The 44,984-nt window shown below is 64.7% G+C and carries 42 protein-coding genes and 1 tRNA gene; 29 read left to right on the top strand and 14 right to left on the bottom strand.

What is annotated here, in order from left to right; translation table 11 throughout:
- Window positions 1–363 precede the first annotated feature (363 nt).
- Genes B0G38_RS21570 through B0G38_RS21555 form a run of 4 tightly spaced genes read left to right on the top strand, consistent with a single transcriptional unit; the run spans window position 364 to window position 2,853 of the window.
- Window positions 364–1,056, top strand: coding sequence for a helix-turn-helix domain-containing protein (locus B0G38_RS21570; RefSeq protein WP_264671359.1), 693 nt, complete (start codon window positions 364–366; stop codon window positions 1,054–1,056).
- Window positions 1,043–1,414 (top strand): hypothetical protein, encoded by a 372-nt coding sequence (locus B0G38_RS21565; protein WP_264671358.1) that lies wholly within the window; start codon window positions 1,043–1,045, stop codon window positions 1,412–1,414. The genes B0G38_RS21570 and B0G38_RS21565 overlap by 14 nt, the downstream gene beginning before the upstream one ends.
- Window positions 1,415–1,465: 51 nt before the next feature.
- The gene (locus B0G38_RS21560; RefSeq protein WP_264671357.1) at window positions 1,466–1,663 is read left to right on the top strand and encodes a helix-turn-helix transcriptional regulator; all 198 of its coding nucleotides are present in this window, start codon (window positions 1,466–1,468) and stop codon (window positions 1,661–1,663) included.
- Window positions 1,660–2,853, top strand: a complete 1,194-nt coding sequence (locus B0G38_RS21555) for a type II toxin-antitoxin system HipA family toxin (protein ID WP_264671363.1) — start codon at window positions 1,660–1,662, stop codon at window positions 2,851–2,853. The genes B0G38_RS21560 and B0G38_RS21555 overlap by 4 nt, the downstream gene beginning before the upstream one ends.
- 384 nt (window positions 2,854–3,237) lie before the next feature.
- Here B0G38_RS21555 and B0G38_RS21550 read toward each other — a convergent pair whose 3' ends face one another.
- Together B0G38_RS21550 and B0G38_RS21545 are read right to left on the bottom strand one after the other, a co-directional pair.
- Window positions 3,238–3,567, bottom strand: a complete 330-nt coding sequence (locus tag B0G38_RS21550) for a hypothetical protein (RefSeq protein ID WP_264671356.1) — start codon at window positions 3,565–3,567, stop codon at window positions 3,238–3,240.
- A 144-nt stretch (window positions 3,568–3,711) separates the two neighbouring features.
- A complete protein-coding gene (locus B0G38_RS21545; RefSeq protein WP_264671355.1) occupies window positions 3,712–4,053 on the bottom strand; it encodes a hypothetical protein in 342 nt (113 codons plus the stop codon).
- 384 nt (window positions 4,054–4,437) lie between these two features.
- Here B0G38_RS21545 and B0G38_RS21540 point away from each other — a divergent pair, with 384 nt between their 5' ends.
- Window positions 4,438–4,845, top strand: a complete 408-nt coding sequence (locus tag B0G38_RS21540; RefSeq protein WP_264671354.1) for a hypothetical protein — start codon at window positions 4,438–4,440, stop codon at window positions 4,843–4,845.
- A 527-nt stretch (window positions 4,846–5,372) separates the two neighbouring features.
- Here the strand turns inward: B0G38_RS21540 and B0G38_RS21535 are convergent.
- Window positions 5,373–5,588 (bottom strand): helix-turn-helix transcriptional regulator, encoded by a 216-nt coding sequence (locus B0G38_RS21535; RefSeq protein ID WP_074703344.1) that lies wholly within the window; start codon window positions 5,586–5,588, stop codon window positions 5,373–5,375.
- A gap of 102 nt (window positions 5,589–5,690) precedes the next feature.
- On the opposite strand from B0G38_RS21535, the gene B0G38_RS21530 reads away from it, so the two are divergent.
- The 4 genes from B0G38_RS21530 (at window position 5,691) to B0G38_RS21515 (ending at window position 9,674) form a co-directional block, all read left to right on the top strand.
- Window positions 5,691–6,977 (top strand): tyrosine-type recombinase/integrase, encoded by a 1,287-nt coding sequence (locus B0G38_RS21530; RefSeq protein ID WP_264671353.1) that lies wholly within the window; start codon window positions 5,691–5,693, stop codon window positions 6,975–6,977.
- 470 nt (window positions 6,978–7,447) lie between these two features.
- Entirely contained in the window at window positions 7,448–8,002 is a 555-nt protein-coding gene (locus B0G38_RS21525; RefSeq protein WP_264671352.1) for a hypothetical protein, read from the top strand.
- Window positions 7,999–8,709 (top strand): RES family NAD+ phosphorylase, encoded by a 711-nt coding sequence (locus B0G38_RS21520; RefSeq protein WP_264671351.1) that lies wholly within the window; start codon window positions 7,999–8,001, stop codon window positions 8,707–8,709. Before B0G38_RS21525 ends, B0G38_RS21520 begins: the two co-directional genes overlap by 4 nt.
- 233 nt (window positions 8,710–8,942) lie before the next feature.
- Window positions 8,943–9,674 (top strand): DUF72 domain-containing protein, encoded by a 732-nt coding sequence (locus B0G38_RS21515; protein ID WP_264671350.1) that lies wholly within the window; start codon window positions 8,943–8,945, stop codon window positions 9,672–9,674.
- A 150-nt stretch (window positions 9,675–9,824) separates the two neighbouring features.
- On the opposite strand, the gene B0G38_RS21510 is transcribed toward B0G38_RS21515, so the two are convergent.
- Window positions 9,825–10,307: a MarR family winged helix-turn-helix transcriptional regulator gene (locus tag B0G38_RS21510; RefSeq protein WP_264671349.1), complete on the bottom strand. Its 483-nt coding sequence runs from the start codon at window positions 10,305–10,307 to the stop codon at window positions 9,825–9,827.
- A 96-nt stretch (window positions 10,308–10,403) separates the two neighbouring features.
- On the opposite strand from B0G38_RS21510, the gene bcp reads away from it, so the two are divergent.
- From bcp to B0G38_RS21485, 5 genes are all read left to right on the top strand, one after another.
- A complete protein-coding gene (bcp, locus tag B0G38_RS21505) occupies window positions 10,404–10,874 on the top strand; it encodes a thioredoxin-dependent thiol peroxidase (RefSeq protein WP_264671348.1) in 471 nt (156 codons plus the stop codon).
- Between the two features lie 114 nt (window positions 10,875–10,988).
- Window positions 10,989–11,073, top strand: a tRNA-Leu gene (locus tag B0G38_RS21500).
- A gap of 282 nt (window positions 11,074–11,355) precedes the next feature.
- On the top strand, window positions 11,356–13,053 hold the full coding sequence (locus B0G38_RS21495) for an ABC transporter substrate-binding protein (RefSeq protein ID WP_264671347.1): 1,698 nt from the start codon (window positions 11,356–11,358) through the stop codon (window positions 13,051–13,053).
- Between the two features lie 124 nt (window positions 13,054–13,177).
- Window positions 13,178–14,182 (top strand): ABC transporter permease, encoded by a 1,005-nt coding sequence (locus B0G38_RS21490; RefSeq protein ID WP_169998039.1) that lies wholly within the window; start codon window positions 13,178–13,180, stop codon window positions 14,180–14,182.
- Complete coding sequence (locus tag B0G38_RS21485; protein ID WP_264671346.1) at window positions 14,179–15,123, top strand: ABC transporter permease; 945 nt, start codon at window positions 14,179–14,181, stop codon at window positions 15,121–15,123. Before B0G38_RS21490 ends, B0G38_RS21485 begins: the two co-directional genes overlap by 4 nt.
- Window positions 15,124–15,131: 8 nt before the next feature.
- Here the strand turns inward: B0G38_RS21485 and B0G38_RS21480 are convergent, their stop codons facing one another.
- Together B0G38_RS21480 and B0G38_RS21475 are read right to left on the bottom strand one after the other, a co-directional pair.
- Complete coding sequence (locus B0G38_RS21480) at window positions 15,132–15,404, bottom strand: hypothetical protein (protein WP_169998043.1); 273 nt, start codon at window positions 15,402–15,404, stop codon at window positions 15,132–15,134.
- Window positions 15,379–17,100 carry an ABC transporter ATP-binding protein gene (locus B0G38_RS21475; protein ID WP_264671345.1) on the bottom strand — a complete coding sequence of 574 codons (1,722 nt, stop codon included), beginning with the start codon at window positions 17,098–17,100 and terminating at the stop codon, window positions 15,379–15,381. The genes B0G38_RS21480 and B0G38_RS21475 overlap by 26 nt, the downstream gene beginning before the upstream one ends.
- Window positions 17,101–17,225: 125 nt before the next feature.
- Between B0G38_RS21475 and B0G38_RS21470 the strand changes: the two genes are divergently transcribed.
- The 5 genes from B0G38_RS21470 to B0G38_RS21450 all read left to right on the top strand — a co-directional run bounded on the left by B0G38_RS21470 (window position 17,226) and on the right by B0G38_RS21450 (window position 25,550).
- Window positions 17,226–18,905 carry an ABC transporter substrate-binding protein gene (locus B0G38_RS21470; RefSeq protein WP_264671344.1) on the top strand — a complete coding sequence of 560 codons (1,680 nt, stop codon included), beginning with the start codon at window positions 17,226–17,228 and terminating at the stop codon, window positions 18,903–18,905.
- A gap of 149 nt (window positions 18,906–19,054) precedes the next feature.
- On the top strand, window positions 19,055–20,548 hold the full coding sequence (locus B0G38_RS21465; protein ID WP_264671343.1) for a malate:quinone oxidoreductase: 1,494 nt from the start codon (window positions 19,055–19,057) through the stop codon (window positions 20,546–20,548).
- A 9-nt stretch (window positions 20,549–20,557) separates the two neighbouring features.
- Entirely contained in the window at window positions 20,558–23,854 is a 3,297-nt protein-coding gene (locus B0G38_RS21460) for an efflux RND transporter permease subunit (RefSeq protein WP_264671342.1), read from the top strand.
- Between the two features lie 135 nt (window positions 23,855–23,989).
- Window positions 23,990–25,096 carry an LLM class flavin-dependent oxidoreductase gene (locus B0G38_RS21455; RefSeq protein ID WP_264671341.1) on the top strand — a complete coding sequence of 369 codons (1,107 nt, stop codon included), beginning with the start codon at window positions 23,990–23,992 and terminating at the stop codon, window positions 25,094–25,096.
- Window positions 25,089–25,550, top strand: coding sequence for a MarR family winged helix-turn-helix transcriptional regulator (locus B0G38_RS21450; protein WP_264671340.1), 462 nt, complete (start codon window positions 25,089–25,091; stop codon window positions 25,548–25,550). Before B0G38_RS21455 ends, B0G38_RS21450 begins: the two co-directional genes overlap by 8 nt.
- Window positions 25,551–25,573: 23 nt before the next feature.
- Here B0G38_RS21450 and B0G38_RS21445 read toward each other — a convergent pair whose 3' ends face one another.
- From B0G38_RS21445 to B0G38_RS21410, 8 genes are all read right to left on the bottom strand, one after another.
- Complete coding sequence (locus B0G38_RS21445) at window positions 25,574–26,380, bottom strand: transglutaminase-like domain-containing protein (protein ID WP_264671339.1); 807 nt, start codon at window positions 26,378–26,380, stop codon at window positions 25,574–25,576.
- On the bottom strand, window positions 26,377–27,186 hold the full coding sequence (locus tag B0G38_RS21440) for a hypothetical protein (RefSeq protein WP_264671338.1): 810 nt from the start codon (window positions 27,184–27,186) through the stop codon (window positions 26,377–26,379). Before B0G38_RS21440 ends, B0G38_RS21445 begins: the two co-directional genes overlap by 4 nt.
- Window positions 27,187–27,293: 107 nt before the next feature.
- Window positions 27,294–28,436 carry a cysteine desulfurase family protein gene (locus B0G38_RS21435; protein WP_264671337.1) on the bottom strand — a complete coding sequence of 381 codons (1,143 nt, stop codon included), beginning with the start codon at window positions 28,434–28,436 and terminating at the stop codon, window positions 27,294–27,296.
- Between the two features lie 20 nt (window positions 28,437–28,456).
- Complete coding sequence (gene nadC, locus B0G38_RS21430; protein WP_264671336.1) at window positions 28,457–29,341, bottom strand: carboxylating nicotinate-nucleotide diphosphorylase; 885 nt, start codon at window positions 29,339–29,341, stop codon at window positions 28,457–28,459.
- Window positions 29,338–30,963: an L-aspartate oxidase gene (gene nadB, locus B0G38_RS21425; RefSeq protein ID WP_264671335.1), complete on the bottom strand. Its 1,626-nt coding sequence runs from the start codon at window positions 30,961–30,963 to the stop codon at window positions 29,338–29,340. The genes nadC and nadB overlap by 4 nt, the downstream gene beginning before the upstream one ends.
- The gene (gene nadA / locus B0G38_RS21420; protein WP_264671334.1) at window positions 30,960–32,252 is read right to left on the bottom strand and encodes a quinolinate synthase NadA; all 1,293 of its coding nucleotides are present in this window, start codon (window positions 32,250–32,252) and stop codon (window positions 30,960–30,962) included. The genes nadB and nadA overlap by 4 nt, the downstream gene beginning before the upstream one ends.
- A gap of 42 nt (window positions 32,253–32,294) precedes the next feature.
- Entirely contained in the window at window positions 32,295–32,996 is a 702-nt protein-coding gene (locus B0G38_RS21415; RefSeq protein WP_264671333.1) for an NUDIX hydrolase, read from the bottom strand.
- A gap of 141 nt (window positions 32,997–33,137) precedes the next feature.
- Window positions 33,138–33,629: an Lrp/AsnC family transcriptional regulator gene (locus B0G38_RS21410; RefSeq protein ID WP_264671332.1), complete on the bottom strand. Its 492-nt coding sequence runs from the start codon at window positions 33,627–33,629 to the stop codon at window positions 33,138–33,140.
- A gap of 244 nt (window positions 33,630–33,873) precedes the next feature.
- Between B0G38_RS21410 and B0G38_RS21405 the strand changes: the two genes are divergently transcribed.
- From B0G38_RS21405 to hpaE, 10 genes are all read left to right on the top strand, one after another.
- Window positions 33,874–35,199, top strand: a complete 1,326-nt coding sequence (locus B0G38_RS21405; protein ID WP_264671362.1) for an amino acid permease — start codon at window positions 33,874–33,876, stop codon at window positions 35,197–35,199.
- A 206-nt stretch (window positions 35,200–35,405) separates the two neighbouring features.
- The gene (locus B0G38_RS21400) at window positions 35,406–36,452 is read left to right on the top strand and encodes a thiamine pyrophosphate-dependent enzyme (RefSeq protein ID WP_264671331.1); all 1,047 of its coding nucleotides are present in this window, start codon (window positions 35,406–35,408) and stop codon (window positions 36,450–36,452) included.
- Window positions 36,453–36,567: 115 nt separating this feature from the next.
- Complete coding sequence (locus B0G38_RS21395; protein ID WP_264671361.1) at window positions 36,568–37,548, top strand: alpha-ketoacid dehydrogenase subunit beta; 981 nt, start codon at window positions 36,568–36,570, stop codon at window positions 37,546–37,548.
- Window positions 37,541–37,870 (top strand): biotin/lipoyl-containing protein, encoded by a 330-nt coding sequence (locus tag B0G38_RS21390; RefSeq protein ID WP_264671330.1) that lies wholly within the window; start codon window positions 37,541–37,543, stop codon window positions 37,868–37,870. Before B0G38_RS21395 ends, B0G38_RS21390 begins: the two co-directional genes overlap by 8 nt.
- Before the next feature lie 4 nt (window positions 37,871–37,874).
- On the top strand, window positions 37,875–38,681 hold the full coding sequence (locus tag B0G38_RS21385; RefSeq protein ID WP_264671329.1) for an alpha/beta fold hydrolase: 807 nt from the start codon (window positions 37,875–37,877) through the stop codon (window positions 38,679–38,681).
- Window positions 38,682–38,825: 144 nt separating this feature from the next.
- On the top strand, window positions 38,826–39,782 hold the full coding sequence (locus B0G38_RS21380) for a serine/threonine-protein kinase (protein WP_264671328.1): 957 nt from the start codon (window positions 38,826–38,828) through the stop codon (window positions 39,780–39,782).
- 163 nt (window positions 39,783–39,945) lie between these two features.
- A complete protein-coding gene (locus tag B0G38_RS21375) occupies window positions 39,946–40,974 on the top strand; it encodes a carboxypeptidase regulatory-like domain-containing protein (protein ID WP_264671327.1) in 1,029 nt (342 codons plus the stop codon).
- A gap of 163 nt (window positions 40,975–41,137) precedes the next feature.
- Window positions 41,138–42,604 (top strand): fumarylacetoacetate hydrolase family protein, encoded by a 1,467-nt coding sequence (locus B0G38_RS21370; protein ID WP_264671360.1) that lies wholly within the window; start codon window positions 41,138–41,140, stop codon window positions 42,602–42,604.
- A gap of 10 nt (window positions 42,605–42,614) precedes the next feature.
- Window positions 42,615–43,304: a GntR family transcriptional regulator gene (locus B0G38_RS21365; RefSeq protein WP_264671326.1), complete on the top strand. Its 690-nt coding sequence runs from the start codon at window positions 42,615–42,617 to the stop codon at window positions 43,302–43,304.
- A gap of 41 nt (window positions 43,305–43,345) precedes the next feature.
- The gene (hpaE, locus tag B0G38_RS21360) at window positions 43,346–44,863 is read left to right on the top strand and encodes a 5-carboxymethyl-2-hydroxymuconate semialdehyde dehydrogenase (RefSeq protein WP_264671325.1); all 1,518 of its coding nucleotides are present in this window, start codon (window positions 43,346–43,348) and stop codon (window positions 44,861–44,863) included.
- Window positions 44,864–44,984: the final 121 nt, after the last annotated feature.

The raw sequence follows: 44,984 nt of genomic DNA, 5'->3' as shown, positions 1-44,984 counted from the left end.
AATGGAGACCCCCCAGCGCGCCGCCCAAGGCCCCGGAAAGGGCACGAAAGCGAACCCCACGGCCCAAAATTGCCCCTTGTTCAGCGCCCTCCTAGAGGGTCGTGCCGAAGCCGTTAGCTTCCTGGAACGTTGTCAGGTGTCTGATTCGGCGGCAACGGCTTTTGGACGATTCCTCCGCCCTACCGCACCGTGTCTACGCCCGCCTTCGGAAACACCAGCTGTTCGGCGGAAACCTCGATGTTCGCACACCGACGCCGAAACGGCACGACCGGATAGCGGAGTCTCTTGTCCTGTCAGTGAAGAGACAGCGCTCCCGCCGGTCAACCAGATTGACACTAAAGTTGCGAGTGACAACATTAGTGCATGACTTCTGATGGTTTGACGGCCAGCGAGACGGCCGAAAAGCTTGGCGTCTCACGGCAGGCCGTGCTCAGGCTCGCCGGCTCGGGACGCCTGACGGTAAGCGGCCGCGCCGGCCGGGCCGTCATCATTGACCCGGCGTCCGTCGAGCGGCTCGCCCAGGCCGGCACCCGCCGCGGCCGGCCGTGGACACCTCGGATGGCATGGGCGGCCCTTGCACTTCTTTCCGACGGGAAGCCTGACTGGGTCAGCTCCTCGGAGCGGTCCCGGCTCAAGGCCCGCCTTCGCCGGATCGATCCCGTTGAGCTGAACCTGCTCGCACGCGGCAAAGACTTCGTGACCGTTCACCGGGCGACGCCGGCCGTCATCCCCGAGATCGCCGACACGCTGCTGCCGACCGGCGGCAGCGCCATGGCCGACCCGGAGCTGGCCGACCGCTTCGGACTCACGGCCGGCGGCGGCACAGCCGAGGGCTACCTCATGGCCGACGACGCGGCGGACCTCACCGACGCCTTCGGACTGGTCCCGGATCCGGGCGGCAACGTCATCCTGCACGAGCTCGCCATCGATGAACCCTTCGCTGCCGGAGAAGTCCCACTGGCCGCCGTTGCCGTTGACCTGATGAACTCCCTGGGCACCCGCGAACGATCAGCCGGTGCACGGCTGCTGCAGGAGCTGCTCGATGGCCGCCGCTGAGCGGCCGCTCTGGGACGTGCCCGCCCCGCCCGGCGGCTGGGGGCCGCCCTGGCCGCAGTGCGTTGAGCTGGCACACGCCCTGCCTCACAAACAGTGGACATTCGTCGGCGGCCTCATGGTGCAGCTTCATGCGGTCGCTGCCGTCCGGGCGGTGACCCGGCCGACGGCCGACGTCGACATGGTCCTGCACGTGGAAACCGGGGCCGCAACCATTCCCGGCCTCGTCGGGGGCCAAACGTACTGCGGTTCAAACAAGACCGGCAGAATAATGCCGATCCCGTCGATAACCAACCGCACCGCGAGCGTGGGGACGCTGTTTCGGCAAGATATTACCGATTCCGCATCGCGGGCGGCATAATGGGATCTGGATCAGGCTGACCGGCAACATCCTGCCGAAGTAAGGGGAACCGTGAGCGACGTCAAAGATGTGGGCAAGCGCATCCGTGCTGCCCGCAAGGAGGCTGGGCTGACGCAGAAAGACCTCGCCGATCTGGCCGGCACCTCCGAACGCACCGTCCGGGCCATCGAAACCGGGACCGGCAATCCGACGCTGGCCGCCGTGGCGGCCACCGCGAACGTCCTCGGCCTCCGGCTGGCGGCCGAATAGTGGCCGACCTGCAGCAGCTGCGGTTTGTCGCTGCAGCCGACGTCTACAAGACCGGCCGCCTCGCCGGCCGGCTGGAACGCAAACCGGACGGGGCCACGGCCTTCACCTACGACAGCCGGTATATGGCTGACGGCGGCCCGGCCGTGGCGGTAACACTGCCGGTGGCAGAAGAACCGGTCGTCACAGCAAGCGGAGGCTTGCCGCCGTTTTTCGCCGGCCTGCTGCCTGAAGGGCACCGGCTTACGGTACTGAAGGACGCGGTCAAGACCAGCCTGGATGACGAGCTCTCGCTGCTGCTTGCCGTCGGCGCCGATGTGCCCGGCGACGTCCAGGTCGTTCCGGCGGGGGAAGATCCGGTCGAGCCGGAACCGTTGGCCGACGCGACGCGCCCCGGAGACCTGGACTTCACCGAACTGGCCGCGGCCGTGGACCTGCATGCCCTGCCCGGGGTGCAGAACAAGGCCAGCGCCTCCATGCTCACCGCTCCCCTGGCCACCCGGGCCGCCCGCTACATCCTGAAGCTGGATCCGCCCAGGCAGCCGCATCTGGTGGAGAACGAGGCCGCTCATCTGGCGGCGGCCCGGCAACTGAAACTTCCGGTCGCCAAAGCCAGCGTGGTCACCGACCGCCACGGCCTGCCCGGCCTCCTCGTGGAACGCTTCGACCGGGTCGCCGACGGTGACGGCTGGGTCCGCCTGGCGATGGAGGATGCCGCGCAGGTGATGGGGTTACCGCCGGCCTCCAAGTACAACGTCGACTCCGAGGCGGTGGTGAAAGCCCTGGCCGGGGCCTGCAAGGCGCCCGCGGTCGCCGTCCGGAACCTGTACCTGCAGTTCGTGTACGCCTGGCTGACCGGCAACGGGGACCTGCATGCCAAGAACGCCTCCATCCTCGCCGGCCGGCACGGCGGCTTCAATATCGCTCCGGTCTACGATGTGCCCTGCACCCTGCTCTACGACGACGACACGCTGGCCCTGCCCGTGGCCGGCAAGCTGAAGAAACTCCGGGCCCGGCACTGGGCCGAATTCGCCGAAACCATCGGGCTTCCCGCCCGCGCAGCGCAGACGGCCAATGCCCTGGCGCTGAAAGCCTCAGCCTCGGTCGACCTTCGCGCCCTGCCGTTTGTGGGTTCGCCGCTGAACCATGCCGAACGCGAGCTGCGACACCGGCGCGGTGAACTGGAGGGCTGAGGCCCGGGCGTGGCCGGCGCCGCACACTTAAGTGACGTACCAGCACCGCCTATGAGAGGACACCGGTCCGCACGCCGACTAGGGCGCAGAGTCGCACAGTCCGTCCAAGCTGAAATTAGCCTGACAGCAGCGGCCTGTCTGGCCACGCTAGCCTTGGGCCTGCTCGGACTCTCCCCATGGTCCTGACTGTGACTTTAACCCGATTGATCTCGCAACTCTCCCAAGGGCATCATTGTGGGCATGAATTCGAAACAAGGACAAATAACGATCGCTGGGAAGCAAATATATGCCTAGGGAGCACACAATCCGGTCTAGCAGACGGCGGCCCGCTGAACTCCGCTCCGCCGGTGACCGACACATCGCTAAGGTTCGATTCGAATAAATTCAACGGGCAGAGCGATCCTCGGCCAGGCGCTCAAAGGCCCCCGGGGCCGGTGGGCGAATAGCCGCACACCGACGGCGGCAGCGAACCATAGCCGTGCGGGAGGCCTGAGCCCCGGCACTGCCGCGTTTGTACCCACAGGCTTCATCGATGTCGGCCCATATCACGTTGCGCCGCTTGGCGCCGATGATCAGCGCGCTCAGCTCCTCGGACGCCTTGCGCACGGCCAGGTTCTCTTCCACCGCGGCCAGGTCATCCGGAGCCGGGTTCTCACCCAGCGCGCTGCCGTCGGCACGGGTGGTCTTCGCGGCTATGGCGGCCAACTCGCGCATCCGCTTTTTCTCTTCATCGGTCAGGATTCCGCGGCGGGCCTTTTGGCCGACGCTTGACCGGGCGGATGAACGTCCCGAAATCCACCGGCACCACGTTGGAGGTGTCCAGCTCGGATTCAGCCAGCTGCCGCAGCCGCTCTCCCGTTACGTCCCCGATAATGAAGGCCAGCTGCTGGTACGGCGCCACCCGGCGCCGTGGGCGAAGCGCAGCAGTGCAGTCAGCTCGCGTTGGGCGACGATGATCCGGGCGGTGATCTGGTCTTCCCTGCTGAGGAAGGCTCGCGCCGCGTCGGCCGGGAAGCTGGCGCCGGTCTGGTAGCCGGGCACTTCGATCGGCGGTGCATCGATTTCGGCGAACCGGCGGATCCGCTCGGTGGTGATGTTCAGTGCTGCGGCGATGCTGCGCCGGGACCAGCCGGAGGCATGAGCTGAGTTGGTGACGGAGGCGAGCTTAAGGGCGGACCACCTATTGCCGGAGTCTTTCACGGACCGGGTTCAGCGAAGGCCCATCTCAGCATGGCCTTCTGGTTGTCTGGCATGGACGCCCAGTTCCTTAGTCACTGACACAGTGGAACTCAGTCCTCCTGACGACCAGTCGAGTCCGTGGTGAGATGATTCTAAACTGGCAGCTGTGCCGGGGGCTGCACCGCAAGGGGGCAAGCTACGCGTATGGAAACTCTGCGGCTACGGCCCGGCTCAGGGAAACGGTGGTTGCGCGAAGGCTGTTCAGACGGGAAAGGTGCGGAAATTTAGCACCAGACCAGATTGCCGTGGATGTCACACGCTACCGGCGGTTTCTCCATGAACGCATCATATGGTTGCAGCGTCGCCGAGGTTGCTCCCCGGGAGACGGGTGCGTTAGATGAAGATATGGATCTTGAAGAGTGGGCAGAGGAACTGGCCTATTCACTGGGAAATGGAAGTGGCTCCCCCGGTCTGCTCACCCTTGCATCTTGCGTGCATGCCCCGGGTCAGGCCAGTGTGATCGCCACGGCCCGCGCAACAGTCACTGCCGCTGGCTGGCCGCTGTACGAATGCACCGCCGCCGAGTTGAGTGGTCGGAGCTTCCGGCTGCAGGAATCCGGGTACCTGATCCTGCACGGCGTCGACAACCCAACGCCCGTCGAAGTGCCGGTCCTGATCGGGGCCTTTCAGCATCTAGTGTCTCGTGGCCTGCCTGTCGGGTTGCTCGTGGCCGGCACGCCGGCAGGGATCCGCGGGCTACGCGCCCATCCCGCGATGGGGTTCCTCTCGCGTGCCGAGGCCGTCGAAGCATAGCCGTGGCGCTACGGTCCGCGGTTCATTCCCCCCCTGCTCATTTCGTGAACTTTCGATTGGGGACGTTGGCAGAGGCCTCCTTTTCCAGGGCGGCTGCCCTTGTCGATGAACACCCCGATCAGGGGTGCCCTCGCCAAACGGCGCGGATGAATTTGTCAGCCTGTTCGGAACCGACTGGGACGGCTCGTTTTGGCGGTCACCACCTGATGGCTGATCGGCTTGTTCGATTGCTGGTTGGATATGCCGCGTTCACGCACACCCGGAGGCATCGTTGTAGACGCTGCGGATCAAGCGCTCGAATCGCGTTTTCCGCCTCGGACCCCATGTAGATACTTGAGGCGCATATGGTTGGAAGGAGACAACGCTGCGGACTCACCCATCCGCGCAAAAGCAGCGGATGGGTTGCAACGATAAAAAACGACAGAAGCGCGCATGAAGACAATATCCGCGCCAACAGTGGAGCTTGGGGATCGAACGTCTGACCTTGTCGTAGGGACCGCCCAAAGGATCTCGGCTCGGCTGGCCAATCAGGCTACGCGGCGGCGCTCCTTACGGCTGTTGCGCTCGATCCAAGCGTCAACTTCATCCAGGCTGTAGCGAATGCCTCGGCCAACATAGATAGGTCTGGGCCCTTCGTTGGAACCTCGCCATGCCCGGAGCGTGGATTCCGACACCTTCAGGTAGGCTGCAAGGTCTGCCGTGGTCAGTTTGCCGTCGATGACGGTGATCTGTGTATGTTTCACGCCCGTCTGTATGCTGACAGGCTCGTGCACGGCGGTCGCTGCGCTGTCCAACGATGTCGATCCGATAGAGTACTGACGACATCAACACCAATTGCATCGAACTTGTTCAGCAAAGAGGACCCCGATATGGCGCGCCCTGAGATGCGTCCGAATACGCACGGTAAGATGAGCTTCTCTCCGAGGGAAAGCGGAGGCTTCGAAGCTTCCTGGTACTACAGAGACGCCCATGGCAATCGCAAAAGGATGAAGGCCTCCGGTCGAACCAAAAGTCGGGCCCGCGAGGAACTCGAGTTCAAGTGGGAAACCCGCGATCTTTCCGATGCGGATTCGGAAGTCACCGGATCGACGACCATAGAGGAGTTGGGGCAGCTCTGGCTGAAATCGCTGCGGGGAAGAGCACCGGGGACAATGGCGGCGTACCGGAACCGAATCCGGATCTCGATTTCGCCCTTCATCGGCGACAAGAAGATTCGAGACGTGACTCCGGGTTACATTGAGGCCCACCTCCGAAGAATTGCCGACGGCAACGACACCAGGACAATCACATACAAGAAGTCAGCTGCCCGCACGATCCCCACCGGCGGATTATCGGCCGAGAGGACGGCGCGCATTGTGCTGCACGGTATGTTCGATCACGCAGTGTCGTTCAATGCCCTTCCCTCCGGGATCAATCCCGTCGGAAAAGACAAGCGGCAGGCGGAGCGGAAGGCCAAGCGCTCCAAGGTCCGCGCCATGACGCGAGCTGAATACTTCGAACTGGTCCGACGTATCGAGGCATGGCAGGCGGCCCAGCCGTCGGGTCCGCCCCGTGGTGTACATCTGCGGCCGGCCATCGATGTGATGCTCGGCACAGGCGTGCGCAGCGGGGAACTGCTGGCCATCCGCTGGGAGGACGTGAGATTGGAAGAGGACATTCCTTTCATCCTGGTCTCCGGGACCATCGCCCAGAACGAGGAAGGCAAATGGCACCGCCAGGACTGGACCAAGGGCGATCGTTTCCAAGTGGCGAAAATCCAGCCCATTGCGCTGCCGCCCCACGTCGTTGATTTGCTCGAGAAGCGCCGGGCAAACCTGGACGGGCACGCCGAAGGATTAATCTTCAAGAGCCAGGTCGGCGGGCTGGTACTCACATCAAATTTCCGAAGATCCTGGCGGCAAGCACGGCAGTATGACAACCGCACCGGCGATGATTTCGCGTGGGTGAAGCCGAAGTCGCTCCGGAAGTCCACGGCCACAATGATCAAACGCTCATCGGGACTGGAAGCCGCGGCCGAACAGCTAAGGCATTCAAGTAGTGCCGTGACACGCGAATACTACGTCGAAGAGGAGCTGGTGATGGTGGACAACCGCGCTGTCTTCGATGACATCTTTGCGCAAGGGGGTAAGTAGCCCCACAAGAGTCCGCCGGGCTACTTACGGGCTATTTATTCTGTATCTCACTGGCGCTCACTAGCGCTCGGACGACCCATGAAAGGGTCCTGAAAGGCCATCTATCCCAGTAAAGGCACGGAAATTCCCGAAAACACGCGGAAGGCCCTGAGAGCCGACTCCAGAACAATGGGTTCCGGGTTCGAGTCCCGGGGGGTGCACAGGATAAGAAACCCCGCCTGACCAAGCAAACTACTTGGACAGGCGGGGTTTCTTTTTGCCCAAAATCGGCTCAAGGGCTATGTACGGGATATTTGTTTTCCGCGGGCGTTCACGACGGTATGCCCGGGCGCAGCTGGCAGCAGTCACTCCGCCCGGGCATTTTCATGCCTGGGCATAGGTGCGGACAGCCCTATTGGAGCAGGTGCCGGCTACTTTCCTGCCGTTTCCTGAACTAGACTGAGATGCAGGAAGCACAGGAAGGAGCGGCTGTGAACACGGAAATCCACCACCGGGAAGACCAGCTGCGAGCCGACTCAGCCGCGCTGCAGGATGTACTGGACGGCGCGCTCGTGAACCTGCACCGCAGCATGGAAGCGATCCGCCCGGCCCTCGCCTCACTCCCACTGCCGGTCAGCCCCGAAGTTGTCGCCGGCATGCAGTCGACGGAAAACGCGTGGCGGGCTATTGAGTCCGAGTTCGGCATGCTCACCGGAAGCCAGGTCGGCGAACTGCTCGGTTCCAGGGCATCCGGCCGCAGCTCCTACGCATCAGACAAGCGGAAGGCGGGCCAGCTCATCGGCGTCCGGCGCCGCAATGCCCTGGTCTACCCGGGCTTCCAGTTCGACCAGGAGGCTGGCCGGATCCGGGAAGTCGTCCCCGGGCTGATCGCGGTCATCCGGGAACACGGGCGCACCGACGAAGACCTCGCCCAGTGGCTGTGCGACCCCAGCGGCTATCTGGACGGTGACCGCCCCGTCGACTATCTGGACGAACCCGAGCGGATGCTGGCCGCAGCCGAAGGCCACTACGGGGTTGAGTGGTGACCTCTGAGGATGCATGGAGCCGGCTCGAGGAGCAGGCAGATACGTCCTATGACCAGCTCTTGGATCAGCAGCGTGGGGAGCGGCTTGAGAAGTTTCGGCGAGGGGAAGTAGAAGCCGAGCAGTGGATCCTGCCATCTGGATCGCACTTGTACCGGCTGTTCGCCAACCGGCCCAAGCGTCACGCCAACACTTTCAACCCGGGAAGGGGCAAGCCCACCCGTTTCGCCTTCTTCGGCGATCTGCCCGTGTCAACGCTCTATGCCGCCCAGACAGACGAGGCAGCGGTGTGCGAAACGCTGCTGCACGACGTTCCGATTTCCGGCGGCGCGCTGCGGCCCGGCGACTACGAGGACAAAGTGATGGGCCGCCTGCTGCCGCGCCGGGAGTTACGGCTGGCTTCCTTCATGGGAACCGGGCTGCGCACCCTGGGCGTCGAGGCCAGAGACCTCACCGGGACCGAGGCCGACCGCTACCTGGAAACCGCGCTGTGGGCCGCAGCCGCCCATGCCCACCCGGAAGGATTCGACGGCTTGGTCTGGATGAGCCGGCAATGCAACACAGACAGGGCGTACATGTTCTTCGGGGACCGGGTGAGCGAAGACGATCTGGCCGTCGACACCGGGTTCGCCAGAGTGTTCGCCCTGCCGGCCGACTATGGGTGGCTGCACCGGTGCTGCGCTCCCCTGAACGTGGACGTGCGACGCTAGCCGGCCGCCACTTCCGTGGCGCCGGGCCGCGCCGGCGCGCCCCATATCTGGAGCCGTTCTTACCGGCCCGGATCGAGCAGCAGGGGCCTTCACCTCAATCCAGCCCGTCATCAGGACCTCAGGCCCGCAGAGAGACGAAGGGGGCACAAGGTAGAACGGGTGGCACAGTATGCTCGCCATGTGAAGTGCATGAAGACTCTGAAGAACGTGACGCGCGGCGGAGGTGAGTACTGTTGAGCATCCGGATCGGCACCTCTGGTTGGAGCTATGCCCACTGGGACCATGTCCTCTATCCCGGCGGTACACCCTCCCGGGACCGTCTGGGCCATTACGTGCGCCGGTTCGACACCGTTGAGCTGAACGCCAGCTTCTACCGTTGGCCGCGCGATGGTACGTTCGCCGGTTGGCGCCGGCGGCTGCCCGACGGCTTCGCCCTCTCGGTCAAGGCACCCCGTGGACTCACCCACGCCAGGAAGCTATACGCACCGGACCTTTGGATTGAGCGAATCACGTCTTCCTGGCACGAGCTGGCCGGCAAGCGCGCGGTCCTGCTGGTGCAGCTTCCGCCGGGCATGGAACGCGACGATGCCCGGCTCGGTTACTTTCTGGACCTGCTACCGGAATGGATCCGGGTCACCCTTGAATTCCGGCACTCCAGCTGGCACCACCCGGACGTATATGCGCTCTTGGCACACCACGGCGCCGCGTACTGCATCATGAGCGGTGCCAACCTGCCGTGCGTCCTGGAAGCCACTGCACCTTTCGTCTACCTGCGATTGCACGGCCCCGACCACAAGCACCTCTATTCCGGGTCCTACTCCGACCAGGACCTTGGCTGGTGGGCAGACAGGATCCACGAATGGGAGACCGAGGGGAAAGACGTCTTCGTGTACTTCAACAACGACGGCCACGGCCACGCCGTACGCAACGCAGGCACGCTGCGACACTTCCTCGGTCAAGGGTAAGACATCGCGGGCAATTTCAGCGAAGCCCTCATGGAGCGAAGCCCCTCGTCGGGTCCTTATGTCGAAGAAAACGGGAACGCCCCGCGGCCGGTGGTCCGGCTCGGTGCGTTCCCGCCTCGAAAATCCTGCAGCTATAACTAGCCTGCCGCTTTAGCTCTTGTCGGGCAGACGCTCTTCAGCCGCCATCGGCATGCTCTCCGGCATATCAACGCCCCAACGGGTGGAACCAAGCCGTCGGATCACGGCCGCCAGCCGGTCGCGCAGTTCCTCCACTCCGACTTCCCCGCCGGGAGTCAGGTTCCGTTCAAGCTCACGAGCCTGTTCAAGCGCCGTCTGGCCCAGTTCGGAAACAGCTACCTGCTGCGACCGCCTGTCAGCCTGGTTGCGGACGCGGGTAATGTGCCCGTGCGCCTCCAGCCTGGATAGAGTCTTCCCCATTGTTTGCGCCTGCACCCGGACTTTGGCGGCCAGTTGGGCCTGCGCCAAGGGCCCTTCACCGTCCAGGACTTCCAGCGCAATGACCCCCGCGTGGGTCAGGCCCAGGGAGGCGAGCTTTTCATTCCAAGCATGCTCGACCAATCGCGCGGCAGTTGACAGCAACCGTGGCGTCGGCCAGTTGTTTAAATCCGGCATTATCCGATTATAGCCAGCCTGCTTCTCTCTTGAGGGCCCATGTGCACAATTGGCTAAGCTGGGTGCGACGCACCAACCTACAAAGGAGCTGCCGGAATGGCCGAACGATTGACCTCAGGCGACGACGCCCCCGCTTTTACGCTGCAGGATTCCACCGGGAGCAATGTCTCGCTGGCTGATTTCCGCGGCCGCAACGTCGTCGTCTATTTTTACCCTGCGGCGTCCACGCCGGGCTGCACCAAGGAAGCCTGCGATTTCCGCGACAACATCGCGTCTCTGCAGGGAGCCGGTTACGACGTGGTCGGCATCTCGCCCGATCCGCTTCCGAAACTCGTGAAGTTCGCAGAAAAGGAAGAACTGAACTTCCCGCTGCTCTCCGACGAAGACCATTCCGTTGCCGAATCCTACGGCGCCTGGGGTGAAAAGAAGAACTACGGGAAAACATATGAGGGCCTGATCCGCTCCACTATTGTGGTGGACCCCGAGGGCAAGGTCTCGTTGGCGCAGTACAACGTTCGGGCTACCGGACACGTAGCCAAACTGCGCAGGGACCTTGGGCTCGACTAACCCGGTTCGCATTACCCCGGCGTCCGGCTTCAGTGGTCCGGGACGAGCCTGCGCAAGCCGGACGCCGGGAGCAGGTACAATTGATGCTGGCTTGCGGCTAGGCCGTACAGCACTGCGCGAGTGGCGAAATTGGCAGACGCGCTGGATTTAGGTTCCAGTGTCTTCGGACGTGCGGGTTCAAGTCCCGCCTTGCGCACCAGGTGAAGAAACGGTTCCCGTCCTGACGGGAACCGTTTCGTGGTTAAGCCGCCACCCGGCGTCGTCGTTTCGCCTTACCTGCACCGCGGCTTGTGGTCGGCGGTCAACCCGAGCCGCGTGACCAAATTGTGATGGTATTTGGGCTACACCAAAGTGTGAAAGCGATGCTTTCCTTTGAACTTGTGACTAGGCTCTCAACAAGCAGACCCGCGTACAACACGGGAGGCCCGGGCGCGCAGACATCCGCGCTGTCCAGACACCACTCGTTGACGAGGAGAAATTCATGTCGTTCAGGGGCACAACACCGGGCAGATGGCGACGCGCACGCAGGCGTACGGCCGCGATCACAGCAGGGCTTGCAGCCAGCGCCCTCATACTGACCGGCTGCGCCGAAAGCGAGCGCGGCGCTACGGGAGGAACCGGAGAGGACACGGGCGTCAATTCCACCTTCATCTTTGCTGCCTCATCCGACCCGAAGTCCCTCGACCCGGCCTTCGCCAGTGACGGCGAGTCCTTCCGCGTCAGCCGCCAAATCTTTGAAGGCCTCGTGGGAGTGGAACCAGGCACGGCGGATCCGGCTCCCTTGCTGGCCGAATCTTGGGACAGTTCCGAAGACGGCTTGTCCTACACCTTCCAACTCAAGGAAGGCGTAAAGTTCCACGACGACACCGCATTCAATGCCGAAGCTGTCTGCTTCAACTTTGACCGTTGGTACAACTTCGAGGGGCTGCAGCAGTCCGAATCGGTCAGCTACTACTACAACTCGCTGTTCCGGGGCTTTTCGGACAGCCCGGACACCGCAGTTTATGGTTCCTGTGAAGCGGTGAGCGAAACGGAAGCGACCGTCAATCTGGCACAGCCATTCGCCGGCTTCATCGCAGCCCTGTCCCTCCCGGCCTTCGCGATGCAGAGTCCGACGGCCCTCGAGGAATTCAACGCCGATGACATCGGCGGGTCAGCCGAAGCCCCGGTCCTCAGCGAGTATGCAAAGTCCCACCCCGTGGGCACAGGGCCGTTCAAGTTCGACAGCTGGGACGTCGGCCAGCAGGTCGAGGTCTCCGCGTTCGACGGCTACTGGGGAGAACAGGGCCAGGTCCAGAAGGTCATCTTCCGAGTCCTCGACGATCCGCAGGCCCGCCGCCAGTCCCTCGAAGCCGGGACCATTGACGGCTATGACCTCGTGGCTCCTGCCGACACGAAGGCGCTGGCAGATGCCGGTTTCAAGATCATCAACCGCGACCCCTTCACCATCCTCTACCTTGGCATCAACCAGGAAGTAGAGGCGCTGGCGGATCCTCTGGTCCGCCAGGCACTGTCACACGCGATCGACAAGGAAGCCCTGGTGCGGCAGACTCTGCCCGAAGGGACCCAGGTTGCCAGCCAGTTCATCCCCCCGATCGTCAACGGTTACAACGAAGACGTGCCGACTTACGAATACGACCCGGAACGGGCCAAGGAGCTGTTGGCAGAAGCAGGTTATGCAGACGGCTTGACCTTGGAATTCAACTACCCCACGGGTGTCTCCCGGCCGTACATGCCTACTCCGGAACAGGTCTTCACCAACCTCAGTGCCCAGCTTGAAGAAGTGGGAATCACCATCGAGGCGGCTCCGGACAAGTGGTCTCCTGATTATCTCGATCGGGTCCAGGGCAGTTCCGACCATGGCATCCATCTGCTGGGCTGGACCGGGGACTACAACGACACGGACAACTTTGTGGGTGTGTTCTTCGGCCGGGAGAAGCCGGAGTTCGGTTTCAACAACCCGGACCTCTTCAATGCCTTGGACGAAGCGCGTCAGGTCAGCAAGCTGGAAGCGCAGACTCCGCTGTACGAAGAAATCAATGCGGACATCGCGGAGTACGTCCCGGCGATCCCGCTGGCACACCCTGCCCCGTCCCTGGGTTTCGCTCCGCGGGTGGAGTCCTACCCGGCCAGCCCCGTCAACGACGAGGTCTTCAACATGATCACGCTCAGCGAATAGCGCCGGCGCTGCCAGCCGGAGTCGTGCTGCTCCGCATCCGTCCGGCCCGGGCCTGAATGTGCCCGGGCCGGACGAGCGGGTCTGTTCAAAGTCCACACCGTAAACAGCCGGGCGAAAGGACACAGTGTTAAGAGTCATCGGCAAACGCTTGGCGTTGCTCGTACCGACCCTGCTGGGGTTATCGATCCTGTTGTTCCTCTGGGTGCGGAGCCTCCCCGGCGGACCCGCCACTGCCCTGCTCGGTGACCGGGCAACACCGGAAGCCGTCGAAAGAATCAATGAACTGTACGGCTTCAACCGCCCGCTCATCGAGCAGTACTTCATCTACATGGGTAAGCTCCTCCAGGGAGACTTCGGCACGTCGCTGCTGACCGGCCGTCCGGTGCTGGAAGAATTCGCCACGCGTTTTCCCGCGACTTTGGAACTGACGATCGTGGCGCTCATCTTCGCTATTGGAATCGGCATTCCGCTCGGCTACCTTGCCGCGAAGCATTACGGCCGCTGGCCGGACCACGGCTCCGTTGTCCTGAGCCTGATCGGCATCACGATTCCGGTGTTCTTTCTGGCCTTCATCCTGAAATGGCTCTTCGCCATCAAGATCCCCATCTTCCCCACAGATGGCCGGCAGAACGCCCGGATTAACGCCACCCATGTGACGGACTTCTATGTACTCGACGGCCTCCTGACCCGGGAATGGGATGCCTCCTGGGACGCCTTCATGCACCTGATCCTGCCCGGCATTGCCTTGGGAACCATCCCGCTGGCTATCATCGTCCGCATTACCCGCGCCTCGGTTCTGGAGGTCCAGAACGCCGACTACGTGAGGACCGCAAAGGCCAAAGGATTGCTCGAAAGAACCATCCGCAACCGATTCATCCTGCGCAACGCGATGCTGCCGGTGACCACCACCATCGGCCTGCAGTTGGGTCTGCTGATATCCGGTGCCGTCCTGACCGAAACAGTCTTTGCTTTCAGCGGCATCGGCCGTTTCCTACGAGATGCCATCTTCAACCTCGATTACCCAGTTCTCCAGGGGTTCATCATCTTTATCGCCATCCTCTATTCACTCATCAACCTCATTGTCGATATTTCCTACAGCATCATTGACCCGAGGGTGCGTGTCCAGTGAGCACAACTCTTCCCCCCGCTTCAGGCGGGAACGACTCCGCCAGCAAAGATCCGGCGTTACCTGACTCCGGCGGGACCAGCCTCTGGAAAGACGCGTTCTACCGGCTGCGCCGCAATCCGCAAGCCATTGCCGGAGCCATCATCGTCGTGGCGTTCCTGCTCGTTGCTGCGCTGGCACCGGTGCTGGCTCCCTACGGCGGTGAGGACTTACCGGGACGTACCCACATCACACCGACCCATATCCCGGGACCGGGGGAAGTTCCCGGCTTTGTGCTCGGGTTGGACCGCTTCGGCGGAGATCTGCTCAGCAAGCTCATCTGGGGTGCGCAGTCGTCGCTGCTGATCGGTGTCGTTTCCACGGCCCTGGGCCTAGCCGGGGGCATGCTGCTGGGAGTGCTCGCGGGCGGCTTCGGCGGCTGGGTAGACAACGTGATCATGCGGCTGGTGGATATCCTTCTTTCGGTCCCGAACCTGCTGCTGGCCGTGTCCATTGCCGCTGCCCTCGGACAGGGAGCCTATGCGATTATGATCGCCATCGGCGTATCCCAGGTTCCGATTTTCGCCAGACTGCTGCGATCTTCCATGATTTCCCAGCGCGGCGCGGACTACATCCTGGCCGCACAGACGCTTGGCTTGAGCCGCGGCACCATCACCATGAGCCATCTGCTGCCCAACAGCGTGGGCCCTGTCATTGTCCAGGCCACCCTGACCTTGGCCACCGCTGTCATTGACGCAGCTGCGCTGTCCTTTCTCGGGTTGGGCGGCGGGCGGCCACAGACAGCCGAGTGGGGACGCATGCTGACCTATGCCCAGGACGAGCTCGGCATTGCGCCTCAGCTGGCCTTCCTGCCGGGTCTCTGCATAGCCATCACGGCCTTGGGCTTCACTCTCCTGGGCGAGTCTTTGCGGGAAGCACTGGACCCCAAGTCACGCCAGAAATAGGCGATCGGTCAGTCCGGGCGCGGTCGGTGCCGTTGCCTGGCCATGTGCAGCATCGCAACGAATCCGGCAATGAACAACAGTTCCAGGATCGCTAGTCCGAGCACAAAGCCCCACTGCCCCTCCCCGGCGAAAATCACGGCGCCGATGATCAGCAGGATCGTGCCGAGGACGAGGACAAACACGGCACACCCGACAGCAACGGCCTCGCTGCGGACTCCGGTCCTGAAACCAAAACCCTCCGGACGGTGTTCGTCGTCAGGAGGCGATGCCGGCGTCGTCACCGTAGATCTCCAACTCATTGCCCGGGATGGAGGCAAGCAGCTGCCGGGTGTAAGGGTGGCGGGGATTCGTAAAGACCTCCTCCGAGGTGTCGGACTCGACGATTTCGCCGTCCTTCATCACGCAGACGTAGTCCGAAATCAGCCGGACCACGGCCAGATCGTGTGAAATGAAAAGGTAGCTCAGACCCATTTCGGCTTGCAGGTCGCCCAGCAGCTTCAGGATCTGGGCCTGGACCAAGACGTCCAGGGCCGAGACGGGTTCATCGCAAATCAACAGTTCCGGCTTCAACGCCAAGGCACGTGCGATGGCCACGCGCTGGCGTTGGCCGCCGGAGAGTTCGGAAGGGTAGCGGCGAAGCATGCTGTGCGGCAGGGCCACCTGGTCCATCAGCTCACGCACACGCGCCGCACGCTGTTGGGCGTTGCCTCTTTTATAGGTACTCAAGGGTTCCTCGACGATGCGCCCGACGGTGAACATCGGATTCAGCGAAGAATACGGATCCTGGAACACCGGTTGGACGCGCTGCCGGAAATCACGCAGCTGAACCTTGGTCAGCCTGGCCACGTCCATCCCGTCAAATGTCATGGTCCCGCTGGAGGGCTCGATCAGCTTCAGCAGCATCCGAGCCGTGGTCGTCTTCCCGGACCCCGACTCCCCCACGATCGCCACAGTCCGTCCCCGCGGCACATCCAGCGTGACGTTTCTGGCCGCGTAGAAGTCCTCCGACTTGCCGCGGATCTTGTAGATCTTGGTCAAGTCGCGCAGCTGCACGATGTTGTCAGTCCGCTGCGGCTCGGCGGCGGTTGCCGCGTGCTCGGAGAACGTTTCTGCCGCGTGCCGGATCCGTTGGTCGGCACTTGCCGTGTAGGCGCCGGGCTGCAGCCGCACGGCGGCCACACTCGGTGCGGCCTTCACCAGGGACTGGGTGTACGGGTGCTGCGGGTCGTTGAGCAGTTGTTCGGCCGGCCCGGTCTCCACAACCTTGCCGCGGTGCATCACCACCAGATCCGAGGCTCGTTCCGCAGCTAGGCCCAAGTCATGGGTGATCAGCAGGACGGAGGTACCTAGTTCCTCAGTCATCCGGTCGATCTGGTCCAGGATGGTCCGCTGCACGGTCACGTCCAGTGCCGACGTCGGCTCGTCGGCAATCAGCAGCCGGGGCCGGCAGGCCATGCCGATGGCGATCAAGGCCCGCTGCCGCATTCCGCCGGAGAATTCGTGCGGGTACTGTTTGGCCCGTTCGGCCGCGTCCGGCAATCCGGCGGCCTGCAGTACTTCCACCACCCGCGCGTTGATGTTTCTGCCCGTTGCCATTCCGTGAACCAGCAGCGTTTCGGCCACCTGGGTTCCGATTTTCGTGACCGGGTTAAGGTTGGACATCGGATCCTGCGGCACCAATCCGATCTGGCGGCCCCGGATGCTGCGCAATTTATTCTCGGGCAGGCCCACAAGTTCCCGGCCGTCGAAGACGATGCTGCCCGCCGTGATGCGTCCGTTTTTCGGCAACAGCCCGATGACCGCCATGGCCGTGGTCGATTTGCCGGAACCGGACTCGCCGACGATAGCCAACGTCCTGCCCGCGTGCAGGCGAAGACTCGCATCCTGGACGGCGGAGACGTCACCGTAGGTGGTCCGGAAATTGACGGCCAGATTGCTGACCTCAAGCAGCGGCGGGGCCTCGGCAGATTCGCTCATTGCTCTATCGTGCCCCATCTGCACTGGATGTGGCCTGCATCTCGCTAAGGTTTTCCGGCTTCTGTATCTCACCGCATGTCAATTAGACTGAGAATTCCGCAAATTCGGCCACGAGGAGCTCACGAGTGTCATACCTGCCCGCGCGCCGCAGCTTTCTGAAGGCTGGCGCGGCGGCAGCTGTGGTCCTGCTCACCGGCTGTACGGGCGAGCCTGGCTCGCCGTCGACGGGCACGGCCTCGCCCTCGGGGACATCCGTACCGGCCACGGACCTGACCTTCACCATGGGCACGGCGGCCAATCCCGCCGGCCTCGATCCCGCGCTGCTGCTGGACTCGGAGTCGTTCCGGGTCACCCGGCAGATCATGGAGACGCTGATCGGCGTCGATCCCGACACGGGAGTCCCCAAGCCCCTGCTCGCCACCGAGTGGGAAGAGCTCGACGACGGCCGGGCCTACCGCTTCACACTGCGCGAAGGCGTCGAGTTCCACGACGGCACGCCGTTCGACGCCGAAGCTGTGAAGGCGAATTTTGAACGCTGGTACCGGCTGCCCAGGACTGCCCGTCCGGCGGAAGGTGTCTTGTCCTTCGCTTCGGTGTTCGAGGCCTTCGCTGATGAAGATGAGACCTCTCTGTACAAGGACTGCGAGGTCCTGGCACCGAACGAACTGCGGCTGAACCTCAACCGCAGGTTCTCCGGGCTGGTTGCAGCCTTGTCCGCGCCGGCCTTCGCCATCGCGTCACCGGCTGCTCTCGCAGAGGGAACTGCCGATGAGCTGAACCAGGAGCGGGGAGGGACCAAGCTCTCCGTGTTTGCGCAGCACCCCATTGGGACCGGTCCGTTCCGGTTCAAGGCCTGGTCCGACGAGCAGGTCAACCTCACCACCTTCGAAAACTACTGGGGCCCGGCGGCGCAGGTAGGCACGGTTGTCTTCCAGACATTGTCCCATCCGGCTGCCCGGTTGCGGGCGCTGCAGTCCGGCAGGATTGACGGCTATGACCTGGTCACCCCGGAAACGTATGCGGGGCTGGCCCGCAGTGGGATGCAGATTCTGCAGCGGGATCCCTTCTCCGTCGCCTACCTGGGCATGAACCAGGAATTCGGCCTGCTGGCGGATCTGCGGATGCGCCAGGCGATCGCCCATGCCATCGACCGCTCCGTGCTGATCGAGGACTTCTTCCTGCAGGGGACCACCGAGGCAAAGCAGTTTGTGCCTCGCAGCCTGGGCGTGACCAGCGAAGACATCCCTTACTTCGAGTACAACCCGGAGCGTGCCCGTGAACTGTTGGAAGAAACAGATTACGACGGCGAAGAGATTCCTTTCTACTACCCGCTGAACGTCACGCGGGCCTATCTGCCGACGCCGGAGAAAATCTATGCCGAGCTCAGCCGCCAGCTGACAGCCGTCGGCATGAATATCCAGCCCAAGCCCCTGGCCTGGGAGGACGGCTATCTGGACCGGGTGCAGACGTCCTCGGACCACGCCCTCCATCTCGGTGGGTGGAGCGGCAGTTACCGGGATCCGGACAACTTCCTGGGCCCGCTGTTCGGCGCACCCAGCCCCGAATTCGGTTTCAAGAATGTGCAGCTGTTCAACCGGATTGCCCGTGCCCGGACTCTGCCCGCCGGTGAGGAACGCAACCGGGCGTACCTGACGATCAATAACCAGGTGGCCCGGCTGGTACCGGCCGTACCGCTGGCGTTCCCGGTTTCCGCCCTCGCCATGGGGCCCAGAGTGGTCAGCTATCCGGCCAGTCCGATGCTGGACGAGGTCTACAATCTGGTCAGGCTGCGGCCGGACGCCTAAGACCAGTGCGGCGCATATCAGGCGCATGTTATCGGCACAGCGCCGACACGTCTGTCTATTGGGTCACAATGCGCTCGGGCAATTTTAGTCTCACCACAGGGGCGCGGTAGTCTTCTAAGCGCTGGCAAAGCTGCTATGGGAGATGGAAGTTGACTGCTAATACCCCTTCGGGATCATCCAAGAACATCGACGTTGCCCTGATCGGCGGCGGCATTATGAGCACCACGCTCGGCTCCTTTATCAAGCAGCTGCAGCCCGAGTGGAGCATCAATCTCTACGAGAACCTGGCGCAGGCCGGACTGGAGAGCTCGGACCCGTGGAACAACGCGGGAACAGGACACGCCGCGCTCTGCGAGTTGAACTACACCCCGGCTGCTGCGGACGGCTCCGTGGCTACGGCCAAAGCGGTGGGCATCAACGAGCAGTTCCATGTTTCGCGCCAGTTCTGGTCGCATATGGTTTCCCAGGGGCATATCGGCTCCCCGAAGGGATTCATCAACCCCCTGCCACACATGAGCTTCGTCTGGGGAAATGACCACGCGGACTACCTCAAGCGCCGCTACGAAGCGCTCCGCGCCGAGCCCCTGTTCCAGGAGATCGAGTTCTCCGAAGACCATACCGAGCTGGAAAAGTGGGTGCCGCTGGTCATGCAGGGCCGCGACCCGCAGCAGCGTGTGGCCGGCTCCCGCGTAGCCGGCGGCACCGACGTCGACTTCGGCGCGCTGACCCGCGAACTGGCCGGCTACATGGATGCCCAGGGCGCTGAAATGCACTACGGACACAAGGTACTCGACGTCTCCCGCGCCAGCGACGGCCGCTGGGATGTGAAGGTCAAGAACAACTCCACCGGCGAGGTCTCCAAGGTCTCCGCCCGTTTCGTGTTCGTCGGCGCCGGCGGCGGCGCGCTGCACCTGCTGCAGCGCTCCGGCATTCCGGAGTCCAAGGGCTTCGGCGGCTTCCCGGTTTCCGGGCAGTTCCTGCGCTCCACCGATGACACGGTCATCGCCCAGCACAACGCCAAGGTCTACGGCCAGGCGTCCGTAGGTGCCCCGCCCATGTCCGTGCCGCACCTGGACACCCGTTTCGTCAATGGCAAGCGCTCCCTGTTGTTCGGCCCGTACGGCGGCTTCTCCCCGAACTTCCTGAAGTCCGGCTCGCTCCTGGACCTTCCGCTGTCCGTGCGGACCCACAACCTGATCCCCATGCTGGCCGTCGGCAAGGACAACCTGGGCTTGGTCAAGTACCTGATCACCGAGGTCCTCAAAAGCCGGCCGAAGAAGGTCGCCGCACTGCGCGACTTCTACCCCGAGGCCAACGGCGATTCCTGGGAGCTCATCACGGCCGGCCAGCGCGTCCAGGTCATCAAGAAGGATCCCAAGAAGGGCGGTGTCCTGCAGTTCGGCACGGAGGTCATCACCTCCGCCGACGGCAGCATCAGCGGCCTGCTCGGCGCTTCGCCGGGTGCCTCCACGGCAGCGCCCATCATGATCCAGGTCCTCCAGCGCTGCTTCCCCAGCGAGTTCAAGGGCTGGGAGCCGAAGCTCAAGGAAATGATTCCGGGCTACGGCGCCAAGCTGAACGAGAACCCGTCCCTGCTGGCGGACATCACCGCGGATACCAACCGGGTCCTCGAACTCGGTTAAGCTTCAGCCATGCATAAGCTGGCCACACTGTCCCTGGCCAACAGGGCCCTGATCGCTCTGATCACGGTGTTTGTGGCCGTCTTCGGTGTCATCACCATGGGTTCGCTCAAACAGGAGCTGATCCCGTCGCTGGAGTTCCCCCGGGTTACGGTAGTCACCGCCATGCCCGGGGCGTCTCCGGAGGTAGTGGACAAGCAGGTCAGCGAACCGCTGGAAAACGCGCTGAATGCGGTCGAGGGGCTCGAATCCTCGACCGCAACGTCGCGGACCGGACTCTCCACCGTCAACCTGACGTTCGTCTACGGCACCAACCTGGACCGGGCGCGCAGCCAGGTGGACCGCGCCATCTCCAACGCGCAGCAGCTGCTGCCCGAGGATGTCTCCCCGCAGTCGGTGGCCGGCAGCATCAATGACTTCCCGATCGTCTTCATGGCGGTCTCCTCCGACCTGCCGCTGAGCGAACTCAATACGGAACTGCAGCGGCTCACGGTCCCCAAACTGCAGAAGCTGGAGGGTGTCCGCAGCGCCGAAGTCACCGGCGGTTCCGGCCAGCACATCGCCATCCTTCCCGATGATGACGCCTTGGCCGACCGCAACGTCAGCGTGTCATCCATTGTCGATAGCCTGCAGAACAGCGGCGGCCTCGTGCCCGCCGGCACGGTCGAACAGGAGCAGAAGACCCTTTCCGTCCAGATCGGCAGCCCGCTGGACAGCCTGGAGACCATCGAGAACCTGCCGCTGGCGCCCAATCAAACAACGACGACGGAGCCCGCGCCGCCGTCGTCGGCTTCCGAAATACCGGGACGAGTTCCCGGCCAGTTCCCCGGCGAATCCCAGCCCGCACCGCCTGCACCGGTGAATTCCGCCCCGGTGGATACCGGCGCTGAAGGTTCCGGCGTCCGGGGGCCGGTAACCGAGGCTGCAACCGGAGGTCCGGTGACTATTGGCGAGGTCGCCACGGTCCGGATTGTCGACGACGAGCGGACCTCGATTACGCGCACGAATGGCGAAGAGACCCTCGCCCTGGCCGTGACGAAGACACCGGACGGGGATACGGTAGCCATTTCCCATGCCATCAACGACCTGCTCCCCGAGCTCGAAGCACAACTGGGCAACGGAGCCGCTTTCACCACCATCTTCGACCAGGCGCCCTTCATCGAGGAGTCCATCAAGGACCTGACCACCGAGGGTCTGCTCGGACTCGGCTTCGCCGTGCTGGTCATCCTGGTCTTCCTGCTCTCGGCCCGGTCCACGCTGATCACGGCCATCTCCATCCCGCTGTCCCTGCTGGTCACGTTCATCGGCCTCAGCGCGCTCGGCTATTCGCTGAACATCCTGACGCTGGGAGCATTGACAATCGCCATTGGCCGGGTCGTCGACGACTCGATCGTCGTCGTCGAAAACATCAAGCGGCATCTGGGCTACGGCGAGGACAAGCGCACCGCCATCGTGACGGCCGTGCGCGAAGTGGCCGGCGCCGTGACCGCCTCGACCCTGACTACCGTGGCCGTATTCCTGCCGATCGCGTTTGTCGCGGACCTGGCCGGCGAGCTGTTCCGCCCCTTTGCCATCACCACCGCCCTGGCCTTGCTGGCGTCCCTTGCGGTGTCCCTGACCATCGTCCCGGTCCTGGCCTACTGGTTCGTCAAGTCCCCCTCGCAGCGGCAGGACCCGGCCGAGGTGCGTGCCGCCGCGGATGCCAAGGAACGCGCCTCGCGGCTCCAGCGCGGGTACCTGCCGGTGCTCTCCTCCACGCAGCGGCACCCCGTCCTCACGCTGGGTGCGGCGGCCCTGGTCTTGCTGGGCACGGTGGCCATGGTGCCGCTGATGCAGACCAACCTGCTCGGCGATACCGGGCAGAACAGCTTCAGCCTGCGGCAGGAACTGCCCGCGGGCACCAGCCTGGAAGTCACCGACGAGGCCGCCTCTCAGGTCGAGGAGCTGCTGGCCGGCACCGAAGGCATCGACGACGTCCAGGTCACCATGGGCAATTCCACTTCGGGACTGGGCACATTCCTTTCCGCCGGTGCGTCCGTCGCCCGGTTCACGGTTATTACCGAAGAGGGCGCCGACCAGGTTGCCTTGCGCGAACGGGTACGCAACGACGTCGAGAAGCTGCCGGATGCCGGCACCATCACCCTCAGCACCCAGGGTGGCGGATTCGGCACCTCCAGTTCGGTGGATATCGACATCTCCGCCAGCAACGCCGGAGAACTGCAGTCGGCCTCCGACACGCTGGTGGAGGAGCTGCAGGATCTCCCGGGGGCCGCCGAGGTGTCCAGCAATCTTGCCGCCGCCGAACCGGTGGTCCAGGTTTCCATCGACCGGGCCAAGGCTGTGGCGGCCGGGCTGAACGAAGAAGAAATTGCCGGACTGCTGGCCTCCACCATCAGTCCGCTCCCCGGCGGCACGGTCCGGATTGACACCACGGACTATCCCGTGTTGATCGGCGAAGGAACGGACTTCGCGAGCGTCGAGGAACTGCGCGACGTCGAAGTGCCCACGGCTTCCGGCCCGGTGCCGCTGACCGAGGTGGCCACCGTGGAGGAAACCGAGATCCCGACGTCGATCACCAGCTCCGGCGGCGAGCGGACCGCCGTCGTCTCCGTTACTCCCGGCGGCGACAATCTCGGCGCGCTGAGCAGCGAGGTCCAGACGGTGCTGGACTCCGTCGAACTGCCGGCCGGTGTCACAGCATCCCTGGGCGGGGCAGCGACCCAACAGGCCGAGTCCTTCGAGCAGCTCGGTCTGGCGCTGCTCGCCGCGGTGGCGATCGTGTACGTCATCATGGTGGCGACCTTCAAGAGCCTCGTCCAGCCGCTGATTCTGCTGGTGTCCATCCCCTTTGCCGCCACCGGTGCCATCGCGTTGCTGGTCGTCACCGGGATTCCGCTGGGGCTGCCTTCCCTGATCGGCATGCTGATGCTGGTGGGGATAGTTGTCACCAATGCGATTGTCCTGATCGACCTGATTAACCAGTACCGGCGGCCCCACAGCGGCCGCCCCGGCATGAATGTTGCGGACGCCATCCGGCACGGCGCCCGCCAGCGGCTCCGGCCCATCCTCATGACAGCCCTGGCGACCGTCTTCGCGCTGACGCCGATGGCCCTCGGGCTCACCGGTGAAGGCGGCTTCATCTCGCAGCCGCTCGCCGTCGTCGTTGTTGGGGGTTTGATTTCTTCAACCGCGCTGACGCTGGTCCTGGTGCCCGTGCTGTACCGGCTGGTCGAGGGCCGCCGTGAACGCCGCGCTCTGGCCAGAGCCGAGCAACTGCAGATCCGCGAGCCGGCCGCCGTGGGGAGCTAACGTCCCGGTCCTGCCTTGATGTGTTGAGCCCCACGATGCCGCCGCGGAATGATTTCCGCACACGGCCGGTTGTGTCAGTAGATGCAAAAGCATGTAAACTGATTTGAGACTTTGCGGTAGAGAAAGAGGCACAGCATGGAAATCGGCGTATTCAGCGTTTCTGATATCACCCAGGATCCGACCACCGGCCGGACCCCGACCGAACGCGAACGCATCAAGGCAGCGGTCAGCATTGCCAAAAAGGTCGAAGAGATCGGGATGGATGTCTACGCCACCGGCGAGCACCACAACCCGCCGTTCTACGCCAGTTCGCCGACCACCCTGCTTGGCTACATCGCAGCCCAGACGGAGCGGATTACCCTTTCCACGACGACCACGCTGATCACCACGAACGACCCGGTCAAGATCGCCGAAGACTTTGCCATGCTCCAGCAGCTGTCGGACGGACGCGTGGACCTGGTGCTGGGCCGCGGCAACACCGCTCCGGTCTACCCATGGTTCGGACGCAACATCCAGGATTCGCTGGAGCTAACGGTCGAGAACTATGCGCTGCTGCGCAAGCTCTGGGACGAAGACGTGGTGAACTGGCAGGGCAAGCACCGCACCCCGCTGCAGAACTTCACTGCCACGCCCCGCCCGCTGGACGGCGTCGCTCCCTTCGTCTGGCACGGCTCCATCCGCACCCCGCAGATTGCCGAACTGGCCGCTTACTACGGTGACGGTTTCTTCGCCAACAACATTTTCTGGCCCAAGGAACACTACATGCAGCTCATCAGCCTTTACCGTGAGCGCTATGCGCACTACGGCCATGGCACGGCAGACCAGGCGATCGTGGGCCTCGGCGGACAGTTCTTCATGCGCAAGAACTCGCAGGACGCCGTGAACGAGTTCCGCCCGTACTTCGACAACGCCCCGGTTTACGGCCACGGCCCGTCGATGGAGGACTTCACCGCCCAGACCCCGCTGACCGTGGGTAGCCCGCAGGAGGTCATCGAGAAAACCCTCAGCTTCGCCGACGCCTTCGGCGACTACCAGCGCCAGCTGTTCCTGATCGACCACGCCGGCCTGCCGCTGAAGACCGTGCTCGAGCAGCTGGACCTCTTCGGTGAGGAGGTGCTGCCGGTGCTCAAGCGGGAATTCGCCGCCCGCAAGCCCGCCCATGTACCCGAGGCGCCGACGCACGCCAGCCGCAAGGCAGCACGGGATGCGGCCTTGGCCGGGGAGACGGTGTCCAATGGCTGACGAGGAATCACAGCCGCAGATCAGGACGACGTCGGAAGCCTGGGAGTCGCTCTTCCGCACCCAGGTGGCGGTGATGCGCCGGATGCAGCAGCTGCCGGAGTTCAAGAAGCTGGCCATGCGTGAATACGACGTGCTGTTCAACCTCAGCCACTGCCCCACCGGGTGGACCAGGCTCAACGAGCTCAACGAGGCCCTGCTGATCAGCCAGCCGAGCCTGAGCCGGATGGTCGAGCGGCTGGAGGCCAAGGGCCTGGTGCAGCGCCGAACGGCCGAGCGGGACCAGCGTGGCATCGAGATTGCCCTGACCGAGGAAGGCCGCGCCCTGCAGCAGGAGATCGGCCGCGTGCACGTGCGCCATCTGCACGAGATGCTGGCGCCGGCGCTCAGCGAGGAGGAGTTCAAGCAGCTCCAGTTCCTCACGGAAAAGCTCCGCACGGGGATAAAAGACCGCTGACCCCCTGGCGGCGGCCGGCTGTCTCAGCGCAGCTGCACGGCCGCCGCGGGGTCCGTCTCGGGCACGAAGTCATCCACCACTGCGGAAACTTTCAGCTCCTTCAGGGATAGGCTGCCGCCCACGGTGGACAGGAAGGCCGTGTCCGAGGCATCCCGTCCGGTGGCGATGCGCAGCAGGGTCTGCCGCGGGGCCATGCCGGTGGCGTCCACCACGTGCCAGGCGCCGTCGATATAGGCTTCGGCAACTGCGTGGAAGTCCATCGGGTCCAGTCCCGGGGCGTATACCGCGGCGAGCCGGGCCGGCACGTCCTTGGCGCGCAACAGCGACACCACCAGGTGGGCGAAGTCGCGGCAGACACCGCGGCGTTCCAGCAGGGTTTCCACTGCGCCGTCCGTGGGCCGGGAGGATCCGCTGACGTAGCGCAGCTCCCGCCCCACCCAGGCACGCACGGCGTTGAGCAGTTCCATCCCGTGCAGCGACCCGAATTCGGCGTACGACGTCGGCAGCAGCTTGTCGGACTCGCAGTACCGGCTGGGGCGAACGTACCGGATCAGTTCGGTCCGGTCGATCCGTTCCGGCCCCGCCATGCCTTCCACCGTGACCGCGTAGTCCACTTCAACCGTGGACGGTTCATCCACATGCAGGGTGTGCAGCCGGCCGGAATGGTTGTCTGCCAGCTCCTCCAGCTGCACCGGATCGCCGTCCACGGTCACGGCAAGGGTCTCGTCGAAGGCGGTGTAGCCGGAGTTCCGGGCGGCGGCAATGGCAAACACCATGGACGTATTGGCGGTGGTCCTGGCGACGAGACGGGCCGAGGCGGCTCGTTTCATGAACGCTCCCTTTGGCTGGATGCAGCGGCGGCCTGTTCGGCGATCCGCAGGGAGGTGATCATCTCCCGCAGCTTCGCAAAGCGGTCCGTCTCCAGATACTCCAGTGCTTCCTGCACGCTGTCGTAGCTCTTCAGCTCGCCGGCCGGCTCGTCCGCCGACGGCACACCGTGCACCGGGGTATCCGAAAACGAGTAAAGGCCCACACTTTCCGGTCCCGCGACCGCGTTTTGAATGGCGCAGGCCTTGTTGTCCACACCGCCAACCTTATTCGTGATGCCCATCGAGGCAAAGAACTTATAGCCGCGCAGCATGCGGAACACGAACCGCGGTTCAATGTTGCCGGTTCCGTCCACCGCGGCCACATCGAGGGGTTCACTGGCCAGCACCACATAGTCGGTCACGTTACCGGGGGTGCACTGGATTTCCTCCAGGATCAACCGGGTGTGCAGCTGGGCCACTACCCTGCCCCCGCCGTCGCTGATGTCCAGATGGACGCCGCCGTTTGCTGGCTGCGTCGGCTCGGGCTGCTGCTGCACTGTCCAGTCTTCAGGCAGGTCGAAGCTGAGGGTGCCGGCCGGGTCCGTGTAGGTTTTCCAGCCTTCCTTGGCTGTCCAGGAAGGTTCGGCCGAAGGACGCGGCATGGTCATTGACGACGGCGGCGCGGCCTGCGCCGGCGGAGCTGCGGCTCCACCGGCGGCTCCTGCTTCCGGGGCAAGATCCAGCAGGCCGCAGCCAGAGAGCGTTATGCCGGCGACGGCCAGGGCGGCAACTGACCGCAGGCGCCGGTTGGGTCGCGCTGCAGGCAAGGGATCACGTTCCTTCGGTCGCGGCAAGGGGTTTCCTTCCACGGTACCGATCCCCCGCCGCCAAACTGCCGTACCGCGGGGCGTGTCTGCGAAGTCCGGCAGGACAGCTAGGGTGCCAGCTTCCGGACGTCTTTCACCGCGCCGACCACCGCCCGGGCGGCGAGGGCAATCTCGGCCTCCTTGACGGATGCGGTGAAGGTCAGCCGCACAGCCGTCTGGGCCACCGCCGGATCAATTCCCATGGCCAGCAGCACCGCGGAAGGTTCATCCGAACCGGCTGCGCAGGCCGAGCCGCTGGAACACACCACGCCCCGCCGCTCGAGTTCGAGGAGGACGGCTTCTCCCGAGGTGCCCGGAAAACAAAAGGAGGCACTGGCCGGCAGCCGCCCCGTCCGGTGCCCGGTCAGCTGGGCCTCCGGCAGTGCCTTCAGCACCTGCTCGATCAGGTAGTCTCGGTACCCGGTAATCCGCGGCACCGTCTCGGCCCGCTCCTTCTCCGCCAAGGACAAGGCAGTCGCGACGGCGACAGCACCGGCCACGTTTTCCGTGCCGGACCGCCGTCCGTTTTCCTGGCCGCCGCCATGGACCAGCGGCTCCAGCGGACGTCGACTCGAGACGTACAGCAGCCCGCAGCCCTTGGGCGCACCGAGTTTGTGCCCCGAAATACTCAGCGCGTCGACACCAAGACGGCCAACGTCCAGGTCCAGCCAGCCGGCGGCCTGCACCGCATCCGTATGGAAGGGGACCTTCGCCTCCCGGCACAGTCCGGCAATCTCGTCGACCGGCTGAATGGTGCCCACCTCATTATTGGCGTACATCACCGTGCACAACGTCGTCTCCGGCGTGAGTTCGGCAGCCAGGACTTCAAGATCGACGACGCCGTCTTGGCCTACGGGTACGCGGACGAGCGTAAAGCCGTGCAGCCGTTCCAGATACTCCACGGCCTCGAGCACAGAGGGATGCTCCACGGCACTGGCCACAATCCGCTTGCCGCGGGGCGAGGCCAGCGCCAGCCCCTTGATGGCCAGGTTGTTGGCTTCGGTGCCCCCGGAAGTGAAGATGATCTCCCCGGGCCGGCAGCCGAGGATCTGCGCCGCCGTCCTGCGGGCATAATCCAGAGCCCGCCCGGCTGCTTCGCCGACCGTGTGGTGGCTGGAGGGATTGCCGAAGTCCTGCGTCAAGGCCGGCCACATCGCTTCCAGCACCTCCTGGCGTACGGGAGCAGTGGCGGCGGCATCCAGGTAAATCATGGGATCAGGTGCTGCTTTCGTCAGTGGGAAATGTCAGTGGAGATGTGGATGTCCAGCCCCAGGTCCAGGGACCTGACGCTGTGGGTGAGCGCACCGGAAGAGATTACGTCCACTCCGGTGCGGGCGATCTCCCCCACGGTTTCCAGCCGGACGTTGCCGCTGGCTTCCACCAGGGCGCGGCCCGCCACCTGTGCCACGCCGGCGCGGAGCCCCTCAAGCGAGAAGTTATCCAGCATGATCGTATCCACCCCGGCCGCCAGCACGGGTTCGATCTGCTCAGCCCGGTCCACTTCGACTTCAAAATGGACCGTGTGCGGCAGCCGCGACTTCGCCGCCCGCAGGGCCTCGGTCAGATCCTTGCGGCCGCCGTCGGTAATCACGGCGAGGTGATTGTCTTTGGCCATCACGGCATCGGAGAGCGAATAGCGGTGGTTGTGCCCGCCGCCGCACCTCACGGCGTAGCGCTCCAGCGCGCGCAGCCCGGGAGTCGTCTTGCGGGTATCGACCACCCGGGCCGCTGTTCCGGCCACCGCCGCGACGAAGGCAGCCGTCTGGGTGGCAATGCCGCTCAGGCGCTGCAGCAGGTTCAGTCCCACGCGTTCGGCCAGCAGGATGGAGCGGGCGTTGCCGCTGATCACCGCCAGCACCTGGCCGGCGTCGAACGTGTCCCCGTCCTGGACCTTGAACTGTACGGAGATGGACGCGTCGGCCTGGCGCAAGACGGTTTCCAGTACGGGGATGCCGGCGAACACGCCTGGTTCGCGCGCCGCCAGTTCCGCCGTCGCCGTGGCGTCTACCGGGATGAGTGCGTTCGAGGTGATGTCGCCCCACGGCGCGTCTTCGGCGAGCGCGGCGGCGACAATGCGCTCAAGCGTCGGCTGGTCGGGCGGAAGGATGTGGTTCATGGCTGCTCCTGGCTGGCACTGTTGCCGGGACCACCGGCACGGGAATTGACAAAACTGAGGCGGCCGCTGCCCGCCGGACGGGCTTCGAAATCGGTGCGGTAATGGGCTCCGACGGAGTTCTCGCGTGCGCGGGCCGCGGCAACAACAAGACGGGCGGTGGCGAGCAGGTTCGCGTCTTCGGCCCCCGCTTGGTCCGCCGGCTCCACGGTCCATTCCCCGAGTTGCTTGGCGGCGAGCTCCAACGTGGCCCCGTCCCGTGCCACGCCCGCCGCCGAAGACACCAGCTGCTGCAGGTCGGCACGGGTGCAGTGCGTTGTGCCCTCCGAAAGCTCCAGCGGGAGCGCCTCGAAGACCGGAGTCTTCCCTGCGGCGAGCGCCCGGACAGCCCGGCGGGCGAAGACCAGCCCTTCCAGCAGCGAGTTCGATGCCAGCCGGTTGGCTCCGTGCACTCCGGCGCAGGCGGCCTCCCCCACGGCAAACAGGCCCGGCACCGAGGTCCGCCCGTCGAGGTCCGTACGGATCCCGCCCATCCAGTAATGCGAGGCAGGCACTACCGGGAGCGGCTGGGTGTTCCAGTCCAGGCCTAGCGCTGTCACCGTGTGGTGGATGGTGGGGAAACGCCGTGCCAGAAAGTCGGGCCCCTTGACCCGGCTGATGCCGGTGGCATCCAGGTAGACGTCAGGCGCTTCGCCGCGGGAGCCCAGCAGCAGCCGTTGCCGGCAGATCGCGCGCGAGACAACGTCCCGGGGCGCGAGCTCGGCATCCGGGTGGTAATCCGGCATAAAGCGGTGCCCGGTGGAATCCACCAGCAGGGCTCCCTCCCCGCGGACCGCCTCCGAAATCATGAAGGCCGTTCCGTTCGCGGCGGCCGGATCCAGCAACGTGGGATGGAACTGGATAAATTCCAGGTCCGTCAGAACCGCCCCGGCCGCCCAGGCGAGCGCCACACCGTCACCGGTGGCGGTGTCCGGATTGGTGGTTGCTTCGTACAGCTGGCCGGCACCGCCCGTAGCGAGAACAACGACGTCGGCCGGCAGCTGCGTGCGCACGTCGCCGTCGGGTGCGCCGAAGAGTTCGACGCCGGTGATCCGGCCGCCGGATTCCAGCAGGCGGGTCACGAAACTGTGCTCGCGGAGCTCCATGCGTCCGGCGCCGGCCAGGGACATAACCCGGTTGATCAGCACCTCGGCAATGGCGGCACCGGTGCGGTCGCCGCCGGCATGCAGGATCCGCGCCGCCGAATGGGCGCCCTCGAGTCCCAGCGCCAGCAGTGTCCCCTTCCGGTCGAAGGGGACTCCCCACCGGAGCAAGGTGTCGATCTCGGCGCCGGCGGCTGCGCACAGAAGCCGCACCGCGTCGTCGTCGTTCATTTCCGCACCCGCGCGGAGCGTATCCGCCACGTGCGCACCGACGGAATCGCCCGCGGCCTCGCCCTGCCCGGTCACGGCGGTGATCCCGCCCTGCGCGAACCACGTGTTGCTCTGCGCGAGGGCACCCTTGGTCACCAGCGTCACCTGGTGCCCGTCAGGGTCCTCTGCGGCGAGCGCCGCCGCATACAGTCCGGCTATGCCGGAGCCGACGACGACGATCCGCCGGCTCCCGGTCCGACGCCGCGTGTTCACGGCTTTGCTGCCAGCATCCGCTCGAGGGCCACGCGCGCCGGGACCGCCACGCTGTCCTCTACGGTGATCTGGTTCAGGACTTCGCCGCGCTCGGCGTAGGCTTCCAGGACCCAGGCCAGGTAGCCGGGGTGGATCCGGTACATGGTGGAGCACGGGCAGACCACCGGATCGAGGCAGAAAATGGTGTGCTGCGGATACTCCGCGGCCAGCCGGTTCACCATGTTGATCTCGGTGCCGACGGCGAAGACGGTGGGCTCGGTAGCGGCGGCGATGGCCTTGCGGATGTAGTCGGTCGATCCGGCCTCGTCCGCTGCATCGACCACTGGCATCGGGCACTCGGGGTGCACAATCACCCGCACGCCGGGGTAGTCCGAGCGTGCCTTCTCGATCTGGTCAACGGTGAAGCGCTTGTGCACGGAGCAGAAGCCGTGCCAGAGGATGACGCGGGAATCCTGCAGGCTCTGCTCGTCGTTGCCGCCCAGCGGTTTGCGCGGGTTCCACATGGGCATCTGCTCCAGCGGCACGCCCATGGCCTTGGCGGTGTTGCGGCCCAGGTGCTGGTCCGGGAAGAACAGCACCCGCTGGCCCCGTTCAAACGCCCACTCGAGTACGGTGGCCGCGTTCGACGACGTGCAGACAATGCCGCCGTTCTCGCCGCAGAAGCCCTTCAGCGCGGCGGAGGAGTTCATGTAGGTCACCGGGATGACAGGCAGCCTGCCGTCCGCATCCGGCTCCGAGCCGAGCACGTCCGTGAGCTGGTCCCAGCAGGCCTGCACGGAGTCGATGTCAGCCATGTCCGCCATGGAGCAGCCGGCGGCCAGGTTCGGCAGGATGACGGACTGGTCCGCGCCCGAGAGCAGGTCCGCGGTTTCGGCCATGAAGTGCACGCCGCAGAAGACGATGATTTCCGCTTTCGGCTTTTCCTTGGCGGCCCGGGCCAGCTGGAACGAATCGCCCACGAAATCCGCATACCTGACGACTTCGTCCCGCTGGTAGAAGTGGCCCAGCACCACCAGCTTCTCGCCCAGCTTTTCCTTGGCCGCCATGATCCTGGCGTGCAGCTCATCATCGCTGGCCAGCTGGTATTCCTCGGGGATCTGGCCCTGCCGCGGGGTTGTGGCGGGGGCGATGTCAGCCATGGAAGCACCGGGGCCGTAGGCAGGCGTTGCGCCGCCGTCGAAATTCCACGGCGCCTTGACCAGGTCCGGGCTGCAGCTGCCGACGGCCGCCGGGCGCGCCTCGGCTTCCTCGCGGGTGATGAGCTCGATGGTGCTGTTGATTGATGCCATGGTCTTCTCCGATTTCTGGCGGTTGGCAAAAGTTCCGGCTGCTTAGCCGAGGGGTCCGTTCCCGGGGCTGGTGCTCCCGGTATAGCGGTAGAGCCGGGGCGGCCGGTGCCGGCCGCCCTGCAGGTATTCGTCGGTGGCCTCGATGTCCGTGGCGGCGCGCAGCTGGCGGCGGAAGTTGGCCGGGTCCAGTTCCTTGCCCAGGACGGCCTCGTAAACCTCGCGGACCTGGGCAAGCGTGAACTTTTCGCCCAGGAAGGCGTAGGCGATGGAGCTGTACTCCACCTTGTTCCGCAGCCGCCACAGGGCATAATCGACAATCTGGTTGTGGTCGAAGGCGAGCTGGCCAAGGTGATCGGCACGGAACCACCTCACGTTTTCCGTTTCCTGGGCCAGGGCCGCGACGTCGGGCTTCACCAACGCCCAATAGACAATGGAGACCACGCGCTGGACCGGTGACCTGTCCAGGCCGCCGAAGGCGTACAGCTGTTCCAGGTAGCTCGGCTGCAGCGACGTGGTGTCCTGCAGATTCCTCCGGGCAGCGTCCGGCAACGACTCCTCCGGACTGAGTGGTCCGCCAGGCAGAGCCCAGAGATCGCGGTAAGGCTGCCGCGTTCGCCGGACCAACGGGAGCCAGAGCGTGGGGCGCGCCGAATCCGCATCCGGACGCAGCGCGAAGATGACGGTGGAAATGGCAAGCTCGGGTGACTGCTGCCTGCGCTCCGAAACGTTCGCCGAGTAGACCACTTCCGCACCTCCTTCCTCTCATCAGTAAAAGTCATCATGACCAGAACATATTCTAGCCTGTTAAAGTCGAAGTGACACAATCACTTTTGGTGGTCCGGGGTTTTATGAAGTTGGCCCGCCACCCCGGCCGGCAGTTGCGGACTACTCGGAAGCAGGCGGCTCCACGGCAGCGCCTGCCGCCTGTACCAGCGGCAAAGTGCGGCCTTCGAAATGGCTGTTCAGGACAATGACCGACGACGACCGCAGCACGGTATTGGTGGCCGTCATTTCATCAAGCACGCGTTGCAGGTCGGCATTGGACCTCGCCACTACGCAGGCGAGCAGGTCGCTCTCTCCCGAGACGGTGTGCAGTTCCAGCACTTCGGGAATCCTGGACAAGGCTTCGGCCACCGCATCGTGCCCGGATTCCTGCCGGATGACCAGCGAACAATATGCCTTGACCACGTAGCCCAGCTCGGCCGGTGAAAGTCGCGGGCCCCAGCCGGCGATGACCCCGTGGCGTTGCATTTTATCCAGCCGCGCCTGTATTGTGGCACGGGCCACTTTTAGCACCCGCGATGCTTCCAATACCGACATCCGGGGGTCCTCCGTGAAGAGCGTGACGATCCGGGAATCCAGTGAGTCAATATTCACGGTGCTGCTTACCCCTTCCAATCTGAGGCCCCCACGGCTGCAGGAGTATACAAATTGTCAGCCGGGGCAGCGCATTCACCAAATGCTTCCGCCGCTGGCCCTCAGATCTACAGTTATAAGGCCACAGCCGATGACAGGAATCCGCATGAGTCGCACGAGCCCCCACCCCTCCACCTCTGATGGCGGACAGGTGCAGTCCAGCACCGATGAAGCCGGCACACCCCAGCCGGGTCTTGGCCAGTCCATGACATCGCGCCAGCTCACCATGATGGGGCTGGGCAGCGCCATCGGTGCCGGACTCTTCCTCGGCTCCGGCGCAGGCATCCAGGCGGCGGGACCGGCAGTGCTGATCTCCTACCTGCTCGCCGGAACGCTGGTCATCATCGTGATGTGGGCGCTGGGCGAAATGGCCGCCGCACATCCCAGCAGCGGCGCATTCTCCACCTACGCCGAAAAAGCCATGGGCCGCACGGCCGGGGCAACGATCGGCTGGCTGTGGTGGCTCCAATTGGTGACCGTCATTGCGGCCGAGGCGGTCGGCGCCGCGGCCCTGCTCGCTTCGGTCTGGCCCGTGCTGCCGTCATGGCTGCTGGCCCTGGTTTTCATGGTCGTTTTCACCGCCATCAACCTGATGGGCGTCAAGAACTACGGTGAGTTCGAGTTCTGGTTTGCCATCATCAAGGTCGCCGCCATCGTGGCGTTCCTGGCCCTCGGCGCGGCCCTGATCTTCGGCTGGCTCCCCCATGCCCCCTCGCCCGGACTGTCCAACCTGTTTGGCGGCGACGGTTTCGCTCCCGCCGGTCTGGCCGGCATTGCCGCAGGCCTGCTGGTAGTGATTTTTGCCTTTGGCGGCACCGAAATCGTCGCCGTCGCCGCGGCGGAAACAAAGGATCCGCAGCACAGTGTTTCCCGGGCCATCAAGACTGTGGTGTGGCGGATTCTGGTCTTCTACTTCGGCTCGGTACTGGTCATCGCCACCGTGGTCCCGTGGGATTCGGAAGCCCTCGCCTCCCCCTTCGCCGCGGTGCTGTCTGTAGCAGCCATTCCGGGCGCGGACGTGGCCATCACGATCATCGCCGCCTTTGCCCTGCTCTCGGCCCTGAATGCCAACCTGTACGGCGCTTCCCGGATGATCTTCTCGCTTTCCCAGCGCGGCGAGGCGTCGGCCCTGCTCCAGCGGATAGGCCTGCACCGCGTCCCCATCGCGGCGGTCCTGTCCTCGGTGGCCTTCGGCTTCGTGGCCACGGTCATGGAACTCCTGTTCCCGGAAAAGGTCCTGCCCGTGCTGCTGAGCTTTGTCGGATCGACCTGCCTGGTTGTCTGGGGCATGGTCCTGACATCGCAGCTGATCCTCCGCCGCCGTGCGGACCGCGAGGGCCAGCACCTGCCGATGAGAATGCGGGGCTTTCCGGCCATCACCTACCTGGGTCTGGGCCTGCTGGCTGCGATCCTGGCCGTCGGGTTCTTTTCGCCCGGCACCAGCGCGCAACTGGTTTCAACGGCAGTGCTCATCGCTTGCATCGCCGTCCTAAACAAGCTCTTTGCCCGCCGGCGGTCGGCAGTCCGCTAACCAACATCCGGCTACGGCCTAGCAAATTGCTAGGCTCTAGCTACGCGTAGCCCCCTTGAGTGTGCACACTGCACGGTGCTTTTCCTCCATATTGCACACCCCCCTGCCCGTGACTATGGTCACTTACAGGACGGCCGCCGGGCCGCCTGCGGTTCTCGGCCGCAGGCATGGCACCGCGGCCACGCAGACGATATGGAGGAAACAGCATGGCTGATGTTCTTGCTCTGGATGACACAGGCCCGGCCGAGCTGGCCGGCGAGGAGCTCAGGGAGCTCTACCGGCTGATGGTGGCGGTCCGTTACCTGGACGAATCGGCGATCCGCTGGCAGCGCCAGGGTCTGATCCCCGGGTACGCTCCGCAGCTTGGCCAGGAAGCGGCGCAGGTCGGCAGCGGCTACGCACTGGACATGAGCCGCGACTTTGTCTTTCCCACCTACCGTGAAATGGGTGTTGCCCGCACCGTCGGCGTGGACATGGTGGAATACATGTCCACCCACAAGGCCACCTGGCACGGCGGTCTCTACGACCCCAAGGCTTCGCGTTTTGCCCCGATCCAGGCCGTTGTGGGCGGCTCCGTGCTGCACGCTGTCGGCTGGGCGCACGGCCAGACCCTTGACGGGGCGCCGGCAGGAGAACTGGGCGTGGCAATCACCTACTTCGGCGACGGCGCCAGTTCGCAGGGCGACGTCCATGAGGCCATGAACTTCGCCGCCGTCATGAAGGCCCCGGTCGTCTTCTTCATCCAGAACAACGGCTGGGCCATCTCGGTCCCGACCGAGCGCCAGGTAGCCGGCGGCTCGGTGGCCGCGCGGGCCGCGGGATACGGCATGCCCTCCATCCAGGTGGACGGGAACGACGTCGTTGCCGTCACCCAGGCGACTGCAGCCGCCTTGGCCCACGCCCGTGCAGGCAAGGGGCCGACGGTGGTCGAGGCCATGACCTACCGGCGCGGACCGCACTCCACCAGCGACGATCCGGGCCGCTACCGCACCCTCGAAGAAGAACGTACCGACGGCGGCGAGGACCCCTTGGCGCGGATGCGCGCCCGGCTGCTGGCCGACGGGATCGCCGATGAAGCCTTCTTCGAAGAAGCCCTGGCGGCGGCAAAGGCCGAGGAAGAACAGATCCGCGAAGGCATCAACGCGCTGGGCCCGCGGCCCGGCACGGAAATGTTCGACTTTGTCTACCAGGAACCCACACAAGCACTGAAGGCACAGGCCAGCGCCTGGCGGGAGGAATCGGAACATGTCTGAGCACACAACCCTGAGCGACCTCGAAGCCGCCCAGGACAACACAACTGCCGCCGACGTGCAGCAGGAATCCGTGCAGAACTTCCCGGAGCCTGCAGACGCCGGAGCCACCGAAACCATGTCCATGCAGCAGGCACTGAACCGCGCCCTGGCTGAAGTCATGACGGAGAATCCGCGCGCGCTCATCCTGGGCGAGGACGTCGGCCAGTTGGGCGGCGTCTTCCGCATCACCGACGGCCTGCAGAAGAAGTTCGGCGAGGCACGGGTTTTCGATACCCCGTTGGCCGAATCCGGCATCCTGGGCATGTCCGTGGGGCTGGCCATGGCCGGCTACCACCCCATCCCGGAAGTGCAGTTCGACGGTTTCGCCTACCCTGCGGTCAACCAGATCATCTGCCAGGTTGGCCGGATGAACTACCGCAGCCGCGGGACGCTGCCGATGCCGATCACCCTGCGCGTGCCCAGCTTCGGCGGCATCCGGGCGCCGGAGCACCACGGCGAATCTCTGGAAGCAATGTTCGCCCACGTGCCCGGCCTCAAGGTCGTTTCCCCGTCGGGGCCGAACGAGGCATACCACCTGCTCAAGTACGCGGCTGCGCGCCAGGACCCGGTCATCTTCATGGAGCCGAAGTCCCGGTACTGGCAGAAGGGCCCGGTCAACGCCGGCGCCGACGCAGCCGGCTACAGCCCAAACGGTTCCCGGGTGGTCCGCGAGGGCAAGCACCTGACCCTGGTGGCCTGGGGTGCCATGGTGGCCCGCTGTCTGCAGGTTGCCGAGCTGGCTGCCGAGGACGGCATCGAGATCGAGGTCCTGGACCTGCGGTGGCTCAAGCCCATCGACGCCGAAGGCCTGGCGGCTTCCGTGGCCAAGACGCGCCGCGCCGTCGTCGTTCATGAAGCGCCCCGGACCTCCGGGCTGGGCGCCGAAGTCGCCTCGACCATCACCGAGCGATGCTTCGGCACCCTGAAGGCACCCGTTGAGCGGGTGACCGGTTTCGACGTACCGTATCCCTCAGGAGACCTCGAGGACGAGTACATCCCCAACATTGACCGCATCCTGTACGGGATCCAGCGAGTATTGGAGTATCGCCGTGGCTGAAATTTCCTTCCCCCTCCCGGATCTGGGCGAGGGCCTGATCGAGGCCACCGTGCTTGAATGGCTGGTGACCGAGGGCGAGATGGTCGAACGCAACCACCCGCTGGTGGAAGTGGAGACGACCAAGTCGGCGGTGGAGCTGCCGTCGCCGCAGGCCGGCAAAGTGGTCCGGACCTACGGTGAACCCGGCGAGACCATCAAGGTGGGCGACCCGCTGATCGTCTTCGAAGTTCCGGACGACACGGCCGGCATCGTCGGCACGGTGCCGAAGGAGGAGGCGCCCAAGCGACGCGTCCGCCTCAGCGCCAATCTGGACGAGGACTAGTCCGGTGGGCAGGCACCGGGAACAGACCGTCGAGGGCGTGGATCCGCACCTGAACGTGCGGATCCACGAGGCCGCCGAGGGAACCACCGGTCCGCGCCGGCCGGTCATCCTGCTGCATGGTTTCGCGTCCTCCGCCAAGCTCAACTGGGAGGACGCCGGCTGGATTACGGCTTTGACGCAGGCCGGACGGCGGGTGGTCACGGTGGACCTCCCGGGCCATGGCGGCAGCCCTTCCCCGGAGGAAATGGATGCCTACTCCCCCAGCCGGATCCGCGCGGATCTGCTGCAGTTGATCTACAACGCCCACGTCCGGCCGCTGAAGGACGACGACGATTCCACCGGAGTGGATCTGGTTGGCTACTCACTGGGCTCACGTCTGGCTTGGGAGTTCGGCGCCACGCAGCCGGAAATGGTGCGCCGGATGGTCCTGGGCGGACCCGGGGTCGGGGATCCGCTGGCGGACTTCGACCTGCGCGCGGCCCAGCAGTATCTGGCCGACGGGACGGAGATCGCAGACCCGACGACGGCCGAACTGCTCCGGATGGCCACATTGGTGCCAAGCAATGACGTCTTCGCGCTGCTGACCATGATCGAGGCCATCAAGACGGAGCCCTTTGTCCCGGCCGAGGCGGTGCCGCGGATGCCGGTGCTGCTGGTGGCGGGCGAGAAGGACGAGCTGGCCGCCACGGCGCCGGAGCTGGCCAAGCTCAGCGCCAACGCGGAACTGCTGTGGCTGCCTGCCCGGACCCATGCCAACGCGGTCACCAGCCGCGCGTTCAAGAATGCCGCCATCGAATTCCTCGCCGGCTGAACCGGCCCGCCGCGGACGGCGAAAACGGAAGGCACGCCCGATATGGCGTGCCTTCCGTTTTCGCTTTGAGGTGCCTACTGCTCCTCCCGGGAAGGTAGACTACTTACTAGATAAAAACCTTTCATACCCGGCCCTGGAGGCTTAGTGGACTTATTCCTCGGGGGACGCTATAGGACCGGTGACCTTATCGGTACCGGTGGTGCGGCCTCGGTATACCGTGCGACGGATGAATCACTCGGACGTGAAGTTGCCGTCAAGTTGTTCAATCCCACTACCCCGGACGACGACGAATACCGGCGCCAGCACACTGAGACGCTGCTGCTGGCTACGCTGAGCCATCCTGTGCTGGTCACGCTTTTCGACGCCGGCCTTTACCAGGCGGAGGACGGGGCCACCACGAGCTACCTGGTGATGGAGCTGATCGACGGCCGGGATCTGCGCAAAACGCTGGCAGCAGTCGGATGGCTGGATCCAACGGCGACGGCGAACATCGGCGCAGAGCTGGCGGATGCGCTCAACTACATCCACGAGAACGGCGTAGTCCACCGGGACGTCAAGCCGGCCAACATCCTGATCGCCGATACGGGCAGCCAGGATACGCGTCTGCATCCCAAACTCTCCGATTTCGGCATCGCACGCGTGGTGGACGCTTCCGTCTCTACCGTGCATGGCGCCACCATCGGAACGGCAAATTATCTGAGCCCGGAACAGGCGCTGAGCCATCCGGTGACGCCCGCTTCCGACATCTATTCGCTCGGCCTGGTCTTGCTGGAATGCCTTACCGGCGAGAAAGCCTTTCCCGGGCCGATCGTCGAAGCCGCGGTTGCCCGGCTGCTGCGCGATCCCGAAATTCCGGAGGATCTCGGAGCGGCATGGGGCCACTTGCTGCGTGACATGACCGCCAGGGAACCGCAGGACCGCCCCACCGCGCACGATGTCGCCTTGACCTTGCGGTCCTGGACGGAAACATCCATGCCGCCCCACCCGGCTCCTGTGCTTGCCCCGGAACCAGCCGCCCACAACGGGGTCGACACAGGCAATGTCACCACGGGCAACGTCATCATTCCGGCTCCCCCGAACCGGGCACCCAGCGTCGGTTAGCTTCGGCTGGCTTCGGCGCTGCAGTTGGCTTCGGCAGCGGCGGCAGCAGGTCCGCCCGACCGTGGGGCTACGACCGCCGGACCATTCGGCGTAGAATCCCGTTACAACCCCTGACGGGCAATAGTTGGGCACGGCAATGAGTCGAGCTTTAGAGCAATGCACGATGTTGGTGGCAGTCATTTCCCTTGCGCTCTGCGCGAGCGGGGCTGTCGGCGTCGCCGAAGTACTCCCGGCCGCCCCGGCAGCATTCCACGTCAGCGAGGCCCCGCCCGACGGCTACCCTCCCCGCGGGATCACCACCGGCCGCGCCCTGCTCAACACCTTGGACAAGCGGGCACCTGCGGGTCCGGAATTCCGGGAAGCCGCCTTCGACTACCCGGTGGTCGGGCCGGACGGCTGCACCACTGAGGAACACGTCCTGATCGCCAACGCCAGTGACCCGACGATGTCTTCCCCCTGCACAGTCATCAAAGCGCAATGGCCCGCGGTCTGGGACATGCTTGTCTTAGAGGATCCGGCTCAGGTAAACGTGGTGCACCTTGTTCCGCTGGAAGAGGCCTGGCACTCCGGGGCCTGGGCGTGGACGCCCGAGCAACGCCGGGACTTCGCCAACGATTTGACCAACAGCCTGACCCTGACCATCCTGTCGACGGGCAGCAACGAGGACCGCGGCTCGTCGGATCCTGTGGACTGGTGGCCGCCCTACTTCGGCGTGCACTGTAAATACGCCCAGGAGTGGGTGTGGATCAAGGCACGCTGGAATCTGACTGTCGATCCCGCTGAATACGACGCGCTTATGATCCAACTGGACGAGGCGGAGACGAACATGTGCCGGAACATCCCCATCGGCGTCCCTCCGCTCGGCCTGGATCCGGGAGTCGGACCGGCTGCGATCGTTGGGGCCGTAGTCGCCGGGCCGCCCGGCGTGCCCTTCAAGGGCATGGCCGTGCACGCGTACGACGCGGACCAGTCGCTTGTACGGGAAACGCAGGTTCGGACGGAAGGCGACTTTGAGCTGACAGGCCTGCCGCCCGGCGACTACACGGTCAAGTTTCTCGGCGGCGCCACCGGCGCCTCTGATCAGTGGTACAGCGCCTCGGGCCCGGGTCATCCGGCTACGGTCATTACATTGGCAGCCGGAAGTATTGCCAGCGGAATCAAGGCGGGGATGACCGCCGTCGCATCTCCTTAGCGGCCGCCGCTTCCACGTTCAGTGAACGAGAGGTAGAAAATTCCAACAGGGGGCTTGACGTGCCGATCGGCACAGGCCATGATGAATCGTATACGATTTCATACATAAGCAGGAGGATGTCTTGTCTGAAGCACATGTCGCTCAGGAAACCGAAGCGGTCACGCTGCAGCCCGTCGATTCCGCCACGCTGAAAAACACCGGCAAGGTGCTGGCAGTGCACCTCTCTTACTCATCCCGGGCGGCCCAGCGCGGACGCGTTCCGGCCAACCCGTCTTACTTCATGAAGGCCTCGTCCTCGTTGAGCCTCAGCGGCGGCACGGTGGAACGCCCTGCCGGCACCGAGCTGCTCGCGTTCGAAGGCGAAGTTGCCCTGGTCATCGGCAAGCCTGCCCGCCGCGTCAGCGTCGAGGATGCCTGGAGCTACGTCGGTGCCGTCACCGCCAGCAATGACCTCGGCGTCTACGACATCAAGTATGCGGACAAGGGCTCCAACATCCGGTCCAAGTCCGGTGACGGCTTCACCCCGGTGGGCCCGGCCCTCATTCCGGCCGACAAGGTAGACCCGGCGGTTCTGCGCGTCCGCACCTGGGTCAACGGCGAACTGGTCCAGGATGACACCACCGAGGCACTGATTTTCCCCTTTGCCCAGATCGTCGCAGACCTGTCCCAGCTGATGACGCTGGAACCGGGCGACATGATTCTCACGGGCACCCCGGCCGGTTCCTCGGTCATCGTCCCGGGCGACGTCGTCGAGGTTGAGGTGGATTCCCCCTCCACGTCGCTGAGCAGCGGCCGTCTCGTAACCACGGTCACCCAGGGCGAGGTGCCGTTCGCAGAGTTCGGCAACACCCCCAAGGTCACCGACAAGGACCGCGAGGATGCTTTCGGTTCGGCCGAAGCCGCCGGACTGGCAGCCAACAAGCCGGTCTTGACCGAGGAGCTGAAGGCCAAGCTGGCTTCCGTCGCCACGGCCACCATCTCCGCCGCACTGCGCAAGCGCGGGCTGAACAATGTCAGCATCGATGGCCTGCAGCCCACCAAGGCAGACCGCAAGGTCATCGGTACCGCCCGCACACTGCGGTACGTGCCCAACCGCGAGGATCTGTTCAAGAGCCACGGCGGCGGCTTCAACGCCCAGAAGCGGATCATCGATGATCTGAACGAGGGCGATGTCCTAGTCATGGAGGCCCGCGGTGAAAAGGGCGCCGGCACGCTCGGCGACATCCTGGCCCTGCGCGCCCACAAGCGCGGCGCAGCCGGTGTCATTACCGACGGCGGCGTGCGCGATCTCACCGCCGTCGCCGGCCTGGATATTCCGGCCTTCTACGCCTCCGCGCATCCGGCCGTCCTTGGGCGCAAGCACGTTCCGTGGGACACCGACATCACCGTTGCCTGTGGCGGAACCACCGTGCAGCCGGGCGACATCATCGTGGCGGACGCCGACGGCATCCTGGTGCTGCCGCCGTCGCTCGCCGAGGAAGTAGCCGACGAGGCCGTCGAGCAGGAGCGTCGCGATGCCTTTGTCTTCCAGATGGTTCAGGAAGGACACAAGGTCGATGGACTGTTCCCGATGAACGAGGAATGGCAGGCCAAGTACCACGAATGGGTCGCCGCCGGCGGCGGACAGTAACTGCAAGACGATGTCCACCACAGCCACGCCCGCGCGTACCGAGGCCCGATCGAAGTCGGAACAGGCCTACGAGGTGCTCAAAGACCGGATCACCGGCGGCGACCTCGTGGCCGGCTACCGGCTGGTGCTGAGCAGCATCGCCGACGAACTCGGCTTCAGCGTGGTGCCGGTCCGGGAAGCCATTCGCCGGCTGGAGGCCGAGGGACTGGTCAAGTTCGAGCGGAATGTCGGGGCCACGGTCGCCGGCGTCGATGCCACGCTCTATCTGCACACCATGCAGACCCTGAGCGTGATCGAAGGAGCCGCGACCGCCTTGGCCGCCCCGCTGATCACCGCGGTGGACATCGACAACGCCCGCCGGCTCAATGCAGAACTGCGGCGGTGCCTGGAAGAATTTGAACCGCAACGCTTCACGCGGATCAACAACGAACTCCATGCCATCCTCTACGGCCATTGCCCCAACCCGCACATCCTGGACCTGGTCCACCGCGGCTGGAACCGGCTGAACGCCATGCGCGCCTCCAGCTTCGATCTGGTACCGGGACGGGCACGCAAGTCCGTTGAAGAACACGACCAGCTCATCGCCCTGATCGAATCGCGGGCCGACGTCCACGAGATCGAGATGGCCGCCCGGGCACACCGGACGGCCACGCTGAACGCCTACATGGCCCAGCACCAGCAGCCAGCGTCAGCCATCTAGCCACACAAGCGCAAGAACAACCTAGGAAAGAAAGGTGCATCGTGGCCGAACACTACGTTCCCGAGAACCTGCCCACCCACATCCAGCACTTCATCAACGGCAAGTTCGTCGACTCGGTCGGCGGCCAGACGTTCGACGTGCTGGACCCGGTGACCAATAAGACCTACGCCACCGCTGCAGCCGGCCAGAAGGAAGACATCAACGCCGCTGTCGCCGCCGCCCGCGAGGCCTTCGTCAATGGTCCCTGGCCGAAGATGAAGCCGCGCGAACGCGCCCGGGTCCTGAACAAGATCGCCGACGCCGTCGAGGCCCAGGAAGCACGTCTGGCCGAGATGGAGACCTTCGACACCGGCCTGCCGATCACCCAGGCCAAGGGCCAGGCGCTGCGTGCCGCGGAGAACTTCCGCTTCTTCGCAGACCTGATTGTCGCCCAGTTCGACGACGCCATGAAGGTCCCCGGCTCGCAGATCAACTATGTCAACCGCAAGCCGATCGGCGTTGCCGGCCTAATCACGCCATGGAACACCCCGTTCATGCTCGAGTCCTGGAAGCTTGCCCCGGCTCTGGCCACCGGCAACACCGTGGTGCTCAAGCCTGCCGAGTTCACTCCCCTGTCCGCTTCGCTCTGGGCCGACATCTTCACCGCGGCCGGCGTACCGGCCGGCGTCTTCAACCTGGTCAACGGCCTGGGCGAAGAAGCAGGCGACGCACTGGTCAAGCACCCGGAGGTCCCGCTGATCTCGTTCACCGGTGAGACCACCACAGGGCAGACCATCTTCCGCAACGCGGCCGAGAACCTCAAGGGCCTGTCCATGGAGCTCGGCGGCAAGAGCCCCTGCGTCGTCTTCGCAGACGCGGACATCGACGCCGCAATCGATTCGGCGCTGTTTGGCGTTTTCTCGCTCAACGGCGAGCGTTGCACCGCCGGCTCGCGCATCCTTGTGGAGCGCCCGGTCTACGACGAGTTCCTCGAGAAGTACTCCGCCCGGGCAAAGAATATTGTGGTCGGCGACCCGCATGACCCGAAGACCCAGGTGGGTGCCCTGGTCCACCCCGAGCACTACAACAAGGTCATGAGCTACGTGGAAATCGGCAAGTCCGAAGGCCGGCTCATTGCCGGCGGCGGCCGTCCCGAAGGCCTGGAGGAAGGTAACTACGTCTCCCCCACCGTCTTCGCCGACGTCAAGCCGGACGCCAGGATCTTCCAAGAAGAAATCTTCGGCCCGGTTGTCGCCATCACGCCCTTTGACAACGATGAGGAAGCCCTGGAACTGGCCAACGGCGTCAAGTACGGCTTGGCCGCCTACATCTGGACGCAGAACCTGACCCGTGCGCACAACTTCTCGCAGAACGTTGAAGCCGGCATGGTCTGGCTGAACAGCCACAACGTCCGCGACCTGCGCACCCCGTTCGGCGGGGTGAAGGCATCCGGCCTCGGCCACGAGGGCGGCTACCGCTCCATCGACTTCTACACGGACCAGCAGGCCGTGCACATCACGCTCGGCAGCGTCCACACCCCGAAGTTCGGCGCCCAGGCGACGTCCGAGATCGACTACTAAACCGCTTCAGCGACGAAGGAATGAAGATCATGAGCAACGAAATTCCCAAGCCCAGCGTCCCTGCTCCGGACATTGTCCGCTGCGCGTACATGGATCTGGTCGTCACGGACCTGGCCAAGTC

The sequence above is a fragment of the Crystallibacter permensis genome (assembly GCF_025960875.1).
Classification (GTDB): Bacteria; Actinomycetota; Actinomycetes; order Actinomycetales; family Micrococcaceae; genus Crystallibacter; species Crystallibacter permensis.
Note: the sequence above shows the minus strand (reverse complement) of the source record. Positions and strands in the feature narration are given on the sequence as shown.

What these genes read in the sequence shown, in the direction of transcription:
- B0G38_RS21570 (WP_264671359.1), top strand. Translation starts at nt 364, where the DNA reads ATGACTTCTGATGGTTTGACGGCCAGCGAGACGGCCGAAAAGCTTGGC.
- B0G38_RS21565 (WP_264671358.1), top strand. Translation starts at nt 1,043, where the DNA reads ATGGCCGCCGCTGAGCGGCCGCTCTGGGACGTGCCCGCCCCGCCCGGC.
- B0G38_RS21550 (WP_264671356.1), bottom strand. Translation starts at nt 3,567, where the DNA reads ATGCGCGAGTTGGCCGCCATAGCCGCGAAGACCACCCGTGCCGACGGC.
- B0G38_RS21540 (WP_264671354.1), top strand. Translation starts at nt 4,438, where the DNA reads ATGGATCTTGAAGAGTGGGCAGAGGAACTGGCCTATTCACTGGGAAAT.
- B0G38_RS21510 (WP_264671349.1), bottom strand. Translation starts at nt 10,307, where the DNA reads ATGCCGGATTTAAACAACTGGCCGACGCCACGGTTGCTGTCAACTGCC.
- bcp (WP_264671348.1), top strand. Translation starts at nt 10,404, where the DNA reads ATGGCCGAACGATTGACCTCAGGCGACGACGCCCCCGCTTTTACGCTG.
- B0G38_RS21495 (WP_264671347.1), top strand. Translation starts at nt 11,356, where the DNA reads ATGTCGTTCAGGGGCACAACACCGGGCAGATGGCGACGCGCACGCAGG.
- B0G38_RS21475 (WP_264671345.1), bottom strand. Translation starts at nt 17,100, where the DNA reads ATGAGCGAATCTGCCGAGGCCCCGCCGCTGCTTGAGGTCAGCAATCTG.
- B0G38_RS21460 (WP_264671342.1), top strand. Translation starts at nt 20,558, where the DNA reads ATGCATAAGCTGGCCACACTGTCCCTGGCCAACAGGGCCCTGATCGCT.
- B0G38_RS21455 (WP_264671341.1), top strand. Translation starts at nt 23,990, where the DNA reads ATGGAAATCGGCGTATTCAGCGTTTCTGATATCACCCAGGATCCGACC.
- B0G38_RS21450 (WP_264671340.1), top strand. Translation starts at nt 25,089, where the DNA reads ATGGCTGACGAGGAATCACAGCCGCAGATCAGGACGACGTCGGAAGCC.
- B0G38_RS21445 (WP_264671339.1), bottom strand. Translation starts at nt 26,380, where the DNA reads ATGAAACGAGCCGCCTCGGCCCGTCTCGTCGCCAGGACCACCGCCAAT.
- B0G38_RS21435 (WP_264671337.1), bottom strand. Translation starts at nt 28,436, where the DNA reads ATGATTTACCTGGATGCCGCCGCCACTGCTCCCGTACGCCAGGAGGTG.
- nadC (WP_264671336.1), bottom strand. Translation starts at nt 29,341, where the DNA reads ATGAACCACATCCTTCCGCCCGACCAGCCGACGCTTGAGCGCATTGTC.
- nadA (WP_264671334.1), bottom strand. Translation starts at nt 32,252, where the DNA reads ATGGCATCAATCAACAGCACCATCGAGCTCATCACCCGCGAGGAAGCC.
- B0G38_RS21405 (WP_264671362.1), top strand. Translation starts at nt 33,874, where the DNA reads ATGACATCGCGCCAGCTCACCATGATGGGGCTGGGCAGCGCCATCGGT.
- B0G38_RS21400 (WP_264671331.1), top strand. Translation starts at nt 35,406, where the DNA reads ATGGCTGATGTTCTTGCTCTGGATGACACAGGCCCGGCCGAGCTGGCC.
- B0G38_RS21395 (WP_264671361.1), top strand. Translation starts at nt 36,568, where the DNA reads ATGTCCATGCAGCAGGCACTGAACCGCGCCCTGGCTGAAGTCATGACG.
- B0G38_RS21375 (WP_264671327.1), top strand. Translation starts at nt 39,946, where the DNA reads ATGTTGGTGGCAGTCATTTCCCTTGCGCTCTGCGCGAGCGGGGCTGTC.
- B0G38_RS21365 (WP_264671326.1), top strand. Translation starts at nt 42,615, where the DNA reads ATGTCCACCACAGCCACGCCCGCGCGTACCGAGGCCCGATCGAAGTCG.